Here is a 57,241-nt window from a genome sequence, read left to right as displayed (position 1 = left end):
CTAGAAATTTAAACTCGCTTGCTTCAAATTCTTTGCAAAATTTAAATAGCTCAGCAAACTCGGCTTCGTTTAAATTTACGCTCCAAATCGCTCCAAGGTCATTAAATTCTCTTTCAAACTCACTTAAATTTTTAGTGGCAAAATAGTGCTCAAAGCGGCTCATCAGCGAAAATGGTGTAAAAAATTTAACCTCATCTTTTAACTCAAATTTCATCACGCCACCATCTTTTATGGCTTCATTTATCGCTTCATTCACAGCCCCTGAGTAGGCCCTAACAAGCCCTCCAGTGCCAAGCTTTATCCCGCCAAAGTAGCGAACTATCAAGACACCAACGTTTATAAGCCCCGCCCCTCTTAGCGCGTTTAGGCTTGGCTGGCCGCTAGTGCCCTTTGGCTCGCCATCATCACTTTGATTTTCAACGATTTGTCCATATTTGTTTAGCTCCCTTGTCGCCCAAACTACGTGAACAGCCTTAAAATGCTCCTCTTTTAGGCGCTCATGCAAGCTTTTAAACGAGCTTATCGGGCACAAAAATGCTAAGAAATTTGACTTTTTTATATCAAGCTGGGCTTTAAATATCCTATCAATCGTCTGCAAATTTGCTCTTTTTTAAAAATTTTAAAAATCTTATCAATTTGCTAATTAAAGCCTTGTAAATTCAGACAAATTTATATTATTAAGGAAAAGATAGTAGAATTTTGCAATTTTTCACGAAGGACTAAAATGATACAAACTTGCCTATTTCCAGCGGCTGGATATGGAACGAGGTTTTTACCAGCTACAAAATCGCTCCCAAAAGAGATGTTGCCGATCCTTACAAAACCGCTCATTCACTACGGCGTTGATGAGGCGCTTGAGGCTGGCATGGAGAATATGGCCTTTGTCACAGGACGCGGAAAAAGGGCGCTTGAGGACTATTTTGACATCAGCTACGAGCTAGAAAAAGAGATCGCAGGCAGCTCAAAAGAGTCACTACTAAGCGAAGTTAGAAATTTAATGAGCTCATGCACATTTTCATTTACTAGGCAAAATGCTATGAAAGGGCTTGGACACGCCATTTATACAGGCAAAACTCTAGTTCGTGACGAGGCATTTGGGGTCATTTTGGCAGATGATCTATGCATAAATGAAAATGGCGAGGGCGTGCTTTTGCAAATGGTTAAAATTTATGAAAAGTATCGCTGCAGCGTCGTTGCAGTGATGGAGGTGCCAAAAGAGCAGACCAAGTCTTATGGCGTCGTAAGCGGTAGGTTTATAGAAGATGATCTTATAATGGTCGATGATATGGTTGAAAAGCCTGATCCTGCTGAGGCTCCGACAAATTTAGCGATAATTGGCCGCTACATCCTAACGCCAGATATTTTTAACATCTTAGAGCGAACAAAACCAGGCAAAAATGGTGAAATCCAGATCACAGACGCGCTAAAAACGCAGGCAAAAGAGGGTATGGTGATAGCTTATAAATTTAAGGGCAAGAGGTTTGATTGTGGCAGTATCGATGGCTTTGTCGAGGCTACAAATTTCTTTTACGAGCGCAGTAAATGATAGAAACTTCATTTAAATTTAACTTTGCAAGTAGCGAGGTCATCGACTCCTACGCCAAACGCATAAACGACGAGTACGAAAGCGGCGAGATAGGCTACTATCACTTGCCAACTCTTGGGCAAAATTTGCTTGGTGAGATCGAAGAGTATGAAAAGGGGCTAGCTCATATCAAAAATGTAGTACTTGTTGGCATTGGTGGCAGTAGTCTTGGTGTAAAGGCGCTAAAATCAATGCTTGAAGGCACAAAGGGGATAAAAAGAGAGCTTTTATTTTTAGATAACGTCGATCCTTGCAGCTACAAAAGCACGCTTAGTGGGCTAAATTTTGACGAGACACTTTTTATAATAAGCTCAAAATCAGGCAACACGATCGAGACAATCACTATTTTTAAGTGCTTGCTTGATGACTTTAAACCTCAAAATTTAGGCAAAAATTTCCTCATCATCACAGATCCTGGCACAAATTTAGAAAATTTCGCCAAAGAAAATGGGATTAAATTTTTTAATATCCCAAAGAATGTTGGCGGGAGATTTAGCGTACTAAGTGCGATCGGCCTTGTGCCTCTTGGTATCTGCGGCTACGATATAAAGGCACTTTTGGAGGGTGCGCTTGCTTGCAAGAAGCAATACATCGAGCAAAAAGATAGCTCAATAGTCGCTAAAGCCTACCACTACGCCACTAGCAGAAGTGCCAGCATAAATGTCATTTTTAGCTATTGCGATAGATTTTTTGAATTTAACGACTGGTACGTGCAGCTTTGGGCGGAGAGCCTTGGTAAAAAAAGAGGCTATAAAAGGGTCGGACTTACGCCAGTTGGACTTGTCGGCAGCCGCGATCAGCACAGCTTTTTGCAGCTTATCATGGACGGTGTAAAAGATAAGAGTGTGACATTTATAAAGATAAAAGATCACGCAAGCGACAAGACTATCCCAAATTTAAGCCTAAAAGGGCTTGAGGAGTGCGATTTTGTGGCGGGTCTAAGCCTAAATGAGCTTATAAATTTGCAGTGCGACGCGACGGCTATGGCTCTGGTGCAAGAGGGTATAAGTGTCGATACGATCACACTTGAGAGGCTTGATGAGTTTCATGCTGGCTGGCTCATTTTTTACTACGAGCTACTAACCTCGGCCACTGGTATCATGCTAGGCATCAACACCTACGATCAACCAGGCGTTGAGATAGGAAAACGTATCTTAAAAACAATGCTTTTAAAGTAGAAAATGAAAAAATTTCTACTTTTAGCTCTTTTTGCCACGCAAATTTTTGCCTTTTCGGCGAGTAAATTTGTAAATGACGCTAGGTCACAGATCGGCGTGACGCTAAGCTACGACCCAAGCTACGAAAAGCTCGCTTACCCAATGGGCGACGTGGATATCAAAAAGGGTGTTTGCACCGACGTTGTGGTAAGGGCGCTACGTCATCAGGATATGGATCTGCAAAGGCTCATTTTTGAAGATATGAGTAGAAATTTCGCAAGCTATCCTAAAAAATGGGGCCTTAAAAAGGCTGATAAAAACATCGATCACAGGCGTGTTTTAAACATCGCTACCTTTCTAAAAAGAAAAGGTTTTGAGGTGAGTGATGATAAATTTTTGCCAGGGGATATCGTCACATGGATGCTACCAAGAAATCTACCTCAAATCGGTGTGATCTCAGATAAATTTGAAGGCCAAACACCGCTTGTCATCCACAATATCGGCTCTGGCGTGCAGGAAGAAAACATACTTTATAGCTACAAGATCACAGGGCATTTTAGACTAAAGTAGCAAAATGGCTTTTTAATCAAATTTTAGGCAAAATCGCAAAAAACAAATTCAAGGAAAAATAATGTTAGAAGTTAAGGGACTTACTCAAAGATTTGCAAGCAGTTTGCTATTTGAGGATGTAAATTTAAAGCTAAATCGCCACAACAGATACGGACTAATCGGTGCAAATGGCGCTGGCAAATCGACATTTTTAAAAATTTTAAGCGGAGCCATCGAGCCAACTAGCGGCGAGATCATCATAGAAAATGGACTAAAGGTTGGCGTGCTTGGGCAAGATCAGTTTGCGTTTGAAAGTTTCACGCTAAAAGATGCGGTGCTTTATGGCAACAAACGCCTATATGACGCTGTAAAAGAGAAAGAGAAGCTCTATATGAGCGAGGAATTTACAGATGAGATAAATGAGCGCTTAAGCGAACTTGAGATGATAAGCGCTGAAGAAGACCCAAGCTACGAGTATGAGACTAGGATAGAAAAAATCCTAAGCTCGCTTGGGCTAAATGAATTTGATAAGTTAATGAGCGAGGTTGAAAACTCAGATAAAGTTAAAGTTTTGCTAGCGCAAGTGCTATTTCCAAAGCCAGACATCTTGTTCTTAGACGAGCCAACAAACAACCTTGACATAGACGCGATCGCATGGCTAGAAAACGAGCTAAACCGCCACGAGGGCACGCTTGTAGTTATCAGTCACGACAGACACTTTTTAAATAGAGTTTGTACAAATATTTTGGATGTGGATTTTAAGAAAATTCGCGAGTTTTCAGGCAACTATGACGACTGGTACATGGCTGCAAATTTGATCGCAAAGCAGCATGAGATGGAGCGTGATAAGAAGCTAAAAGAGAAAGAGGAGCTGGAGAAATTTATCGCAAGATTTTCAGCAAATGCAAGCAAGGCAAAGCAGGCGACCTCACGTGCAAAACAGCTTGAAAAATTAGATATCGCCGAGATCGCAGTCTCAAGCAGGCGTGATCCAAGCATTCTGTTTCGTGCGAACCGCGAGATAGGCAATGAGCTAATTGAGCTTAAAAATATATGTAAGAAATTTGATGATAAAGTGATATTTGAAAACTTTAACTTTAAGCTCGAAAAGGGCGACAAACTAGCTATCATCGGCCACAACGGCGTTGGTAAAAGCACACTTTGTAAGATCATAATGGGTGAGATAAAGCCTGACGCGGGCGAAGTGCATATAGGTGCGACCATCGAGCTAGGATATTTTGCACAAGATACGGTAAATAAAATAGATGGCGAGCTAAAGCTATATGAATATTTGCAAGATGCCAAAAACAAGGACATCGACGAGATCAGAAAGTGCCTTGGCAGGATGCTCTTTAGCGGTGCAGAGCAAGAAAAGGCAGTGGGCGCACTAAGCGGTGGTGAAAAACACCGAGTAAGACTAGCTCAGCTCATGCTTCATAGGCCAAATTTACTTGTCATGGACGAGCCAAACAACCACCTCGATCTTGAGGCTATCATCGCGCTTGGCGAGGCGTTTTACAACTTTAATGGCTCAGTCATCTGCGTAAGCCACGACAGGGAGCTGATAGATGCCTTTGCAAATAGAATTTTGCACCTAAAAGGTAGTGGCGAAGTCGTTGACTTTAAAGGAACATATGAAGAGTATAGAGCAAATTTAGGCCTTGATGGCTAAAAGCTCACTTTGCCTCTAGGAAATTTCTAGAGGCAGCTTAAATTTATCCCCTTAAATTTACCATTCATAGCGAGTTTGTAAATTTAGATAGAACCGTAAATTTTAAATTTCCATCATATAAATGTGTCACGAAGTAATATTATAAAGAAAATTTAACTTAGAATTTTTATTTTACTATTTTGATAACTTTGAATTTATATTAATATTTTGTTAAATTTTCTCAAAAATGGCTTTTAAACTTAAAGTGTAGGACAAATCTGAGCTAATTTGACTCTTTTTATATAATAAAAAAGTAATATTATTAGTAACATAACAATTTAGACAAGCAAATTCCTAAAAATTAGCTTAAAAATGAAATATAATTTTGCTCCAAACGTCGTCTTATCAACTAAAAATCTTAAAGCTTAAAAAAAATAAGTAGTCATTAATATTTAAAACCTCAAATACCTATATAATTTCACTCGGTAACAAATTTTTACTAAGGAGAAGCTGTTATGGCAACTAGAAAAGAACATGATTTCATCGGCGAGTTGGAAATTTCTGATGATTTTTACTATGGTGTCCAAACATTTAGGGCTACTGAGAACTTCCACATGAGTGGTAGAACATTAAAAGAGTATCCATACTTTGTAAAGGCATTTGCGCAGATCAAAAAAGCTGCTGCGCTTGCAAATAAAGAGGTTGGCGTTTTAGATCCAAAGATAGCTGATGCTTTGGCAAAAGCTGCTGATAGAGTAATAGCTGGCGAGTTTTTAGATCAATTTGTCGTTGATATGGTTCAAGGTGGTGCAGGAACAAGTACAAATATGAACTCAAATGAGGTCATCACAAACATCGCACTTGAAAGCATGGGTCACAAAAAAGGCGAGTATCAATTTATTCATCCAAACGATCACACAAACCTTGGACAAAGCACAAATGACACTTATCCAAGCTCTATTAAGGTAGCAACTTATGCAAAGCTTACTGACTTGCTTGCTGCTATGAATTTGCTAAAAGATGAGCTTGAGAAAAAAGCAAAAGACTTTAAAGATATCATCAAAATGGGTAGAACAGAGCTTGAAGATGCTGTCCCTACAACACTTGGCAACACTTTTAACGCATTTGCAAGCTATATAAAAAGTGACATCGAAAAGATCACAGCAGCTCGTGAGTCAATGACATACCTAAACATGGGCGCAACTGCGATAGGTACAGGCATCAACTGCCACCCAGACTACAAAAACGTAGTTGTTAAAAAACTAAAAGAGATCACTGGCGTTGATTTCAAAAAAGCTGATGACTTCATCGCTGCTACACAAGATACTGCAGACTTTGTCCATGTAAGTGGCGCGCTTAAAACTGCTGCTGTTAGACTTTCAAAAATCGCAAATGACTTAAGACTAATGAACTCAGGTCCAAGATGTGGCCTTGGCGAGATAAATTTACCTCAAATGCAACCAGGCAGCTCAATCATGCCAGGTAAGGTAAATCCAGTTATCGCTGAGGTTGTAGGCGAGGCTTGCTATGAAGTTATCGGTAACGACGTAACTATCATGCTTTGCTCTGAAAGAGGCGAATTTGAGCTAAATGCGTTTGAGCCAGGCATCGCTTATGCGCTATTTAACTCTATATTTATCCTTGAAAACGCGATGAAAACATTAGCTGAAAAAGCTATCAAAAAACTTACTGCAAACCCTGAGGCTTGCTTAAAATCAGTTCTTGGCTCAGTTGGTATCGTAACAGCATTTAACCCATATATCGGTTACGAAAAATCAGCAAGCATCGCTAAAGAAGCCCTTCAAACAGGTAAAGCAGTTGGCGATATCTGCCTAGAGAGAGGCTATCTAAGCAAAGAAGAGATCGATAAGATTTTAGAGCCTAAAAATATGCTAAATCCGAGCATGGTTAGGTAAAAATTTAAGCAAAGTATTATTAAAAGCGTGCCAAAATTCTGGCACGCTTAAGTGGTGATTTTAGTAATAAAATTTAATAAAGGAGTTTTCGATGGATATAATGCTGATCTTACAGATTATAGTCCTATTTGGCGGCATCTATCTTGGTGTCAAACTAGGTGGTATGGGCGTTGGCTACGCAGGTGGTCTAGGCGTTGTTGTGCTTGCTTTGCTTGGTATGAAAGTCGATATGAAAGACATCCCTATGGATGTTATCTTGATTATCGCTTCAGTTATCTCAGCGATCACAGCTTTGCAAGTTGCTGGCGGACTTGATTATTTAGTTCAAGTAGCAACTAAAATTTTACGCAAGAATCCAAAACAGATCAACTTTCTTGCTCCGATAGTTACTTACTTTTTAACTATCCTTGCAGGTACTGGGCACACTGCGTTTTCTATGATCCCTGTTATCGTTGAGGTTGCAAAAACTCAAAATATCAAACCTTCAGCTCCACTTGCGCTTTCAGTTGTCTCTTCTCAAGTAGCGATCACTGCAAGCCCGATCTCAGCTGCGTTTGTTGCTATGAGTGGTCTATGTGAAAAGCTAGGTGTTAGCTATCCAGTGTTGCTATTTATTTGTATATCAACTACATTTGTAGCGATGATTATCACTGCGTTTATCATCAATAAATTTTACGATCTTGACCTTTCAAAAGATCCTATCTATCAAGAAAGACTTGCAAAAGGTTTGGTTGAAGAGGTTAAAGCTGCTGAATATCACGAGCCAAAACCATACGCAAAAAGATCAGTCGCTATCTTTGCGATTGGCGTTTTGATCGTAGTTTGTTATGCACTATGCATTTCAAAGAGCTTAGGTCTTGTAGAAAAACCTATCCTTTCAAGAGATGCAGCTATCATTAGCTTTATGCTAACTATCGGCTTTACGATAGCAGTATCTTGTAAAGTTGAGACAGGCAAACTTCTATCAACTAGCACTTTCCAAAGTGGTATGAATGCGTGCATCTGCGTTGTTGGTATCGCATGGCTTGGTACAACATTTGTTAATGGACACCTTGACGCTATCAAAGAGGTTGCAAAAGACTTCGTTACTCAGTATCCATTTATCCTAGCTGTTGCGCTTTATTTCTTAAGCTGCTTGCTATACTCACAAGCTGCTACAACAAAGGTTATGATGCCTGCTGTTGCTGCTGCTCTTGGTATGACTAGCCCTGAAAATTCAGGTCAAATTTGGATCCTTGTAGCTTCATTTGCTGCAGTTTCTGGTCTATTTGTATTGCCAACATATCCTACAACACTAGGTGCGATAGCGATGGACGATACAGGAACTACAAGAGTTGGTAAATTTGTATTTAACCACTCATTCTTCATCCCAGGAACTATAATGGTTGCATTATCAGTTATCCTTGGATTTATAGTAGCTCCAGTTCTTATATAAAACTTAAGCCGAGATCTCTCTCGGCTTTTTTAATCCACTTTAAATTTCAATTTTTTATATCAAATCCTTAAATAATATCTCTTTTTAAATTTAAATTTTTCACTTTTATAAATCACACAAAAATCGCGCTAAAATTTAATCCATCTTAATTTATCATTTTTAAAATTTGCTCTATTTTGATATTTAATCTCACATTTTATAAAATATAAAAATTAAAAAAAATTATTAAATAAAATTTAATTTTAGTTTCAACTTTAAATAATAAAATAACAAAAAGTAAAATTTCTTTTAAAGGGAGAAAGATGAGCTTAAATAGAAGAGAATTTTTAAAATTCAGTGCAGGAGTTAGTGCAGCTGCATCATCTCTGTCAGGTGGTGCTTTGCAAGGTGCTGCAAATGGAGGCGAAAAGCACGTTCATAGCTTTTGTGAGATGTGCTCTTCAAGGTGTCCTATCGAAGCAAAAGTCGTTGATGGCAAAGTTCGCTTTTTAAGTGGTAATCCAAAAGCTGGTGGCACAGCAACCTCTCTTTGTGCAAGAGGCGGCTCAGGACTTAGCCAGCTCTATGATGAAAATAGGATCAAAAAGCCGTTAATTAGAGCTGGTGAGAGAGGCGAAAATAAATGGCGCGAGGTTAGCTGGGACGAGGCACTTGACTATGTCGCTTCAAAGATGCTTGACATCAAGCAAAAGTATGGCCCTGAAAGCTTTGTCTTTACCTGTAAAAGCTCGCAAACACACAAGCTAATGGTAAATTTTGCCTCAGCTTATGGCTCGCCAAACTGCTTTTCACACTTTTCATGCTGTCCGATCACCTATCAAATGGTCTGCGAGCAGATGTATGGCATCGCTAAGCTAAAAAGAGACTTTGCAAATGCAAAATACGTTGTAAATTTTGGTCACAACCTCTTTGAAGGCATCGTCATAGCTGATGCTAAAAAGCTTGCTAAATTTGCAGCTAGCAAGGATACAAAGCTACTTGTGCTTGATCCAAGATTTAGCGTTGTAGCTGCAAAAGCTGATGAGTGGCTACCAGTTAAACCTGGCACTGACCTTGCCTTTGTGCTAGCGCTCATCAACACTTGGATACAAAATGGCACTTACGATAAAGAATTTATAGAAAAATTTACAACTGGCTTTGATGAGATCGTTAAAAGCGTAGAGGGCAAAACGCCTGAATGGCAAGAGACAATCACTGGCATAAAAGCAAGTGATGTTAGACGCATCGCTGATGAAATTTATAAAGCTGCTCCAAGAGTTATTTTTGATTTTGGGCATAAGACAACCACCACAAGAGCTGAATACATGAGGACAAAAGCCATCATGGTGGCAAATGCGATGATGGGCAACTGGGAGGTTAAGGGCGGTCTTTTTGGTGGCAAAAACGCAAAGACCTTTAACAAGCTAGTTGGCGAGGATAAATTTCCAGTTCTTAAAAATCCAGATGAGAAATTTAAAGTGCCAAAAGTCACTAGACTAGACTTTGCTGGCGAGGCTGGAGCGCATAAATTTGTAAGCAGAAAACATGGCGTTTTGATGGATATAGATAACGCTATCTTAAACGAGAAGCCTTACGCCATAAAAGGGTGGTTTAACATCCGCTTTAACCACCTCATAAACGTAGCTGAGACGATGAAGAGCATAGAGGCGATGAAGAAGCTTGAGCTCATCGTAGTAAGCGATGTCTATCTAAACGATATGGCAACCTTTGCTGATGTCATCTTGCCTGAGAGCAGCTACCTAGAGCGTGACGAGGGCATAGAGGACAAGTCGGGACTAAAGCCAGCTTATATGATAAGAAATAAAGTCGTCGATCCAGTTGGCGACACGAAAGATGGGGCATTTATCTTTAGAGAGCTAGCACGCCGCATGAAGATAGATGAGCTTTACACTTGGAACGACATACGCGAGTTTAGGATGCAACAAGCTGGCGGAGATGTAAATTTACTTGCCGCACTAGAAAAAGATGGCTTTATCACGTGGGACGAGCCGGGAATTTTGTTTAGAGAAAAAGGTATGATCGATAAATTTATCGCTAAATATCCAGTCGCATCTAAATTTGTAGGCGAGAATGGCCTAATGGACGATATGGCTAAGCTTAAAACAAAAAGTGGCAAGATAGAGCTATATCTGCCTGATGTCGAGGCTCAGTTTGCAGGATATGGCGCGCTAAATGATAAAGATATGGACACATTTGACGGACACGAGCTTTGCCTAACTTGCGGCAAAACGCCTATTCATACCAACGGCCACACTCAGGCAGTGCCATTTTTAAATGACCTTATGAGCGATAGCCCTATCTGGATCAATCCAAACACCGCCAAAAAGCAAAATTTACGTGACGGCGACACGGTCTTAGTCAAAAATAAATTTGGCGAGCAAAAGGGCAAGCTTATGGTGACTGAGGGCATTAGAGAAGATACGCTCTTTATCTATCACGGCTTTGGACACATCACGCCAGGCCTTAAGAGTATAGATCACGTGGGACTTAACACAAGCGTGCTTCTTGATCCAGCTGAGGGTCCGGTGGCTGCGACTATGGTTACAAATGTTGGCGTTAGCATAAGTAAAGCGTAAGGATAGAAAATGAAAAAATATATGATGATACATGATGAAAATTTATGCATCGGCTGTCAAGGCTGCTCGGTAGCTTGCAGAAGTGCAAACAACGTGCCAAGGGGACTTTACCGCTTGCAGGTGCATGCAAAGATGAGCGGGACATTTCCAAATTTAAAGACTGACTTTTTACGTCAAAGCTGTGTTATGTGCGAAGATGCACCTTGTGTTGAGGTTTGTCCAACTGGCGCTAGCTTTAAAACGGCTGATGGCGTGACGCTGCTTGATCACAGAATTTGCGTTAGTTGCAAGTACTGCATCCTAGCCTGTCCATACGACGCTCGCTACGTCTTGCCAGATGGCGAGATAGGCAAATGCACATTTTGCTATGAGAGTAGGCTAGAAGAGGGCAAAGAGCCAGCTTGTGTTAGCGTCTGCCCTACAAATGCCCTAACTTTTGGCGACGTAAATGATGAAAACTCTAAAATTTCAAAGAAACTAAAAGAGAGCAAATACTACTTGCCAAAAGCGGAGTTAAACACAAAACCTTCACTTGCAATGATCGCAAATACAAAAGGAGCACACCATGAATAACATGTCAGGAAGCTTAGCTCAATACACAGAAATTTACTGGGGCTGGCCGATAGCTTTTTATCTATTTTTAGCAGGACTTAGTGCAGGTGCTAGCATCGTTGCTGTGCTTATCTCAAATAAATTTGGCAAGGATAACTACTACTTTAAAGCAGCCGCCCTTATCGCTCCAGTGGCGATCATCCTTGGACTTGCTCTTTTGGTGCTTGATCTTGGCAAACCGCTAAGCTTTTACTGGATACTCTTGCTTTACAACTTTGACTCAGTTATGTCAATAGGCGTTGCATTGCTTCTAGTTTATACGCCTCTTAGCGTTATATACGCAGTTGGCGCGTTTAAAAATGAGATCGCGTCACTTAAAATTTCTATCTGCGACGTGGTTGCAAATATAGCTAGCAAGCTTTCAGGGTTGCTTGGAGTTTTGCTTTTCATCTTAGGCATCGGCGTTGGCGCATATACAGGCTTTTTGCTAAGCGCAGCTCACAAGATCGCACTTTGGAACACGCCAGTTTTGCCACTATTATTCTTAGTCTCTGGCTTAAGCTGTGCTGGTGCTTTTACGCTGCTTCTTGGTGTGCTAAAAGATGAAAAGAGGCAGCAAAACCAAACTGCACACTTTTTATTAAAATTTGACTTTTTAGCGATAATAGTTGAGTTTTTGCTGATAGTTGCTCTTTTCATGGTTGTAAAAGGTGCAAGCGCAAGTGGTGCGCAGAGCGTAGCAAACGCACTTAGTGCAAATTCTCTTGGGCTGATGTTTTACATCGGCGTCATAGGTCTTGGTATGGCTGTGCCTATCATTTTAGACTTAAGCGTTTTAAAGGTGCATGATTTCAAACGCGAATTTGCCGTGCTAAACGCTATTTTAGTCATTTGTGGTGTCTTTTTACTAAGATATTACATAGTCTATGCAGGACAAATTTTTATTTAATACTTAAAAAAGAATTTTAATTTGAAATTTACCTATTAAGTATTACAATAGATAAAAATCTTATTAAAGTTTGTTTTTTAGGAGAGCATTTTGAAGATTTTGCTTTTAGAAGATGATTTGGGGTTTCAAGAGAGCGTCTGTGAGTTTTTGCAGACGCTTGGTTATGAAGTTACAGCGGTGAGCGACGGTCAAGAGGCTTGCGACTTGATAGAGAAAAATTTCTATCACCTTTTTATACTCGACATAAAAGTGCCTGGAGTGAATGGTCACGAAGTTATCAAGTATATAAGAAGTCTAAATCCAAACGCTCCTATCATGATAACAACATCTTTGGTTGATATAGATGATATGGCGATTGGCTACGAGCTTGGCTGTAATGAGTATCTAAAAAAGCCATTTGAGCTAGCTGAGCTTAAATTTAGAGTTGCTGAGCTTATGAGAAAGTACTATGGCACTGATGATAAAAACATAGTAAAGATAAATGACGAGTTTAGCTTCAATCTAAATAAACGTGTGCTACTTAAAGATGGCAAGATGGTTGATCTTAGCGCAAAAGAGGTCGCTTTGGTCGAGTGTTTGGTTTCACACTTAAATTCTTACGTCAGCATGGAGGAGCTTAGAGATCTTGTCTGGAACGACAAAGAGATCGAGGGCGCTGATATAAGGATGCACGTTTTAAAGATAAGAAACAAGACAAACAATAACTTCATCATCTCAAAGAGGCGCATAGGCTACAAGATAGATGCACAAGAGCTTTAAGATCCAGATCATAGCGACATTTGTCATAATGTCGCTCTTTTGCTTTCAAAGCTTTGTGATCTTAAATTTAAGTCAGAAAAATAGCAGCTCAAAGGCTCTCTTTGGCGCTATGAAGCATGAAACCATCATCAAAAATGCATTTCTCAAAAACGAAAATATAGTTAGCTCATTAAAGTATAAATTTGCGATTTACGACGTAAATTTTAAACCAGTCATCTCAACGCTTAGCAAAGAGCCAAGTAGCTTTAAATTTGTAACCCTAGAAGAGGGCGGATATCTTTTTTACAAGAGCTTTTTTATAAAAGATAAGACCCCTTACTACATCGTCGTAGAAAAGGAGCTTGATAACAAAAAGAACATCTTTTTAACAGCCATCATGCTGCTTGTCATCCTTGTGGCGGTGCTTTTTATCGTCTATTTTTTATATTTAAGCAGCGTTAAGCCTTATAAAGAGTTTCAAAAGTATATGAACAACTTCTTTAACGACGCTATGCATGAGCTAAAGACCCCACTTGGCGTAGCTGGCATGAACCTTGAGATGCTAGGGCTTGAAAACAAGTATATAACACGCATCAAAAACGCTCTAAAACAGATGCAAATAACCTATGAAGATGTCGAGTACTTCATAAAACGAGGCTACATTAAATTTCCACTTGAGAGGCTAAATTTAGGCGAATACGTTAAAGAGCGAGTGAAATTTCTCTCAAGCGTGGCTGATGTCAAGCACATCGTGGTAAAGACAAATTTAGCAAACGAGGCATTTACTATGCTAAGCAAGGTCGAGGCTCAGCGCATCATCGATAACACCATCACAAACGCTATAAAATACAGCCCAAAAGAGAGCGAGATAATAGTAAATTTAGAGCTTGAAGCAGAGCGCATCAATCTTAGCGTGCAGGATTTTGGCAAGGGGATAAAGGACGTAAAAAGGGTCTGGAAAAGATACGTCAGAGAGGATGAAATCCAAGGCGGCTTTGGCCTTGGGCTAAATATCGTCAGTGAAATTTGCCAAAAACATGAAATTTTATACGGCGTTGATAGCGTTTATGGCAAGGGCAGCACCTTTTACTATAAATTTAAACGAGCTTAGATTAAGCATAAAAGCGTAAAATGAAGCCTTAAATTTAGAAGGAAAAACTTTGGATAGAATCGTTGAAATCGAAAAAGTAAGCTTTGAAAATGACTTTGAAGTCTCGCTAAGACCTAGCAAATTTGAAGACTACATCGGTCAAGAAAAGATCAAGCAAAATTTAGACGTCTTTATAAAAGCAGCCAAAAAGCGAAATGAGTGCCTAGATCACGTGCTATTTTACGGCCCTCCAGGGCTTGGTAAAACCACCCTTGCTCACATCATCGCAAACGAAATGGGCGTAAGCATCAAAATGACCGCAGCGCCGATGATAGAAAAGAGTGGCGATCTTGCGGCGATCCTTACAAATTTACAAGAGGGCGACGTGCTTTTTATCGACGAGATACACCGCTTAAGCCCAGCTATCGAGGAGGTGCTCTATCCTGCGATGGAGGATTTTAGGCTAGACATCATCATAGGCTCAGGGCCGGCTGCACAGACTATCAAGATAGACCTGCCAAAATTTACGCTTATTGGCGCGACCACTCGTGCTGGTATGATCTCAGCGCCTTTAAGGGACCGCTTTGGGATGGACTTTAGGCTGCAGTTTTACACAAGCAGCGAGCTAAGCCGTATCGTGCAGATCGCCTCTGCCAAGCTTGGCAAAGAGTGCGATAAAAACGCCTCGCTTGAGATCGCCAAACGCTCACGTGCCACGCCAAGGATCGCCCTTAGATTATTAAAGCGAATTCGCGACTTTGCCGAGGTAAATGACGAGCTAATCATCAGCCACGAGCGCGCAAAAGAGGGACTTAACGCACTTGGTGTAAATTCGCTTGGATTTGACGAGATGGATATTAGGTATTTAGAAATTTTGATGCAAGCAAGGCGCCGTCCTATGGGGCTTAGCACGATCGCAGCGGCACTTAGCGAGGACGAGGGCACGGTTGAGGATGTCATCGAGCCATATCTGCTTGCAAATGGCTTTATCGAGCGCACAGCAAAGGGCAGGATCGCAAGTGCGAAGTGTTTTGAGACCTTTAACGTCAAGATCGACATCGAAAAAGGGCTTTTTGAGTAGCGAAATTTAAATTTGGAGCAAAAATGAGCGAGCCACATCTTTGTCCTAAGTGCAAGCAAAGGACGATTTACTTTGACGGGATCTGCTACTGGTGCAGGCAAAAAGAGAAGCTGGAGTTTTATGAAAATTTAAATGAAGATGAGATCAAACAAAAGCTAAAAAATGTCCTAGCTCACGTAGACGAGATAGGCAAATATGATGAAATTTATAGCGATCTTGTCTATATTTTCTACCTGCATGGCATTTGCGACGAGCAGATCATAAGAGAAGTGACCAAGCAGGGCGAGTACTATCCATTTGAAATTTACAAAAATGCCCCAAGTGACGTCAGAGACGAGCTTATAAATAGCCTAAATGGCGCCCAAAACACTGTAAAAACAAATCACATCCTCTGTGCGCTTGCGTGGCAGGGCGATGAGGTGGTGAGGGAGCTATTTTTTAAGCTCTATAATGCGCCAAAGCCTTGGAAGGCAAAGCTTCACGTTGATATGGATGGATACGCGCAGGTTGCTGGCTGGAGCTTTGATAGCAGCGGCAAGAGAAGAAGCATAGTTTTTGATAGGTGTTTTACCTGCCAGCCATGCCAAAGCGCAGAGGCAAGCGTTAAATTTAAAGCACTAAGTGATGAAAAATGTAAATTTTGTAACGGCGAGATACTGGAATTTACAATCAAAAAAGAGAGCCTAAAGCGACTTGGGCTAGAGCTTAAAAATGACGCTGTGCTTAAATTTTGCCCGACATGCGTGGGCTTTGTGCAGTATTTTTGCCAAAATGACGGCAATAGCGTGCAAACAGAGACAGTAGGCGAGGGTGAGAGCGAGGACTATGTAAGAGAGGCTGTGGCGGTGCTTGATGGGCAAAATTTCGAGCTCGCCAGCGAGGTTTGCGCTCACTACTCATATATGATAGATAGTGAAATTTTACTTGGCGGATATCCGCAGTGGCTGCAAGACACCGAGCATCTAGCATGCCCAAAATGCGGTAAAACGATGAAATATCTAGCACAAATTCCTTTTGGTGCTTTGGCGGACGTCGAGGGCACGATCTATATGCAAATTTGTGATGAGTGTGAGGTTGTCGGAGCAAATTTTCAGTGCACGTAAAAGGCTAAATTTATAGGAGCTTTCGAGCTAGAAAATTTACGTAAGGCATAAATTTATCTAAATTTATTAAGCGGTGGCAGGCTAAAAATGCCAAAAGCCTGCTCTTTGTAAATTTGGCGCCAAAGCGTTTTAGTAAATTTATCGAGCAAATGAGTAGCTTTGATAAATCTGCTATAATTACCCCATTTTAAGGGAGCGAGATGAATAACAGGCTGTTTTTTGGAATTTTTGCGTTTTGTGCTTTGGCTTTGGTGGTCTATCTTTTTAAACCATTTTTACTTGACATTTTTATCGCAGCGCTGCTTGCGGTGGCTGTTGCAAACGTGCAGATCGCATTTTTAGCGCTTACTAAAAACCGCAAAACGCTCTCATCAGGTCTTACGACATTTGCGCTTTTATGCTTATTTATAGCGCCTCTTCTTTACGCCGTCATCGAGATAGCAAAATACGCAGCTGGCTTTGATATAAACAACGTTACAAAGACTATTGAATTTATTAAAAACTATGATTTTAGCCTGCCAGAGTCGATAAATTTCTTAGAGCCAAAGATCAAGGAATTTATAGGCGGGCTTGATATCAAGATGCTCTTTTCGCAAGTCGCTGCCAATCTTGCAAATTTAGGCAAACTAAGCCTTAAATTTGGCGTTGATATGATCATCATCCTAGTCTTTTTCTTCTTTTGCAACCTTTACGGCAACGAGCTTATAAACTACCTAAAAGAGGCGCTTCCGCTTAAAAAAGAGGACACCGAGTCGATACTTAGCGAGGTTGGCAACGTGATGGGCGTCGTTTTTTACTCAACCATCGCAAATATGATCATCCAGGGCTTTTTATTTGCCATTGTCACCAGTTTTTACGGCTATGACGGCGTGCTAACTGGCATATTTTTTAGCTTCGCTTCACTCATCCCAGTCGTTGGTGGCTTTTTGGCATGGGCGCCTATTAGCATTTATGAGTTTGCAAATGGCAACACAGCAGCCGCTATCACGATCGCGCTTTACACCATCATCGTGATCTCATTTGGCGCTGATACGCTGCTAAAGCCGCTTGTCATTAAATTTATAAACTCAAAACTAGTCAAGATACCAACAAAGATAAACGAGCTACTCATCTTTTTTGCGATGATCGCTGGTATCACGACGTTTGGCTTCTGGGGCGTGATACTTGGACCTGCGATCGTGACATTTTTTATCTCAACGATCAAGCTTTACACGCTTTTGCGAGAGAGAAATTTCGTATAAAATAGGGGCAAAATATGATATATGAAGATAAATTTATAAGAGTTGAGCGCGAAGAGAACGAGCTTCCGTGGGTGAAAATTTTTGCAGCTAAGCCCTACCGCGAGCTAAGTGATTGTGACGAAGCGAGTAGAGCTAGGCTTTTTGAGGCGATGCTGGTGGCTGAAAAGGCTATGCTTGAGTTTTATAAACCAACTAAGATAAACATCGCAAGCTTTGGAAACTACGTGCCACACGTGCATATTCACGTCATTGCGAGATTTGAAAATGATGCATTTTTTCCAGATAGCGTTTGGGCTAGCCCCAAAAGAAAAAGTGAGCTTAAGCTACCTAAATTTGACGAATTTGCTAAATTTTTAGAAAAAAAACTAAGGCTTAGTTTTGAGTAAATACAAAAAATATTTTAATATCTATATCGTTTTAGTCGTTTTTGCGCTGCTTGGTAGCCTATTTTACTTTCTTTATAGCTCATACATGGTTGAAAAAAAGCAAAATAATATGCGCGTCTTTTTTGACTACCACGTAAAGCAGCTAAACAAAAGCATTGATGACGCGAAATTTTCATCAATGGCGATCTCGATCCTGCTTGCTCAAAATGAGTCCGTGCAGATGTGCTTGCTAGGTCAAAACCGCGACGAATGCGTAAAAAACATCGAAAATTTAACCAAAACTCTTGGCGCAGCGTCGATGTATAACAACATCAAGCTTCATCTTTACGACAAAGATCTAAAAAGCTACGTAAGAAGCTGGGATCTAAACAGATATGGCGACATGATCGCTAGTGGTAGGTTTTTAGTCCAAGAGTCAAGGCGACAAAATAAGCCCATGGTTGGCATCGAGGCGTGGTATGCGGGGGTGCATATAAGGGCTGTTTCAAATGTGATGCATGAGGGCAAAAACATCGGTAGCATCGAGGTTTTGCTAAACTACGACTCACTTGGAAATTTCTATAAAACGCAAGGTATCGACCTTTTTGTGCTCCTATCAAAAGATAAGATGCCAGCACACAAAAGCGTGCCAAGTGATCAAATTTTAAGTGATTATTACATCGAAAATTTAAGCAGTGCGAATTTAAATATAGTTGGAATTTTGCGCGATATCGACCTTAAAAAGTATGAATTTTACGTATATAAGACGCACTATTTTTGCGTTGTGCCACTACTTGATGCTAGTAACACGCAGATAGGCTACTACGTCCTTCATGTAAATACCGACGAAAAAGAGCGAAACATCTCGCAAAACTATCTTGAATCAGAAGAGCTTTTTTAAATTTAAAAATTTTGCTCTAGCGCTTTGGTGCTGCTAGAGCTTTTTGCAGAATTTTTATAAATTTGGAGTATAAATTTAACCCTTATACGAAAACTCTTCGCTTGGGAAAATTTTGTTTTTTACTTCGCTAGCGTAGCTTTGCACGCCCTTTCGCACAAGAGCGGCTCCGTCAAGATAGCGCTTAACAAATTTAGGCTTAAAGTCCTCAAAAAATCCCAGCATATCAGACCAGACAAGCACCTGCCCATCGACGTCCGCCCCAGAGCCTATGCCCACAACTGGCACACGAACCTGCCTTGTTATCTCGCTTGCTACGTTGCTAAGCGTGCCCTCAAGCAGTATGCCAAACGCACCAGCTTGCTCAAACGCCAAAGCCTCTTCAACTAGCCTTTTTGCCTCAAACTCGCTTCTGCCTTTTATCTTATATCCACCTTCAAATTTAAAAAACTGCGGCTTTAGTCCGATGTGAGCCGTCACGTTTATGCCCTCTTCGCAGAGGCGTTTTACTAAATTTACCTGATGCATGCCAACTTCAAGCTTCACAGCATCGGCATTTGTCTGCTTAAAAAATTTCATCGCATTTTTGATCGCTTGTTTTTCGTTTGTGTAGCTGCCAAATGGCATATCAGCTAAGATAAAAGTCTTTTTAGCACCGGTACAAACAGCCTTTGTGTGATAAAGCATGGTGTTCATATCAGCACTTAGCGTGCTCTCTTTCATATTAAAACTCATATTTAGACTATCGCCAACAAGGATCACATCAGCATAATCATCAAAAATCTTCGCAAAAAGCGCATCGTAGGCGGTTATCATCACGATAGGCTCGATGCCTTTTTTATTTTTTATATCATTTATAGTTAGTTTTTTCTTTGCGATTTTTTCATCTTTCATGGCTAAGTCCGGTAAAATTTGTGATAATGCTAACAATTTTATCAAAATTTTGCTACAATTACGCCAATTTCTTAAGGACATGAAAATGGGTATATTAAAAAGGCTTGAAGTCGATTATTCTTACGATATAGTTGAGGAGTTTCTCTCTCACTACACCTTGATGTGCGATTTACTAGAGCCTTTGGTAATAAATTTAGGAAGAGCTGACAAGTATAAGGAGAGCATTTTAGAGCTTTCTAGGATCTTTCACAATATCAAATCAGCAGCAGGTTTTATGCATCTTGACCCGATCTTGAAATTAACGACTTTGGCTGAAGAGGTCACTCAAGAGGCTAGAAGCTTAAAAGGTCCAGCAAATGATAAATTTATAGATTGGTTGCTGCTTATTAGCGATCAGTTTCATAAATACAAAGGCGACGTCGAGAGAGACCTAGAGTATTTTAGCGTCCTTGAGCCAAAGATCATTGACGTACCTGCAAAGCTTGACTAAACAATCCAACTAAACCATTTCATTTTTTATGGGAGCGACTTGGCTTCGACAGGAGCAGAGTGTGTACGGTGGCACGTCGCTTTGAGCAAAGCGTAAAAAGCTCAAATTAAATTTAAACGCAAACAACGTTAATTTCGCTCCTGCTTACGCTAAAGCTGCGTAAGTTCAGTTGAGCCTCGCTTTGTCTCATTCTAGCTAGGATGTAAGCGAGTAATTTAGCTAGAGTAGGCTAGCAAAGTGACTGCTTGCTAGTTGAAATTTTAGTCTTAGTCTAAATTTTGGTTTTGGAAAGTGAGCCTTTTTAGATGAAATTTTCACTTTTGCTAAGCGTGTAGAGGCTGTATGGATTTTGTTTTTGGACAGGGGTTCGATCCCCCTCGCTTCCACCATCTTACTTTGAATTTCTCTTAATTTTACTTACTTTTTAAAATAATATAAACTAAAATAACACAACTCATATAAACAAAGGAGAGGGATATGTTTTTAGAATTTGATTATGCTGATAACTTTAAGGAAGGCTTTGCTCGTGTTCTAAAAGATGGCAAATGGGGATGTATAAACACCAAAGGTGAGCAGATCGTAGAGTGTAAATTTGATGATGTTGGTTATTGTTTTAACGAAGGCTTTGCTGCTGTTAAAAAAGATGGCAAATGGGGATATATAAACACCAAAGGTGAGCAGATCGTAGAGTGTAAATTTGATTATGCTCATAACTTTCACGAAGGCTTTGCTCGTGTTCAAAAAGATGGCAAGTACGGATGTATAAACACCAAAGGTGTAGAGTGTAAATTTAATGAAGTTCGTGACTTTAAAGAAGGCTTTGCTGCTGTTGAAAAAGATGGCAAATGGGGTTATATAAACACCAAAGGTGAGCAGATCGTAGAGTGTAAATTTGATGATGTTGGTTATTTTAACGAAGGCTTTGCTCCTGTTCAAAAAGATGGCAAGTACGGATATATAAACACCAAAGGATACTCTGTCATTTTTGACAAAAGCAAAAATGAGATAATGGAGGTGTTTGATAAGGTTATAGACAGGTCAAATAACACTTTCTACTTATCACGGCTAGGTGATAAATTTGGACTTTTGGATGAAAACTTTAGTATCGTTATCAAAAATAGCATTTATGGTAAATTTGAGGTGCTTCAAAGGATAAATGAAACTACTTTTTTGATAAAAATAGCAGAGCGAGATCTTTTTGTAGATAGCGAAGGAAATTTCAGATAGGCTAGCTATAAAAAGCTTTGCCAGCCAGTTAAATTTAGTCTGGCTGGTTTTTTATCTAAGCTTTGTCTCGAAAAATGCGTTAAAAAGTGAGTTTATGCCTTGCTTTGTAAATTTCTCCATTATCTTTTCTAGCTGCGGTTTTTCTTGCCAGACGGGCTCATCTACGAGGCTTATTTTAGCTAGCTCATTTTGAGCGTCTATGTAGCTACCAAGGCTGTCTATTAGCCCCATTTTTAGGGCATTTTGCGCCAAAAAGACCCTTGCGTTTGCCCACTCGTCTTTTTTCTTGATATCTAAATTTCTAGCCTCCGCCACGTCACTTACAAAGAGCATGTAAGCGTCATTTACGAGCCCTTGTAAGCTCTCACGTTCTTGCTTGCTCCAGCTCCTCATAAAGGTGCCAGCCTCTTTAAACTCGCCAGCCTTCACCACCTGCTCGCTCACGCCTAAATTTTTGGCTAAATTTTCGATGTTTGCCCCTTGCATGATGACGCCAATGGAGCCTATGAAAGCGCCTGGGTTTGCGACGATAGTGTCGGCATTTACGCCAGCGTAGTAGCTGCCGCTTGCCATGTTGCCAGCAGCGTATGCGAGCACTTTTTTGCTCTCTTTTAGTCGCTTGACCGCCATAGCTAGCTCCACGCTTGGACTTAGCGCGCCGCCTGGACTATCGATGTAGAGTAGCACGCCTTTGATGTTGTTATCCAGCCTTGCTTTTTCGAGCGCATCTAAAATTTCGCTAGTGTCCATTATCGTGCCGGTGATGTCTATGCGGGCTAAATTTGGCTCTTTCATCTTGCCATCTGGCGCGAAAATAAAAAATAAGATGAGTAAAAATATGAGCGCCTTAAAGTAGTTATTTATAAATTTAAAAATTCCCAAAATTCCTCTAAAAATAAGCCTTAAAATTTGCAAATTTTGCCTCCGATATATAGTTTTTTAGCCTCGTTTGTATGAAGTATGAGTTGAAGTATTAGCTCGCTATCATCGCACTCTAGGTCGTTATAGACGGCAAGATCAGCAGCGCGTCCAGCCTTTATCTCGCCGTTATTTGTCCTAAGCGCCTTTGCGCCCCCATGCGTTGCAGCGACAAAAAGCCTAGTGGCAAGCTCGTTTAGATCAAGGCTAGCGTGGGTAAATAGGGCGGCTCGTAGCTCATGCCAGAAATTTAGGCTGATATTTGAGCTAAGGCCGTCTGTGCCGATGTTTAGACTGACGTTATTTTTGAAAATTTCTTTTAAATTTAGCGCCTTTTTGCCAAGTAGCCTGTTTGAAACGGCGCAGTGTGTCACGCTGTGATGAGGCTTAAATTTAGCAAAATCACTCACATAAACGCAGTGCGTAAATAGCGTATTTATCTCACGAAACATCTCAAAATAGCCCTCTTTATCATACATAGGCTTTGGATCAGGGCTAAATCTTAAAAGATGCTTTTTAAAGCCACCGCTGCCGTGCTCTAGCCACTGCTTTTCAGCCTTGCTCTCTAAAAAGTGTGTGCTTACAAGAAGATCATCCTTTTTAGCTATCTCAAGGGCAGCTTTGGCGAGCTTTGGGTGCACAGAGTAGGGCGAGTGCAGCGAGATAGCTGGGGTGAAATTTTTACTTTTATAGCCCTTTGTTTTTTCAAATTTAGCTAAGAAATTTTGCAAATTTTGCTGAACCATCTGCTCATTTGAGCCTAAAATTTCACTAAAAAGCACGACTTTTAGTGGGCTAGCGGCTAAAATTTCAAGCTCCGAGCCAAAGCTAGATATCTCGCCAATGGTACAAACTCCGCTTTTTAACAGCGAATTTATGGCTTCACTCATCGCTTTTTTAGCGTCCATCTTAGCTAACTCGCCGCCTTTATCAACGATAGAGCCAAGCCACTTTATAAAGTCACCATATTTTAGGGTGCTAACGTTTGAGCTAAACTCCAAATGAACGTGTGTATTTACGAACGCTGGGGCGATCACGCTCTCACCAAAGTCGCAAATTTTCGCATCTTTAAATTTCTTTTGCGCCTCTTTTTCGCTTGTAATTTCTAAAATTTTATCGTCCTTGAGAACAACACAAGAATTTCTTAAAATTTTTGGATTTTCTCCGCCAGTGATGATCTTTTTTGCTTTTAAAATTTCCATTTCTAGCCTTAAATTTTTGTTATTGTAGCGAAAATTTAGGAACGAAAATGTATAATTTGGGCTATTTAATCAAAAAGGAGTGACATGGATAAGAAGCTAAAAATAATGGTTATCCAAGGCCCAAATATCAACATGCTTGGCGCTAGAGAGCCAGGAATTTACGGCGTTATGAAGATGGAGGATATCCACTCTCAAATGAAGATCGTTGCCGATCAGAATGACGTTGAGATCGAGTTTTTTCAAAGCAACCTTGAGGGCGAGCTAGTCGATAAGATCCAAGAGTGCTTGGGTGAAGCTGATGGCATCATCATAAATCCAGCCGCTTACACTCACACCTCTATCGCTATCCGTGACGCGCTAAGTGCGGTTGCGCTGCCAGTTATCGAGGTGCATATCAGCAACGTTTATAGAAGAGAAGAGTTCCGCCACAAAAGCCTCATCGCACCAGTTGCAGCAGGTCAGATCGTGGGCTTTGGACCAGTTGGCTATCATTTGGCGATGATAGGCATGCTTCAAATTTTTGAGCAAATCAAAGCAGTAAGAGCAAATCAAAAAGCACAATGAATTTCATCTTAAAGGACGAAAACGCCGTATTTTACGAGTGCGGCTACAGCTGCGACAATGAGTTTTTGCTATGCCTTGACGACGTGAAATACTTTTTCACGGACGCTAGGTATTATTTCGAGGCAAAAAGCTGTGTAAATGCAGGCGTGGTCGTTCTTTTGGCGCAGAGAAATTTAATAAGCGAGGTTAGAGCATTTTTAAGAAAGATGAAGCCAAGCAGCCTCGTTTTTAACCCTGATGAGCTAAGTTTAAGCGAGTTTAATGCGCTTAGCAAGGGATTTAAGATAAATTTCAAGCCAAAGGCAAATTTCTCTAGGCTAAAGAGAATTTGCAAGAGCGAAGATGAGATAAAAATTTTAAAAAAGGCTAGCGAATTTGGAGCCAAATGCTTTGATGAATTTGCTAAATTTGTGCGTGAAAATGGCGAAGGGATGAGCGAAAAAGAGCTTCATTTCAACGCCTCGCTTATCTTTAGGCAAAAAAATGAGCTAGGTCTTAGTTTTGATCCTATCATGGCGATAAACGAAAATGCCGCAAAGGCGCATGCACTGCCTGGGGATAAAATTTTAAAAAAGGGCGATTTGCTGCTGCTTGACGCTGGGGTTAAATTTAAGCGTTACTGCTCTGATCGCACCAGAACTGCTTGCTTTGATGAAAATTTTAACTTCTCAAAGGAGCAAAAATTTAAAAACGCCAAGATGCAAGAAATTTACGAGATCGTAAAAGAGGCTCAGGCTGCCGCGATAAAGGTCGCTAGAGCTGGAGTTAGGGCGTGCAAGATAGACCTTGCAGCAAGAAGTGTGATAGCAAAGGCTGGATATGAAAAGGCCTTTTTTCACTCGACAGGACACGGCGTGGGCGTCGATATACACGAGCTTCCAGTCATCTCAGCAAGGAGCGAAATGCTCATAAAAGAGGGCATGGTCTTTAGTGTGGAGCCTGGAATTTATCTAGAAAATGAATTTGGCGTGCGCATCGAGGACGTGGTGGTCGCAAGAGAAGGTGGATGCGAGATTTTATGAGGCTAGCTGGAGCAAGAAAGATCGTAAAAAGCCGTTTTTGCCCTAGTTTTTTTCAAAAAAGAGATGAGTTTAAGTATGAGGCGCTAGTTGGCATGGGTGGCAACATCGGCGATAGCGCAAAGAGGTTTGATAAATTTATAAGAGCGATTAGTGAAGATAGGCGTTTTCATGTGGTTGAAGTCTCGCCGATCCTTATAAATGCGGCGTTTGGCTACGAAGCGCAGGATGATTTTAGTAATGCTGTTATAAATTTACAAACATCTATGAGCCCTAGAAATTTGCTAAAAATTTTAGGGCACTATGAGAGTAAATTTAATCGCGTGAGGACGTTTAAAAATGCGCCACGCACGCTTGATCTGGATATTTTGTATTTTAGTAAAAAAGTCTATAAGACGCCGCGCCTTATCGTGCCGCACCCAGGGGCTGGTAAGAGACTTAGCGTGATCGTGCCACTAGGGCTTATGAGAGGTTAAAGGATATAAATGGCTACAAAATTTCATACTTTTACAGGCGAGAGCACCATCGAGGCTTTGAAAAAGGCTCAAGAAGCGTGCGGCGAGAAGGCCATACTCGTCACCACAAAGCAAATTCAAGCCAAAACGATAAACAAAAAGCCGCTTTATGAAATTTTAGTAAGCGTCGAAGAGGACGAGGTAAAGCAACCGCCAAAGCCAAATGTAAAAGCAATAAACTATGAAAATGCCTACTCTAAATTTAGCAAAAACTACGAGCCACCAAAGCCAAAATTTGAGATAAAAGAGGAGCCTGCTAAATTTGAGGCAAAGACGATGTCGCCTGAGCCTTACGATCCAAATGAGAGCGTGCTTTTAAACATCTCAGACGTCGCAAAAGAGATAAGTGCGATCGCAAATGTCGATATGAACGAGATAAAAGAGCCAAGCACAAATGGCATGAATAAAAAAATAGACGACGTGGCAAAGCAAGTAAGCGCGCTAAGCGAGAAAATAGGGCTGATAACTGACATGATCTGGGACGAAAAATCCCCAAATCGCAACAATCTCTCGATCCCGCCAGAGTTTGCTAGCATCTACAAGCTCGCAAAACAAAGTGGCATGAAAGAGGAGCATCTAGAAGCGATCATGCAAACGACGCTTGAAAATTTGCCAGTCTCTATGAAAAGCAACCCAACTGCGGTAAAAAGGTACTTCTACTCGCTTTTGCGAAATATGCTACCTTGCAGAAAAGAGCTAAGTGATAAAAAACAGCGCATAATGATGCTAGTTGGTCCAACTGGAGTTGGCAAGACGACGACTCTTGCAAAGCTTGCGGCTCGCTTTGCTTACGGCAACGAAAAGCGCTATAAAACGGGCATCATCACGCTTGATACATATCGTATAGGAGCGGTCGAGCAGCTATTTCAATACGCTAAGATGATGAAACTGCCGATCCTTGACGTGATAGAGGTCGAGGACTTTCAAAACGCCATAAAGCAGCTTAGCTACTGCGACGTGATACTAATCGACACTACTGGAAATTCGCAGTATGACAAAGAAAAGCTTGAAAGACTTGATAAATTTTTAAAGCATAGTGGCGCAAAGATCGATGTAAATTTAGTCCTTACGGCTGGCTCAAAGGTGGAGGATCTGATAGAAATTTATAATGGATTTTCATTTTTAGAGATCGACACTTTAATAATCACAAAATTTGACGAGACCAAAATTTTTGGCAACGTCTTTTCGCTGATATATGAGACAAACACGCCAGTTAGCTACTTTAGCGTGGGTCAAGAGGTGCCTGATGACCTTGTGGAGGCAAAGAGCGAATTTTTAGTAGAGTGCGTGTTTGACGGCTTTACAAAGCAAAAGGCTAGCGATGAATAACCAAGCGCAAAAACTACAAAATTTAGTCCAGTCTCAAAATAAGGCTAAAAATACTCATTTTATAGCGATTACAAGTGGCAAAGGCGGCGTTGGAAAGAGCACGATAAGTGCAAATTTAGCAAATGTCTTGTCGCAAAATGGCTACAAAGTAGGGCTTTTTGACGCTGATATCGGCCTTGCAAACCTTGATGTGATCTTAAACGTTAAAATGGGCAAAAACCTGCTTCACGTGCTAAAGGGCGAGTGCAGCTTAAAAGATATCTTGATACCTATAAATAAAAATCTCATCCTCATCCCTGGCGAGAGCGGCGATGAAATTTTGAAATTTAACAATCAATTTTTATTTGAGAGATTTTTAGATGAGGCGAGCGAGCTTGATCAGCTTGACTTTTTGATCATCGACACCGGTGCTGGCATAGGCGGCAGTACGCAGCTCTTTTTAGAGGCGGCTGATGAGGTTGTCGTGGTGACTGTGCCTGACCCTGCGGCGATAACCGATGCATACGCTGTCATAAAGATCGTTTCAAGGTTTAAAAATAACGAGCTTTTGCTACTAAATATGGTAAAAAACGAGGCTGAGGCTACTAGAATTTATGAAAATGTAAAGCGAGTGGCAAATGCAAATATCGGACCAAGCTTAAATTTAGAGCTAATTGGCTACGTAGCTTCTGATAAGAGCGTGGCAAGGAGCATAAAGCAAAGGACACTCTTTACAGATGACGAAGCTTACGGCTCTGCTAGCGTGCAGATCAAGCAGATAGCTTCGAATTTGCTTTATAGGTTGGAACGAAAAGTGCTTAAAGATGAGCAAAACAGGAGTTTTGGGGGCTTCTTTAAGCGTTTGATAGAACAATTTTAATGGAGATTGAGCTTTGCGTGCAGAAAATTTTATAGCATTTTTTACGGTTTGTGGATTTTTCATAGGCATAGTTTTTACCTTGCTAAAGGTGAGTGAGCCTATCGAAATGCTTGTTTATACGCTAGTTATTACTTTATTTTTTTACCTTATAATTCACATCGTGATAATGAACTACGTCGATGTAAAAAGGACTTTGAAGAAATTTTTTGACAATCAAAGACATGAGGAGATCGCGGACTATCTCATCTCTGAGCTAAACGTTAGGGAAAAACGGATGGAAAATATCATGCTAAAAGTAACCACCGAAAATTTAGACTCTGGTAAGCAAAATGTACGAACTAAAGCAAAAGCAGCTTAACGCTTATAAAAGCACCATTAAAAAAGAGCAAGACGAGATCGTCTTAAAATACATGCCAGCTCTGCGTGCGATGGCGTTTAGGCTAAAGGAGCGCTTGCCTTCAAGTATCGACGTAAACGACCTTATAAGCGTTGGCGTTGAAGAGATGATAAAGCTTAGCAGGAAGTATGACAAAGAGCAAAACGACTCATTTTGGGGATATGGCAAAAAGAGAATTTATGGCTCGATGTTAGATTATCTAAGAGCGCTTGATGTCGTTAGTAGAAGCGACAGAAAGCTAGTAAAGAGCATAAATACCGAGATAGATAACTACTTTAACACGCACGAAGAAGAGCCAAGCGACGAGTATCTGGCTGAAAAACTAAATGAAGATATCGAAAAGATAAGGGAGGCAAGGGGAGTTAGTGGCATCATCACCATCTTGCCAATAGACGAGCAAATGGAGCTAATCGGTCAAAGCGATGTTGAAAAAAGCGTAGAAAAAGAGGATCTTATCTTAAAGATCGAAAGTGCGTTAAAAGACTTTGATGAGCGTGATCAGATGATAGTTCAGCTCTACTACTACGAAGAGCTAAATTTAAAAGAGATCAGCGAGATAATGAACATCAGCGAGAGTAGAATTTCGCAAATTCATAAACGTTTGCTTGATCGCATCAGACGCAGCTTGGGGGTTTAATGGCTGATATTTTAAGTCAAGAAGAGATAGATGCGCTACTTGAAGTCGTCGATGAAGACGGCGATACGAGCAGTATCGATGTTGAAGAGAACCAACAAAGCGAGCAAAGACAGATCATTATCTATGACTTCAAGCGTCCAAACCGCGTCAGTAAAGAGCAGCTCCGTGCGATAAAAGGCATTCATGATAAGCTTGCTAGAAATTTAGCTAGTCAAATTTCAAGTGTAATGAGAAGTATTGTTGAGATCAGACTTCACAGTGTCGATCAGATGACATATGGCGAGTTTTTGATGAGTTTGCCAAGTCCAACGAGCTTTAACGTCTTTTCTATAAAACCGCTTGATGGTAACTGCGTTCTGGAGATAAACCCGAGTATTGCATTTCCTATGATAGATCGTTTGCTTGGCGGAACTGGCGAAAATTTTGAAACAAATAGAGAGCTAACTGACATCGAGGTAAATTTGCTTGATGCAGTACTTAGAATGATCATGCAGCGTCTAAAAGAGAGCTGGTCGATGATAACTGATATGTATCCAAACGTCGAAGCTAAAGAGAGCAGTCCAAACGTTGTTCAGATCGTATCTCAAAACGAGATCGTCATCATGGTCGTCATGGAGATCATCGTTGGCAACTCAAGCGGTATGATAAATTTATGCTATCCGGTCATCTACCTAGAACCTATTCTCTCGCGCCTTGCGAACAGGGACATCATGCTTGGTGAAACTAGCGCTAAGAAGAGTAGAAATAAAGAGTTAAAAACGCTTATTGGAAGAGCTGAAATTTTATATGAGGCGATATTAGGAAAATCAATCGTTAGTGTAAATGAGTTTTTAAATTTAAAAGAGGGTGATATCTTAAGGCTTGATAGAGGTGCTGATGATAAGGCGATCGTTTGTATCGATAAAAAAGAGGTATTTTTAGCTGAAGTTGGGCTTCATAGATTTAGGAAGTCGATAAGAATCGAACAGCTAATACGCTCTGATAAAGATGAGATTAAAAATATTCTAGAAAAATACGAAGAAGAGCGAAAAGCGAAACTAATGGCTTACGAAGCTAACGAACACAATATGGAAGAAGAGACCGAAGAATATGATGAATGAATTTTTTAATATATTCTCCAATGAATTGAAAGCGACCATTGAAGGGCTAACTGGTAGAGCGCCAGAGATTGGAGAGAGAAATGAATTTGATGCTCCTACGCAAAATGGCATAAAGCCACCAGTTGTCATGGCTAGTGTTGCCTTAAGCGGTGACATTGGCGCTAAAGTTGAGATCGTATGTACGCCAGTGCTAGTCAGCGCTGTTAGCGAATGGATGATGGGCGAAGAGGAAATCTCACGTAATGAAAACCTAGGTAGTGACGAGCTTGACGCTGCAAAAGAGATATTTTCAAACCTATTTAGTGCTTTTAGTACCTCTCTTGGTGCGCAAAAAGGCATGCCAAAAATCAGCTTTGAAGTGGTAAATGTAAATTTCTTAGATGAAAATTCCCCTCTTGATTTTAGCGTTTATGAAAAGCTTTTCTTGTTTAACGTAAAGATTGAGGATCTAAACGAGCATATTGGCTTTGCTTGCGATCATGCGCTGATGAGATTTTTTGAACCAACTAAAGCTGAAGCACCAGCAGCGCCTGTTAGCGCACCTCATAACTCCAAAAATGAATTTAGCGCAGAAGAGATGAGAAATATCGGCCTTATTATGGATGTTAGGCTGCCTATTCGCGTGAGAATCGGCTCAAAAAGGATGCTCTTAAAAGATGTGCTTACTATGGATATAGGCTCAGTCATCGAGCTAAATCAGTTAGCAAACGACCCGCTTGAAATTTTGATAGGAGATAAGGTGATAGCCCTTGGCGAAGTTGTCATAATAGACGGTAACTTTGGCATCCAGATCACTCAGATAGGCTCAAAACGCGAGAGGCTTCAGCAGTTGAAATAATGAATGAATTAGTAAATGATCTCTTAAAATTTCCAAGCGTTTTAAAGTATAAAAACAAAAATGTAACCTTCTTTGGCTCGGCTAGATTTGATGAAGAAAATTTCTACTGCAAAAAGGCATACGAGCTAGCTTATAAACTAAATGAGCTAGGTTTTGCCATCTTAACTGGCGGTGGAGACGGCATAATGAGAGCAGCAAACAAGGGTGCATTTGACAGCGCAAAATCCCCTAGTGTCGCACTAAACGTGAGGCTGCCGTTTGAGCAAAATACAAATCCATACGTCACCGCAAAATATCTCTTTTCAAATTTAAGCCCAAGAAAATTTGCCCTAACTGATAGCTCTATCGCATTTGTCGTCTTCCCTGGCGGCTTTGGCACACTTGATGAGCTATTTGAAATTTTGGTGCTAGCTCATGTTGGTACCAAAAAAGTGAAAATTTTTCTTTATGGATGTGAGTTTTGGCAAGGGCTTGATGAGTTTATACGAAATACGCTAATCCCTCAAAAAACGATAAACGAAGAAGATCTAAATTTATATAAAATCACCGATGATCCGGAGCTTATCGTAAGCGAAATTTTGGCTATTTAAAAATAAGATATAAAATATCGCCTTTAAATTTAAAAAAGGTAAAAATATGAAAATAATGGTTGCAATGAGCGGCGGCGTAGATAGCACGATGACGGCTAAATTTCTGCAAGAGGCTGGACATGAGGTGCAAGGCTGCTACATGATGCTTCATCAAAAGCCAGGATACCACGAAGAAAACATCAGAAAAGTCAAAAAAGTGGGCGAGTATCTTGGCATCAAGGTGCATATCCTCGATCTGCAGGATAAATTTAACGAATATGTCTATGACCCATTTGTCAGGCTCTACAAAGAGGGTAAAACACCCAATCCTTGTGCCTTGTGTAATAAATTTATAAAGCTTGGAGCGCTACTTGACTTTGCAAAGGCAAATGGCTGCGAGAAGCTTGCTACTGGGCACTACGTGCAGGTGGTTGATGGCTTTATAACCTGCGCCAAAGATCCTAGCAAAGATCAGAGCTACTTTTTAGCTCAGGTGCCAAAAGAGGTGCTAAAAGATGTCATTTTTCCACTTGGAGATAAATTTAAAAAAGATATAAAAGAGCTAGCAAGAGGCGTAAAAGTGCTTGAAGAGTTCGCCACTCAGGCAGAAAGTAGTGAAATTTGCTTTGTGGAAAATACCTACATCGAGGTTTTAAACAAGCACTACAACACAAATTTACCAGGCAATGTGGTCGATAAAGACGGCAATATCATCGGCCGCCACCAAGGCTACATGCACTACACTATCGGCAAACGCCGTGGCTTTGAGGTTTTTGGCGCTCACGAGCCACACTTTGTCATCAAGATAAATGCCGATAAAAACGAGATCGTTGTCGGCACGAAGGACGACCTTGCTCAAAAGACGGTCGAGCTTGAAAATGTAAATTTATTTATCGATGAAGATAAATTTGAGTGCGAAGCAAAGATAAGGTATAGAAGCCCTAAACTTGAGGCTTTTGCTGAGGTTGATAAAGCTAGCAAAACCGCAAAGCTAACGCTAAATCAAAATGCACTTGGCGTGGCTCAAGGTCAGCTTTGCGTGATGTATGAGGGCGATCGCGTCATCGCAAGTGGCTTTATAAAGAACTAAGCGCCTCTTTTATCACCTTTACGTGGCTAAATTCTGGCTCTTTGACAGCAGTTAGAAGCGCCACGTTTTTATACTCTTTTTCTAGCTTTTTAAGCTCTTTTAGCCCCTCTTGCTCCTCTTTGCCATTTAGCTCTTGCCTAAATCTTTTGCAAAACTCATCAAACCTAGCCTCCTTATCCTCATGAAACCATGACCTTAGCTCGTTTGATGGAGTGACTGATTTTAGCCAGATGAAGCTAGAAAATATCTCTTTTTTCACGCCTCTAGGATAAAGTCTATCGATAAAGACACCTTTAAATTTCTCGTCGTCGCTTTTAATAAAGTCGTAAATTCTACATATCTTAAACATATTTGTTATCTTAGTCCTTATAAATTTACAAATGTAAAATAGTTTAAAAATTTAGTGTAAATTTTGACTAAAAATAGTTGGTAAATAAATTTAAATTTAAAGCTCATTTTGATAAAATCACAACATAAAAATCACTAAAAAAGGTTACTATTATGAGAGGCTATAAAATTTTCTCAGGCACCGCAAACATCGAGCTTTCGAAGAAAATTTCGCAATATTTGTCGCTTCCACTCAGTGAAGCTAGCATTAAAAGATTTAGCGATGGTGAGATCAGCGTGCAAATCGGCGAAAGCGTGCGTGGGAAGGATGTTTTTGTCATCCAGCCAACATGTGCCCCAGCAAATATAAATTTAATGGAGCTTCTTATCTTAACTGACGCTTTAAAACGCAGCAGTGCAAGCTCTATAACAGCGATCGTGCCGTATTTTGGCTACGCCAGACAAGACAGAAAAGCAGCTCCTAGAGTGCCTATCACTGCAAAACTTGTGGCAAATATGATGCAAACAGCAGGCATCGACAGGGTCGTTACGATGGACCTTCATGCAGGACAAATTCAAGGATTTTTCGATATCCCAGTAGATAACCTTTATGGAAGCATCATCTTTAACGACTACGTAAAAGCAAAAAATTTACCAAATCCAGTCGTAGCAAGCCCAGATGTAGGCGGCGTGGCTCGTGCTAGAGCCTTGGCAAAAAATCTAAATTTGTTAGATATGGTCATCGTTGATAAGCGCCGTGAGAAAGCAAACGAGAGTGAAGTGATGAACGTGATCGGCGATGTGAAAGGCAAAGATGTGATCTTGGTCGATGATATGATCGACACCGCTGGCACCATAGTAAAAGCGGCTGAGATTTTCAAAGAGCGTGGCGCAACTAGCGTAATGGCGTTTTGCACGCATCCAGTGCTTAGCGGACCAGCCTATGATAGGCTAAAACTTGGCTTTTTAGACGAGCTTGTGGTGACTGATACGATCCCGTTAAAAGAAGAACTCCCTTGTATAAAAGTGCTAAGCACAGCTTCACTCTTTGGCGAAGTGATACGCCGTGTTTATCACAATGAAAGCGTAAATAGCTTGTTTTAGTAACCATTGCAGGCTAGAGCTCTGGCCTGCTAAATTTATCCATTTTGGCTAATTGATATTTATCTTTTGGGTTAAATTTCTAGTTCAAAAGACTTAAAATCCTGCTTGTAACAAGCTTAAATTTAAAGTCAAATAAACAAAAATCACAATGAAATCTCGCCACTAAATTTCTACATACTAGCTACTAAAATTTAAATAAGTCGTAATTAAGGTGCAGTGCAGATCAGATCCGCGTGGGAGCTGCGACAAATGCCGTCAGGATCGCACAAAAATGGATCACGATGCAGGAGTAGTTTGTAAATTTATTTTGGCTAGAATAGATCAAGCTCTAGCCAAAATTTATCTTGCAAGCTCATCTAGCAAGTCTTGCAAAGTAACGCTTTTTAGCTCGTTTTCTAGGGCATTTTGCGCTTTTAAAAAGTGTCCGTTTAAAAGCTCCTCTATCCTGCCACCAAGCGGGCAGGCTTTGGGTGAGTCGGAGTGAATTTTAAAAAGTTTTTCTTTATCATTTACTGCGTTAAAAATTTCAAGTAAATTTATATCTTTTGGCTCTTTTGCAAGGCTCACTCCACCAACTCCAGCTGCGACATTTACGAGCCCTGCAGTCTTTAGAGTGCCAAGCAGACGCCTAATTATAACTGGGTTTGTGTTTATGCTGCCAGCTATAAATTCGCTTGTAACCTTTTCGTTTTCAAAAAATTTAGCACACAAAAGCGCGTGTATCGCGGTTGAAAATTTAATGCCAACTTGCATAAGCTCCCTTAAATTTTTTCGTGATTATACTTAAATTTTCTGCCAAAGACAGCCAGCTAAATTTGACTTACGAGCCTTTTCTAGCTGTCAAATTTATAAACTCAAGCTCTCTCGCCGACCGCGGTAAAGCGCTTTTGGATAAATTTCTTGTTTTTTAGCTCGTCAATGATCGCAAGCTCAAGGTCTGCGTAGCTGATGTAGCTCTCATTTTTTGAGTTTAGTATGAGATCATCCCCGCCAAGCACGTATTTGCCCGTGCGAGCGCCGTTTGCGTCGTAGTCGCCTGCTGGACTTACATACATCCAAAGCACATTTGCACTACCTTTTAGCTCAAAATATGACTCCGCTGTAGCCTTTGCCACGCCCATATATGCTGTTGGGAAGTCTGGGGTATCCATGACCATAGTGCCTTTGCTATCAACAAATAACGTGCCAGCGCCAAGAGCTACGACGAGCCTTGTGCTAGTGTCTTCTAGTAAATTTACTAGGTGAGCGGCCACTTTTTTGTGAGAAAAAAAGGTTTATAACGACCAAACGGCAAATGCGCTGATAACCGCATCAAAGTCTGTTAGATCAGCTTTTGTAGGCTCAAAAATATCTTTTATAGATGACTTTTACGTCATCGTTTTACTCTTTGTTTTTTAACAATCGCCGAGTTTTGAAGCCATTTTTAGATAAATCTACGCCGCTTTTGACGTTTGTGCCTAAGATTGCTATTTAAATTTTGCTTTTTAAATTTACAGCCAGCTTGGCTTTACGTCATCAACTATCACGCCGTCGCTCATAGTGTATTGCTCTAGGCTACCGCGTTTTGTCTGGACGCAGATCATTTTGATGCCGTTTTTGCCAGCTTTAAAGCACCTTTTGCCATCTGGATCTATACGCACCGCGTCGCCTTTGCCTACTTTTATCTCTTCGCCGTCGATAAAAAGCTCGCCATCGCCATCAGTGATGATGTAAAGCTCCTCGTTTTGCTTGTGCGCATGGACAAATGGCACGCTCACATTTGCTGGAAGTTCGTTTATAGATACCTCACAGCCAGTTAAATTTAAAGCCTCTTTTAGCTCGACTCTTGGCTCGTTTGTGATCTTTGCAACTTGATAATTTTTCATTTTATTCTCCTTGTTTTTTTGTTGTAATCTTTTTTCTTACAACTGATGAGCGAAGTATAGTGATTTTTTGTTGTAATGTCAATAGTTACAACAAAAATTTTTCAAAATTTATAAATTTTGGCTAGAATTCACGAAAATTTAGGAGTAAATTTGCAAAATAACGCCTTTAAAACGCTAAAGAGCATAGCTACCGAGCATAACAAAAAGCTCATTTTGACCTTTGCTTTGGTGCTAGCAGAGAACGGACTTTTTCTAGCTTATCCGATATTTGCGGGCTTTGCGATCAACGCAATCATGCAAGGAAATACGTTAAATGCCCTCATTTACGCACTTTTTGTGCTTATAGCGTGGCTTGTAGGAGCCATTAGGCGCCGCGTGGATACGCAAGTTTTTGCAAATATCTACGCAAAGCTTGCTGTAAATGTCATCATGAATGAAAAACAAAATGCCAAAGACGACTCCGCCATCATCGCCAGAGTAGCGCTCTCGCGAGAGTTTGTAAATTTCTTTGAGACGCATTTTCCTATGTTTTTTACATCGGTCATTTCGATCATCGGCTCAGCGTTTATGCTCATCTTTGTCGAGCCAAAGGTCGCTGTGGCGTGCTTTGTAGTGATGACCTTTTTTCTTATATTTTTACCAAGATATATCAAGAAAAATGACGACCTTTATCTTCGCTTAAATGACCGCCTAGAAAAAGAAGCAAAGGTGATAGGTGTTTTTAACAAAAGCACGCTAAATAGGCACTATGACGTCGTTTCTAAATTTCGTATAGCGATCTCAAATAGGGAGGCGATGAGCTATTTTATCATCGGCATTAGCGCTTCGCTACTCTTTTTGGTGGCGATAATAGTGCTAAGCTCGCAGCAGACAAATGCCGGCCACATCTACTCTGTGATGACCTATATATGGAATTTCGTCATCAGTCTTGACGACTCGCCAAAGCTCATCGAGGAATTTTCAAATTTAAAAGATATCGGCAAGAGGATCGACGCCCAAAAGAAGGATAATGATGCACAACAAGAGCGTTCTTAGAAATTCGTTTTTTCTAATTTTCACGTTTATGATAGTTGAGGCCGTTTTTGGCTTCGTTTCAAACTCGCTTGCGCTTATTAGCGACGCATTTCACATGCTCTCAGACGCTGCGGCTCTCTTTTTGTCACTGATTGCTTTTAAGATCGCAGAAAAAAGGGCAAATTTACAAAAGACCTTTGGCTACAAAAGGGTCGAGATCATCGCTGCTTTCATAAACGCTATCGCTCTTATCGCACTTGCTATCTTTGTCATAGTTGAAGCGATTATCAGACTTTTTAACGAGCCAGAGATAGAGGCTGAAACGATGCTATTTGTTAGTATTTTGGGGCTTGTGGTAAATTTAGTCGTGGCTGTTTATATGCATAAAAGTGCTGATACAAAAGAAAATTTAAACATGAAAGGTGCTTATTTGCACGTGCTTGGCGACACGCTTGGCTCGGTTGGTGCCATTATTGCAGCGCTTCTTGTGATGAAATTTAACTTCACGCAGGCCGATAGCATCGCAAGTATCTTTGTCTCGCTACTCATAATAAAAAGTGGCGCTAGCTTGCTAAAAGATAGCTTTAATATCCTGATAGAAGCCGTGCCGCTTAAGCTTGATACGGATGAAATTTTAGGCGTTATAAATGGCGTAGATGGCGTTAAAATCGTGCATGACCTGCATATCTGGGCGATAAATGCTGGCACAAATGCGCTCATAGCCCACGTGGTGGTGGATGATGCTTTAAGTGTGGCTGAAATTTCAAAGATGATAAAGCGCATCGAGCATGAGCTTTCTCACGCTGGCATCGGCCATGTCACGCTTCAGTTTGAGAGCGAGAGCCTTGGACACAAAAATGGTCTCATCTGCGAGCTAAATGATGAAGATGATCACTGCGGGCATCATCACTAATCTAGGCTTTATTAACGACCTTTTTGGTTGCTTCTATCTTTTTGTCAGCCCAAAGCACGACGTCTTTTATAACTAGCTTTTCGATAGCTTTTATGAAATTTTCCATAAATTCGTAGTCGATTTCGTCGCTGTCGTTTGTTGGTAAAATAATTTTTACATTTTTTAAAATTTCTACATTATAAGAGCTGCTACCCCATGTAAAATTTGAAAATCCACATCGCATTGAAGTAATAATATAATTTGCTATATTGCTATTTAAGTTAAAATTTATGGGTATAAAAATTTTAATCTTATCACCGGTAAAATATTTGTTTTTTTGAAAAAACATTGTAGCTGTATCTTGACCAAAGCTGATCGTATTTTCATCATTTAAATATTGTATGTTTTCATCTATATATCCGCGAATTCCATTATTTTTATCTCCGCGAGTTACATAAGGATATTGTCCGCCAAACTGAATTTTATTTGCATCAAATTTACGTTTTGGAGTTTGAATTTTAAACAAATCGCCGATTTTAAATTCTTTTGCTACCGCCCATTTGTTAAATTCGTCAAATTTCTTAATAGCGGATTTTTCGGCATCAGTTAGCTCGTAATTTTTAAGTCCAGTTACTGCAAGATACGCGTCGAGTTCTTCGATAAATTTTTCCATAAAGGAAAAATTTATCTTGCCGCCTAGCGTCGGCAAGGGGATTTTAAAACTTGATAATTCATCTAGTTTGTATCCACCCTGTTATCCATCGTATAATGATACAAATTTATAAATATTTGTCATTATGTAGATTGCTATTTTTTCGTTAATTAAAAATTTAGGTTTTAATTTATTAATATTTTGAGAACAATAATACGGTTCTTTCTGAAATTTTACGTATTTGTAATTTCCTATTACAGTAGCAGTGATTGTATTTGGCTCATTTGGTAAAAAAGCTTGATTGGCTATTTTTCCTTTAATGCCATTATTTTCATTAACTCTACCGATAAAATTTATGCCATTTTCAATAAAATCTAATTTACCTTCATCTAATGACCTTGTGCCGTTAATCTCAAAAATTTCGTCAAGCCTAAATTCTTTAAATTCTCCGCCACCCGCCTTAAATTCTCGCTCTAAATTTGCTATTTTTTCACTGACTATTGCGCTTTGCTTGGGACTATCCTTTTTTAAAATTTGCGACACTTCCCAGCTTAGATAATCGCTTACGCTCTTTTTAAAATCCGCTAGCGTCGGCATAGTATCCACAGGGCTGGATTTATTCCAGTCTGCGCCGTTATCTGGGTTAATTGTCTCTTCGTAATATTCATTTTGCGTGAAAATTTCAAGCTTACTTGCGCCAAAACGCACCAAATTTACCAGCTCATCATAGCGTTCAAGTGCGCGATCGGCGATTTTTAAATTATTACTCGCTTTTTTGCGATTTGATCTTGCGTAGCCGTCGTTTGAAAAGTCAATAAATTTCACCATTTCGTCTTTTTCGTGCTTTTCACCTACTTTAAAGACGTAGATATTTGTTTGCACGCTTGATTTGCCGACGAAAAGATCAGTAGGCATTTTAATACTCGCGATAAGGGTGTTGCGTTTTAAAATCTTTTTATTAAATTCACGTGCTCTTCCGCTGCCAGCTGAGTTTTGTATGATTATGGCGGCGTAGCCTTTACTCATCATATTTAAAGCAGTTTCTACAAAGACCATGCCATTTCCAGGTGCAGAATATGGCGGATTTAGCACAAAAGCGGTTGCGGGAAATTTCTCTTTAATATCTCCAAAACCATATTCGCCACTAAAATCACTTAAACTATCCTTGTTTAAGATGTTGGAGCTTCCATCGCCCATCATTATCATGTTTAAGACTGCAAGCATATAAATAGCATGGAAGAATTTCAAGTCCTAAAAGTTGTTCTGCCTTTATCTTTAGCTCTTTTTGCTTAAATTCTTCAGGTGATTTTATATTGTCTTTAGCATCTTTTATCATTTCATTCATAGCAGCAACCAAAAGTCCAGCTGAGCCTGTGGCAAAATCCCAGACATAACTATCTTTATTTACTCGCGCAAGGCGCACTAAAAGTGTCGCGACATATGAAGGCGTAAGAACAACATCATTTAATTTATCTTGCGAAAAACCAAGCCATGAATACATTTCGTTAAATAGTTTTCCAGTAAAATCAGTGGTGAGCCCAATTTTATAGTAAATTCCTAGGTCATCTACTATTTTAGAAAATAATCGTTTTAACTGTGTCTCGCCGTTTGTTACTTTATTAATATTTTCGGATAAGATTGTATTTGATAGTGTGCGAATGATGAGATCTTTTTTATCTGTTGGAATACTTTTACAGTCCAAAAATGCTTTTATCTTTCTCGTTAAAATTTCACCATCAGTGTTGCCTTGTTCGGGTGATGATTTTAGCTGTGATTTTTCTAGTGGAGCGACCCTGCCAGGTATACCAAGAGTAGCAATGATTGAAGCTGCAACAAGATAAACTCTGTCATTCTCGCCAATTCCTTTTTCATAAATATCTTTATTTAGTTTTACTAAGCTGGCGTCAATCTCTTTTTCGCGCTTTTGTTTTATCTTTTCAAGTTCATCGTATGATAAATTTAGATATTTTAGGCTTTTTGCAAATTCATCAAAATTTGATATTTTTAAAAATGAAAGGTCGCTAAAGTCACCAACTTTTTGACCTATACCTAAATTTGACTTTGAAACATAATAGACTCCGATTTTTATTTGGAGTTTGCCTTTGTTATCTTTAAAACCAGTGACGCCAATGGCGATGATGTCAGTATAGCTTGTATGGTGAAGCAGAGCATTTGCATAGTGGATCGCTCCATTTACAGCGTATTCTTTTATATTTTTAAAATTTGGTTCATTTTTGGCGGTGCGATTTTCTACATTGCCGTCGGCGTCTAGTTTTTCTAACTTATCTTCATAGCCTTTGTATTCAATCAATACAGGATAAAAATTTAAGCTCTTATCTTGCAAGAGTAGTTTAGCATCAGGTTTGTTGCCACCTTTGCCACCTCCTTTAGAAGCATATTCTTGTAAGGCATTATCTATCTCACTATTTAAGCTCTCTTGTTCCATTTTGATATCAAGTTTATATGATTTGAGCTCTGAATTTATCATATATGCCACATTTGGTTCTACACTTTGGATTGCCATTTTTAACCTTCATTATTTTATTTTTAAAGTTGTGATTTTAACTACTTTTTACTTAATATTTAAAATTAGATTATGCAAATTTTAAATCAACTTTAGGCAAAATAAAGCCCAAATTCTCAGAAAAAGTAAAGCTTATATGAAAAACATTAGAAACTTTAGCATCATAGCTCACATCGACCACGGCAAAAGCACGCTTGCTGACCGTCTCATTCAGGAGTGTGGCGCCGTAAGTGACCGTGAGATGAGCTCGCAAATCATGGACACGATGGACATCGAAAAAGAGCGTGGCATCACGATCAAAGCCCAGTCTGTCCGCCTAAACTACGCACTAAATGGGCAAAATTTTGTTTTAAATTTGATAGACACCCCAGGACACGTCGATTTTAGCTACGAGGTAAGCCGTAGCCTAGCTAGTTGCGAGGGCGCACTGCTTGTCGTGGATGCTAGCCAGGGCGTGGAGGCGCAAACCATCGCAAACGTCTATATCGCACTTGAAAACAACCTAGAGATCATCCCAGTCATCAACAAGATCGACCTACCAGCGGCTGACCCTGCTAGGGTAAAAGACGAGATCGAGCATATCATCGGCCTTGACTGCTCAGGAGCGATCGAAGTGAGCGCAAAAACAGGCGTTGGCATAAAGGAGCTGCTTGAAGCGATCATCACGAGGATCCCTGCGCCAAATGGCGACGTAAGCAAGCCTACAAAGGCGCTCATTTACGATAGTTGGTTTGACAACTACCTTGGCGCGCTTGCTCTTGTGCGTGTTTATGATGGTGAAATTTCAAAAAATGATGAAATTTTGGTCATGGGCACGGGCAAAAAACACATCGTGCTAGACCTCATGTATCCAAATCCTATAGCTCCGATCAAGACCAAAACGCTTAGCGCTGGCGAGGTCGGCATAGTCGTGCTTGGTCTTAAAAATGTTAGCGACGTGCAGGTGGGCGATACGATGACGCAGGCTAGAAACCCGCTAAAAGAGCCAGTTGGTGGCTTTGAGAGGGCTAAGCCGTTTGTTTTTGCGGGACTTTATCCGATAGAAACTGATAAATTTGAAGATCTGCGTGACGCGCTGGATAAGCTAAAGCTAAATGACAGCTCCATTAGCTACGAGCCAGAGACCTCGGTCGCACTTGGATTTGGCTTTAGGGTTGGCTTTTTAGGTCTTCTTCACATGGAGGTCGTCAAAGAGAGGCTGGAGCGTGAATTTGACCTTGATCTCATCGCCACAGCGCCAACTGTGACTTATGAAGTCATCCAAACTGATGGGCTAAATTTAAAAATTCAAAACCCAAGTCAGCTACCGCCAGTCAATAAAATAGACTCGATCCTTGAGCCATACGTAAAGGCTACTATCATCACTCCAAGTGAGTTTTTGGGCAACATCATCACGCTTTTAAACAACCGCCGCGGCATACAAACAAAGATGGACTACATCACGACTGACCGCGTTTTGCTTGAGTATGACATACCGATGAATGAGATCGTGATGGACTTTTATGACAAGCTAAAGTCAAGCACCAAAGGCTACGCGAGCTTTGACTACGAGCCTAGCGACTACCGCGTGGGCGATCTAGTAAAGCTTGATGTCAAAGTGGCTGGCGAGACGGTCGATGCGCTCTCTATCATCGTGCCTGAGAGCAAGGCTCAGACAAAGGGCAGAGACTTTGTAAAGGCGATGAAAGAGATCGTGCCACGTCAACTCTTTGAGGTGGCGATACAAGCTAGCATCGGTAATAAAATAATCGCCCGAGAAACCGTAAAATCAATGGGCAAAAACGTCACAGCCAAGTGTTACGGTGGCGATATCACGCGCAAGAGGAAATTGCTTGAGAAGCAAAAAGAGGGTAAAAAACGTATGAAGGCGATAGGAAAGGTGAATTTGCCGCAGGAGGCGTTTTTATCCGTCCTAAAAATAGACTAACGGCTTATCTTTTGTGTCCTTTTGAAAGAGTTAGTGAAATTTTGGCTTGATGAACTACGTGTTCTATCCGCACCAAAATTTCACGTCACAGCTTTCAAAATCATCACAAAATATCTCGCCTTGTTATGAGGTGGCGATACTGCCACATTTGATTTTTGTGTTTGATTAAAATTTAAGTGCTAAATTTACAAAAAGGAGTGCTATGCCGTTTGTGAAAATTTGCGTGACAAAAGAGGGTGATAGCCCAAGCGTGGAGCAAAAAGAGAAGATGATAAGCGGAGTTACAAAGCTAATAAGCGAAATTTTAGGTAGAAGCGCTCAAAATACCGTTGTCATTATCGATGAGATCGATACGAACAACTACGGCATCGCAGGCGAGAGCGTGAAAAATCTCCGCAAAAAACAAAAAGAGCAAAAGGAAGTGAAATGCTAAGAACGACATTATTAGCAGTTTTTGCAGCCATCTTTCTAACTGGCTGCGTGGCAAAAGCTAGCCTTTGTCTATCGTGCGAGAGCATAGACGGCGTGCAAAGTGCAAGCATAAGTAGTGAAGATAAGACCTATTTTGAAGAGGTTATGAGGATCCCAGCTGACTGCAGCGCTTGCAGGGGCAGGGGCGATGGCGTCTTTATAAATGGCGTCAAGTATAGAAGCGACGTGGCGATAAACTGCTGCTTAGAAAAAAATATGATCGACATAAATGTCGGGCTAAAGAAGGTCTATTTTCATAGGATCGTTGATGCTAGAAGCAGCGCAAGGTCGATTTATTACACAAGAGAAGATGGCAGCGGCGTGGTCTTTAACTCAAATCCACGTCTTGAAGTGCTCTTTTATATGTTTTTAAAACGTGAGCTAAATTCTCGTGGCATCGTTGTCGTGGATACGCAAACATCGCCTTATACATATAGGCTTGATTTTAGATTTGACGAGCTTAGAGGCACTTACTCTAGAAGCTCTGAAATTTTAAACGGACATCTATATGGCGAGCTTGTGCTTTCAGATATAAATTTCAAAAAACGAATTCCTATCTCGACTAGACACCACGTGGAGGAGCTTGAGGCGTCAAAAAGCGGTCAGTTTGACTTCTTTATCGCGCTTTTAGTCAAGCAAGCTGCCATAAAAGTGGCTGATGAGATCACTAAACTTTGAAAGGAAAAATATGAGTAAATTTAAATTTCTAGCTATCTTTGGACTTTTTGTTCTATTTTTGAGCGGTTGTGCGCCTACTCAGACGGTGCTTGCATTTGATCCTTATAAGGCTATCGTTTCAAATCAACAAAACAGTGGTTTTGAGGTCTATATAAGTGCAGTGCATGATAGTCGCAAAAACAAAAGCACTATTGCAACTATAACAGATGGCAAGGGCACCGTGGATGAATACGTCGTGCTTCAAAATGACCTTGCGACCTACTTTGGCGATTCTCTTAAAAAAGAGCTCATAGCTCATGGCGCAAATGTAAATGGCATGGGTGGCGTCGTGGTTGAAGTTTTCATAAACGAATTTGAAGCAAATATGAGCGGATATGGCAGCGACAACACAAAAGGCAAGATAAAGATCACTCTTAAAATCCAAAAAGGCGATCAAAGCATCATCAAAAATATCTCAAACAACCAAACCAAATTTGAGCTAGTTCGCACTGGCGGAGCGTTTAAGCCATTCTTAACAGACATCATCAACGATGCCGTTAAACGCTCTGCGATCGCTATCTTAAATAGCTGATGTTTTGTGCGTTTTGCAAGAGCTTTACGCTAAAGACATTTTGTAAAACCTGCTCGCAAATTTTAAGCGAGCCAAGCCCTGTAGTAAGAGAGCTAGAGGGCTTTAAAATTTATAGCTTCTATGGCTACTCTGAGATCAAAGAGCTCATCCACTCAAAGCACCAAATGCACGGACTTTTTATCTATAAAAATTTAGCTAAATTTGCATTTAAGAAATTTGCTAAAAGCTTTAGCTTTCCAGAGCAAATTTATGCTCTGCCGATAGATGATAGAGTGCATCATGGCTACTCGCACACGGCTATTTTGGCAAATGAACTTCGTGCTAAAAACCTTAAACCCATCTTTCACGCTTTGCATGCGACAAGCAATGTCAGCTACAGCGGCAAGGATCTTAAATTTAGGCAAAACAATCCAAGAAATTTTAAAATTTTAAAAAAGATTACCGCACCAGTTATCTTAGTCGATGACATCGTAACTACTGGCACAACGATACTAGAAGCTAGAGATACACTTCAAAAAGCAGGCGTTGATGTGCTTTTTGCACTTGTTTTAGCAGATGCTAGAAACTAGGTTTTATGTTTATTTTTTATGTAATTTAAAAAGATGAAAAAGTAAAGCAATGTCTTATTTTCAGGTTGTTTTTTTGACAATGCCTTTTTTTAAGCTATTTTTAAAGAAATGCTAATTATAATACAACTTCTCTTAAGTGTTCCGGATTAGCTCAGCGGTAGAGTAGGTGACTGTTAATCACTTGGTCGCTGGTTCGAACCCAGCATCCGGAGCCATTCTTCTTAAAAAATCCTTTTAAAACCCAGATTTTAACGATGTTTCAAGAACTTTAAGTTTTCTTATTTTTTGTATTTTTCCCCTTTATTTCCCCTCAGTTTTATTTAATATTTTAAAATTTTCTATTTTGCTCTAATGTGTTTTTATACATGTTATTTTTTGTTTTAAAGAGTTACAGATAAAAAACATAAAATGTTTTTACTCTAATTCACTACAAATTACCCTAAAGAGCTATATTTTATAAGAAATTTCTAAAAATATCTCATTCTGTGATGAAAAAATACCTCAATTAGTATAATTAATAGTAAAAGTAAAAAGGATTTTTATGCTCGATAGTAATGAGTTTTTAAATACAGTACTACAAAGTCTAGAAAGACAGTTTCCATTTGTGCAGGCTCTAGATCGGAAGCAAACGGCCAAGGCGATTGGAATTGGACTTTCAACATTAGACTTACGCATTAAAGATGGCAGGAATTTGCCTAGATATATAAAAATAGGTGATGCTAAAAATTCAAGGATAGTTTTTCCTTTGCTTTCAATAGCTGAATTTTTAACAAATCAAAGGCAAAAGGTTCTATGATGAAGCAAAATAAGAGAAATAAGCTCACTATAAGACTTGATGATAATGAACTTAATCAAGTGAATCTAAATGCTTCAATATCTGGACTAAATAAGTCATCCTATATAAGACACGTTTTAATAAACACTAAGCCACCTATTCATAAATTTGATAAGGCAATGATAATTCAGGTGGCAAAAATAGGCAATAATATAAACCAAATTGCAAAGCATGTAAATACAGATAAAGTCATAGATGGTGTTGTTTTAAAGCAAATAATTGATGTCAATAAAAAATTAGACGATTTAATGCTGCAAAAGCAAAATCCAGCATCCGGAGCCATCTATCTTCAAAAATCCTTTTAAAATCCCTATTTTAGCGATGTTTTAAGAACTTTAAGGTTTTTTATTTTTTTGCATTTTTCCCCTTTATTTCCCCTCAGTTTTATTGCTATTTCAAAGTATATTGTCCTGATTTGCGGTCAAAATACTATTAGATATTAATCTTTGGCGAAGTTAAAATAATTTCTTCATTCATCCTAGCTTCATTTTAGGCTTTTATAATGCGCTCATCCAAACGAAAGTTGGAAATCAAAAATAAAAGGATCAAAAATGAAAAATGTATTAGGTGCGGCGCTTTTAGCAGCAATTTTAGGAGCGATAAGTTTGCAAGCAGCCATCACGTCAAAAGAGGCTTTAAACATAGCTGAGAAAAACTTTCCAGGCTCAAGCGTCAAAGATATCGAGATGAACGTCAAAAAGGGCGTGACATTTTATAAGATAGATTCTTTTAAAGACGGCGTCAAACAAGAGATCAAGATCGATGCCAATAGCGGTCAGATCGTTAAAATGGAGAATAAAAATAAAAAACATATCTTGCCGATCGAAGCGGTAGATTTTTCAAAATTTGCTCTTAGCATTGACGAGGCTGTGGCTAAAGCTCAAGCGCTCGAGGCTGGCTGGAGCTTTGATGAGGCAGAGCTTGATAATAAAAATGGTGCTTGGATATACAAAGTAGAGCTTAAGCGCGACAGGAGCGAGAAAAAAGTGATTATAAACGCTCAAAATGGCGAGATAATCGGCAACTATACAAAGTGATCTAGCGCCCTTTTTGGGCGTTCAATTTTATAAAGGTGAAAAAGATGAGTGAAAATTTAGAGAAAAATTTAAACGATAAAGTTGGCGAACAGAGTTTAGAGAGAAATTTGAATAAAAATTTAAGCAAAAGCTTGAGAGAAAATTTAAGTGAAAATGCCGAGGCTTGTGCTAATAAAAATAGTTGCGAAAATTTAGGCAAGAGCGAGCAAAACCCTGAAAATTTAGATAAAAATTTAAGCCAAGCTTTTTCAAAATGCAAAGCTCAAAATTTCTTTAAAAAAACGCTTGAGCTTTCGCTTCAAGGTGCAGCGGATTTGCTCATCTATGCTGGCAAGGCTGGAGTTTGGCTATCAAACGTTTCAAACTGCCTAAAAGACGAGGCGCAAAGGGCGGAGCTATCAAAGATAAATGAAGAGCAGGCCAAATTTGAAGGGCTAGCTCACATCTTGCCAGACATAGTTAAAGAGATCGTCACAGAGCGCCTAAAAGTAGAGCCAAACGAGGTGGAATTTGCACCGATCTATCTAGCTAAAAAACAAAGTTTTGGCACGCTTGGAGCGGAGTATTTTTACGAGGCAAGGGCTAAATTTAACGGCTTTTTATATGATTTTAAGATAGGCGCAGCAAATGGTGAAATTTTAAATCTAAAAATAAAAAGCCAAATTTGATAAAATAGCTAGCAAAACCAAGTGAGGCAGGTAAGGCAGGGATGAAAATTTTAGTCGTCGAGGATGAAATGGACCTAAATAGCGTCATCACAAGGCACCTAAAGAAAAACGGATATAGCGTAGATAGCGCGTTTAACGGCGAGGAGGCGATGGACTTTACTGCCGTCGCGCACTACGATCTTATCGTGCTTGATCTTATGATGCCAGTGATGGACGGACTTACATTTTTGCAAAGATCGCGCGCCGCAAAGCTTGCCACCCCTGTGCTGATACTAACGGCAAAGGACGATGTGGACGACGTTGTAAAGGGGCTTGACGCTGGCGCGGATGACTACTTGGTCAAGCCATTTGACTTTAAGGAGCTGCTAGCTAGGGTGCGCACGCTCATTCGCCGAAACAGCGGCAACGTGGCTAGTGAAATTTGCGCAGGTGAGCTAAAGATCGACCTTTCTAAAAAGTCAGTCGAATTTAGCGGCGAGCAGGTAGAGCTAACTGGCAAAGAGTATGAAATTTTAGAGTTTTTGATGCTAAATAAGGGCAGAATTTTAACTCGCGACCAGATCAAAGAGCACGTCTGGGACTTTGACTACACGGGCGGCTCAAACGTCATTGACGTGCTTATAAAAAACATAAGAAAAAAGCTTGGCGAGTGCGAGGTGATCCAGACTAAAAGAGGGCTTGGCTATGTTGTTAAGGATTAAGCAAGCGCTTGCAAACATTCCGATAACCGCGCGCGTAACGCTTTGGTACTCGTTTTTTATCATCGCTATCGTGGCGGCTCTCATTGCTATCTCGGCGGTCGTGGCGGATGAGGTTTTTGAGGATGTGAGCCAAAAAAAGCTAGCCAAATCAGTCACCAAAATAGCCAATGACATGGATGAGTTTGAGCCATACGATGATGGGATATTTTTTATAAAATATAACGCGAAAGGCGATGTGATCGGCGGTCTAGCGCCAAAGCGCTTTCAAATTTCACTTAAAATGAACAGCGGCGCAGTCCGTCTTTTTGAAAACGGCGAAAACCGTTTTTACTACTACGATATCGCAGCTAGAGGTAAAGAAGTCTGGGTCAGAGGAGTGATAAATGCGGAGAAATTTTTCAAAAAAGAGGGGCTATTCTTACTGGCTCTTGGTGTTTTTGTGCCGGTTTTGTTTCTCTTCGTGCTTTACGGCGGCTATAAAACGATAAAAAACGCGATGAAGCCAGTTGCTACGATGTCTAAAACTGCGCTTGAGATAGGCAGCAGCCGTGACTTTTCAAAGCGCATAGACCTGCCTGCTGGCAAAGACGAGCTGCACGCGCTTGCAAGCGTTTTTAACCAGATGCTAGACTCCCTCGAAAAGGTCTATCAAAGCGAGAAACAGCTCACTTCAGACGTCTCGCACGAGCTGCGAACGCCGCTATCTGTCATAATGGCTGAGAGCGACTACGCTAAAAATTACTCGCAAAATTTGGACGAGGCCAAGGAGTCGCTGGAGGTCATCTCTAGGCAGTCAAGAAAGATCACCTCGTTGATAGATCAAATTTTGGAGCTCTCGAGGCTAGAAGCTGGCAGAAATTTACATCTAAAAAGTATAAATTTAAGCTCTATCTTGCAAAATTTAGCCAGTGATTATGAGAAGCTAGTAAGTGCAAAGGGGCTAAAATTTAGCTGCGTTGTAGCACAAGATGCCGTAATCCTCGGCGATGAGCTGATGATATCAAGGCTGGTGGATAACTTTTTAAGCAACGCTCTTAAATTTGCAGTGGCTAAGATCGAGCTAAATTTAAGCGTATCAAAAACGCACGCACTTTTGTCTGTAAAAGACGATGGCATGGGCATCTCTAAAAAAGATAGCGAGCTAATCTGGAATAAATTTTACCAAGCCAATAGCTCAAGAAACAAAAGTCTAAACACAGGCAGCGGTCTTGGCCTAGCTATTGCTGCAAACATCGCTAAAATTCACGGCGCAAAGCTTGGCGTAAAAAGCGAAGCAGGCAGCGAATTTTGGGCAGAATTTGAGCTTATAAATTTAAAAGAAGTGAAAATTTAGGCAGTTTGCTAAGACAAAATTTATACAAGAGCAAAACAAACATAAGAGCGAATTTAAATTTCACACAAAATGACGTCTATTTATAAGCACAAGAGTATCAAAGTTACGAGATAGATAAGGATTGAGCTAAAGTATTAAGATGTGTGATTAAAAGCCTGCTTAAATGGCTTTTAAAAGAGCTTGTAAAAAGATGTAAAGCTTTTATAAAGAAATTTTAGCCACTTTGATTTTGAGCAAAACTCATTCTAGCTACGAATAAACCACTCTTTTCTATGCCTTTTATAACTTTGATATCTAGCAAGCTTTACAAAATTTAGCCCAGAGCCACAAGCCACGCGAGCAAAAAACAAAATGCAAAAAGACACTAAATTTAGTGTCTTTTATCGTTATCTTTCGCCAAGTTTGCCACATGCATCAGCGCGGCATCTACTGCAGTGCGTCATCTGGTCTATATCGCCGCCTATCGATCTTCGTATGCGGTGGATCTCCTCGGTTGAAGGGGACTTTAAATTTTCAAAAGGGGTGTCATGCACCGGTATCATCGCCATGCAGTTCATTATGTCAGCTCCCCACTGATTTGCCTTTGCCGAGATGCTTTGGACGTGATTTATATTGACCCCAGGGATGACTACGGTGTTTATCTTTACTAGCATGCCAGCCTCTTTTAGCTTGCGGATGCCCTCGTCCTGGCGTGCTAGCAGTATCCTAGCAGCCTCCTCGCCGTAGTAGTTTTTACCCTCATACCTCACCCACGAATAGACCTTCGAGCCAATATCTGGCGTCACGGCATTAACAGTTACTGTCACGTGGCTCACGCCAAGGCGCACGATCTCATCAACGTGCTCAGGCAGTGCTAAGCCATTAGTCGAGAGGCAGAGCAGGGCGTTTGGGAAGTGGGACTTGCACTTTTCAAAGGTCGCTAGCGTCTTGTCAGCGTCGCACATCGGATCGCCAGGTCCAGCGATACCGATGACTGAGATGTCTTGTCTAAATTTAAAGAGCTTTTCTAGAAATTTCACCGATTCATCTGGTGTTTGCACCTTTGCCGTTACGCCAGGGCGATTTTCATTAGCGCAGTCATATATGCGGTTGCAGAAGTTGCACTGGATGTTGCAGTGAGGTGCTACTGGCAGATGCACGCGTCCGTAGCTAGTGGAGGCCTTTTTGTTAAAGCATGGGTGATTGTCTAAATCAGCCTTAGTGCGAAAGATCATTAGCTCTTTTTCCTTCCAAATTTAATGGCATTTGCATGGCAGACATTTAGGCAGTCTCCGCAGTTTGTGCAGTTTATCTCATCAGGTCTTGTCCCCATCTCGCACTTGCGCAAGCATGCGTCGCAGTCGTCACAAGCGCTTGTTTTATAGACGCGAAAGATCGAAAATTTACGCAAAATTTCAAGCACGCCACCTGATGGACAGACGAAGCGGCACCAAAGATTAGCTACGATTAGCGAGGCTAACATGACTGAGATGATGATCACCGTGCGAGTGACCCACTCCCATTCGCCAAAGCGAAGTGACAAAGTAACGGCGGTTAGGTACTCGTCGCTCGTTCTTATAGGTATCATCATGCGTGGATTGCCCCAGACGAAATAGACCCAAAGGCTGATTGCTATGGCAATTAGCATGCCTATTTGAGCGATTATTAGCTTTTTGCTGCGGATTTTTAGCTTGAAAAAGGCAAATTTACCAAGCATTTGATTGACAAAGCCTGCTGGACAGACCCAGCTACAAAATGCCCTGCCAAAGAGGATGACAAGCGCTGGGATAAATAGCCAAAATCCAAAAAACAGCGACGTGATCCGCCCCCAACAGGTGATGATAGGGCAGTTTTGGCAATTTACAAAAGGCACTGCAAAAGGGCATCTAAAAATGCCGTAATACGCCCACTGACCGATGCCTGCTATAAAGATGAGCTGCACTAGGCGTCTTATCTTTGTTGTGGGAGAGTTTTTGCTTTTCTTTTTTAAATTTACATTACCGCATGCACTGCTATTAGAGCATGCGCTATTACAGCTACTACACATCTTTTACACCAAACCTTTCTATAAGCTCTAGCCCACGCGCTGAATAAATGGAGGTAAAGCCATGTTTTTCAAAAATTTCTTGACCCTCAGTGCCGCAAACAAAGTCTGCAAAGTCATTTGCTAGCCTTTCATCTTTTACATATTTCATTATATTTAGCGTAAAAGTGAGCGGTCCAGGTGGGATGAGCTTTTCGTCTATGGGCATGTACTCGATCTTGTCTTTGAACCTATCGTGCTTTGTTAGGCGTTTTTCGATGATCGAAGCATCGCCCTTGCCATCAACTAGCTCGCACATCATATTTATGACGCATGATCCATTTGCGACCATGTTTTTCATCACCGCATCAGTGAGGTTTGAGTTTTTTAAGATCCCTTTGACTGGGCCACTGCCAGGGGGCGATGATCTAAGAGGCAGCATCACTCTAACTCCTGGCTCTGCAAGGTCTTTTAAGTCGCGAATGCCTGCAGGATTGCCTTTTGGCACGACTAGGACGTAGTCAGTAAAGCATAGTGGTCTAAAGTGGAGGCTAAGACCAGCTTTGCGAAGTTTTTTAGAAAGCTCTAAAACCCTTGCTCCAAAGAGCTCGGTCGTGCTTTGAAGTGCTAAAAGCGACTTGCCAAGAGCGCCAGCAAAGGCGCCGGTGTATTGGATGTTGTGCCCTGTTCTTGACTCGTAAATGGCGTTTAGCTCGTTAAAAGCTTCAGACAAGCCTCCACACGACCAAACCTGAAGCGAGTCAGACTTAAATGGCGTAAAGCCAGCCAGCATCGTTTGTGGCGTGGCAATAGCCGCTGTGGCTAAAGCACCTTTTAAAAAGCCACGGCGTGATATACCGGTTTGTTTTAATTCCACGAAATCTCCTTTTGGGATTTAGAAATGTAAATTTGATATTTTCGGCACGCGAAACTTGTGAAATTTGACTTTTGAAATTTGCAAAAATGGTAGTTGAAGGTAAATTTATGCAAATGTAAATTGCGACCGCAATCTAAATTTGAGTGATTATAGCCAAATGCTAGCTTAAAAATCGAGATAAATTTAAAAGATGCAGGGATAAATTTGCTAAAGTAAATTTATAGTTCAAAAAATAATTAAGAATTTAGTCATCAAAAGGTTTAAAAAGGTATATAATGCCTTTTGCGATTTAAATGGAATTTATCTTAAAAATGGAGGTTTATCTTGAAAAATAATCTTAGCATTTCTCTTGTTTTATCTAGCATTTTATGTAGCTGCTTAGACGCTCAGGTCATGGATATAGGGACAAATTTTTATAGAGATTACCTTGATCTTGCGCAAAATAAAGGCATCTTTAAAGCCACAGACGCACCACTAGAATTTACGCAAAGAAACGGCACTAAATTTACGTTTAATAAGATCCCAAACAACAACGCAAGAAACAATAAAGGCAACTTCACCGCTCTTGGACGAAATTTTGTAGTTACAGCAAATCACACACTCCTTGCCTCAGCTGCTACAAATTTTAATGAAAACAGAGGCTGGTTTGGCAACACACTTTATGAATACGCAACAAATTCTACGCAAAAGCTTTATAGTGCAGACACAACGTATCTTCGCACTTCAAAATACATAGTCGAAGGGCAGATCGATCCTTTGGATGTGCCAAATTTGGAGATCTCTAGCCAAGATCAAGCAAAAGATGAGGCTAATGCAAACAAGATAGAAGATCGTTTTAGAGATATAAAAAATAGCGGCGGAGCTAGTGGCGAGAACATCCTTGCATACGAGGCTGGCACTGGCTCACTTGCTCTTGAAAAGCCAAAGAGCGATTCAGATGGCTTTGCTGAGGTGATGAGCGCTACTGAGTTTGAGAACCAAAATATAGTAAATAACGCACTTGGTGCAAGCGTAAATGAGATAGGAGTGGCGTACTCGGCGGTTTATAAGAGCCATTACTCAAGTGTAAGCAAACCCGGGGTTTATCTATTTATGACTTCAAACAGAGGCTTTAGAAATAGACTTTTGCCAGGAGATAGTGGCTCTGGGTTTTTTGTCTATGACACGGTAGCTCAAAAATGGGTCTTAGTAGGTGTTTTAACCGGAGTTGAGGATAATAAAAACTACGCTTCTATCGTTACTGCAAGAGATTTTAATGACTATAAAAAAGAGTATGAAAATTTAGTAAGTGGCGTAAATGTCCTAGGCAGCGCGCTAGTGCAAAATAAAGATAATATATTTAGCAGCGCAAATGGCTCAAACATCACGCTAAACTCTAATCTAGACTTAGGACATGGCGGTATCGTCGTAAATAGCGGAGATCTTACGCTAAATAGCACAAATGGTAGCAAGATAGCAAAATTTGCAGGTTTTGACATAGCTGGTGGTGCTAGTTTAAATTTAAACGTCACTTCAGACATAAGCGTGCATAAGCTAGGCAAAGGCAGCTTGATAGTAAGCTCAAGTGGCAACAAACCACTAAGGCTAGGCGAGGGTGTGGTTGAGCTAAGAGCTTTAAATGCCTTTGATAAAATTTATCTAACAAGTGGCAGAGGGCTCTTAAGGCTTGGCGTGAATGAAAATTTAAATGATAAAATTTTCTTTGGCAATGGTGGCGGAGCGCTTGAACTAAATGGCTTTAATCAGACTTTTAACAACATATCATCCAACTCAAGCGACGCAAAGATAACAAATGAAAACTCACAAAGAGCAACGCTTGCTATAAACGGCGAGAGTGGCAAAGATACGATATTTCACGCAAGCATCGATAAAAATATAGAGCTAAAACATAGCGGGCAGGGCAAGGAGCTTGTTTTTGACGGAGGATTTGACATTGATGGTGCTTTGAGCCTAGAAAACGCCAAAGTTACACTCCAAGGACATCCAAAGACGCACGCCATTGGTGATGCTAGCGTTTTAACTCCCCTAGCAAAGAGCAAGATAGCCGCAGCTGGTCTAAGCGAGCCAGCCTATATGGATCTAACTCGCCCATCCACACTCTCTCAGCCTGACTGGGACGAGAGAAAATTTAGTGCAAAAGATGGCATAAAGCTTAAATCATCAGAGCTTACCATAGGTAAAGATGCTAAGCTAAATGGCGACATCTCAGCTAAAAACTCGGTCATAAATTTAAGTGGCGAGCTAACACACTATATAGATAAATTTGATGGCTCAAATACTTATGATGATGGCTTAAAGTATCGCCAGTATATTGAGAGTAAAAATTTACTTGTTAAAGACGTTAAATTTGACAATAAAATCGTTATGGATAGCGATAGTCTGCTAAGAGTAGGAGGCGCAACTAAGCTAAAAGAGCTAGTAATAAATGGCAAAGATACGCCTTTAGCTAAAGATGTGCTCTCAGGGGATGGTAAATTTGAGGTAGAAAATTTAGAGGTTGGTGGTGCGCAAAAGCTTGGCTTTGAGCCTGATAGCCTCATAAAAAAGAGCCTAAAGATAAAGAGTTTTGGCAGTGAAAATGAGCCGATACTTGACTTTAAAAAGGTCCTAACTCTTGGCGCTGGGATGAAATTTGATGTTGATTTTACTGCAGCACTTAAAGGTGGCATGGCGCTTGATAAAACATATACTTTAGTAAGCGCGCAAAATATCATAAATGAGGGCGCTATCTTTAACAACGAACAAAAACTTGGGGATTTGTTTATGACCTACGCCATAAGTGACGGCAAGATCGTGATGAAGCTAAGCGACAAAAAAGGAGAAAATCCAGCCGTTTCGTCCAATGTAGTGCAAGAGAGGGTTTCTAAATTTAGCCAAAGAGAAAATAAAATCCTAAGTATGCTAAAAGGCACGCCTGAATTTGTGCAAGCAATCTCAAGCGGTGACGACGAGGCGCTAAGAAAACTAGCCCAAAAAGCCGACAAAGATATGAAAGAAATTTCTACTTCTTCGCTCAAAATGAGCATGAAAGCCTTGCAAAACAGCAATGAGCTGATGAACTCTAGGTTGTTCGTGATCACGCGGCTAAGGGCAAAGGCTGATATCTCGCAGTTTAAGCTAGCTGGACTTGAAAGCGACATCATGCCAAGCGCGAAGATGGCTTATGAAGCAGCAGAAGCTAGCAGGGAGAGAAACAACTTCTGGGCAAATGTAAATGGTGCTTATTTTAAGGATAGACAAAGCGATGGGGATCTTAAATTTTATGGTACAAATATCGGCTATGACAGAGGTTATGACGAGTTTATCTTAGGCGTGAGCGCTGGAGTAAGCAAGGCTAAATTTAGCTCAAATGTATTAAAAGATGATGCTAAAATTTATAGTTTTGGTGCGTATGGGCTTTTTGAAAGAGGAGCTCACGAGATACAAAGTAACTTAAATTTTGCCTTTATAAACTCAAAACGCAGCCTAGATGAGGCGCAAAAAGCTAGCGTAAAAGGCAGGGGCATCCTCTCAAGCAACTACTATAAATATAAAATTTCACTCTCTAAAAGTGGCGAGTTTGAGCAAAGCATAAAGCCACTACTTGCATTGGAGCTTGGCGCTAATAGCATTGATGGATTTAAAAATGACAGATATGATCAAAAGAGCATAAATGACTTTAATGTGGCTGTAGCAGCGGGAGTAGAATACGCTTTAAATAGCGATAAAAACGCCTTTAGCGTGCAATTTTTAGTAAAGCAAAGTGTATATAACTCAGAAGATAAGTCTTATGTTTCGCTTAATAATTCAAATGAATATGTTGATTACAAGCTTGATAACAATAAGCTAAGCTATAAGCTTACTTTAAACTCAGACACCAAACTTAGCGAAAATTTAGTTCTCTCTTCTCAGCTAAGCGGGATGCTTGATAATGATAAAAACTACGGCATAAGTGGTGGTTTGAAGATCGAGTATAAATTTTAAATTTATGTCAAAGTGGATTTAAATTTCACTTTGACATTGGTAAAAATTGGTAATTTTGAAATCTAATGAAAAATAGTGAAATTTAAAACTTGAAAGTAGGTGGTGGGTTCACCAGGACTCGAACCTGGGACCATCCGGTTATGAGCCGGATGCTCTAACCAACTGAGCTATGAACCCACAGTTGAAAGAAAATCGTATTATACAAGAAAAAGCTTATCTAAATATAAAAATAGCCTTTTTAATATGGCGTATAAAAACGAACAAATTTAAAAAGAAAAAGCCCTAAAATAGGGCTTATAAATTATTTATAATTTTTTATCGCAGCGTCTAAAATCTCTTTTGCAGCGTTTGCGTCTTTAAATTCTTTCACCTTTACCCATTTGTTTGGCTCAAGAATTTTATAAGTTTCAAAGAAATTTTTGATCTTATTTAGTGTCGCAGTTGGCAAATCTTCGTAGCTTTTTATCGCCTCATATCTTGGATCGATCTTTGTAACTGGCACAGCCAAAAGCTTCTCATCCATACCTGCTTCATCTTCCATCACCAAAACGCCTATCAAACGGCAAGGGATGACGCTACCAGCTTGGAGTGGATACTCGTTTAGCACCAAAATATCAGCCGGATCGCCGTCAGCTGCAAGTGTGTTTGGCACAAAGCCGTAGTTTGCTGGGTAGAACATTGCTGAGTAAAGCACGCG

58 protein-coding genes, 2 tRNA genes, 1 other RNA gene and 2 pseudogenes (2 of these 63 only partly in view) are annotated in these 57,241 nt (G+C 40.3%); 47 read left to right on the top strand and 16 right to left on the bottom strand.

Annotated features, from left to right (window positions below; all coding sequences use genetic code 11):
- Positions 1 to 598 carry the 5' portion of an IMPACT family protein gene (locus CYP05_RS09190; protein WP_103642706.1) on the bottom strand. It extends 38 nt beyond the left edge of the window, so the window shows 598 of its 636 coding nt (coding positions 1-598); it begins with the start codon at positions 596 to 598; its stop codon lies beyond the left edge, outside the window.
- A 126-nt stretch (positions 599 to 724) separates the two neighbouring features.
- Here CYP05_RS09190 and galU point away from each other — a divergent pair, with 126 nt between their 5' ends.
- From galU to CYP05_RS09110, 16 genes are all read left to right on the top strand, one after another.
- A complete protein-coding gene (gene galU / locus CYP05_RS09185) occupies positions 725 to 1,546 on the top strand; it encodes a UTP--glucose-1-phosphate uridylyltransferase GalU (RefSeq protein WP_103642705.1) in 822 nt (273 codons plus the stop codon).
- Positions 1,543 to 2,763, top strand: coding sequence for a glucose-6-phosphate isomerase (locus CYP05_RS09180; RefSeq protein WP_103642704.1), 1,221 nt, complete (start codon positions 1,543 to 1,545; stop codon positions 2,761 to 2,763). The genes galU and CYP05_RS09180 overlap by 4 nt, the downstream gene beginning before the upstream one ends.
- A 3-nt stretch (positions 2,764 to 2,766) precedes the next feature.
- The gene (locus CYP05_RS09175; protein ID WP_103642703.1) at positions 2,767 to 3,312 is read left to right on the top strand and encodes a DUF1287 domain-containing protein; all 546 of its coding nucleotides are present in this window, start codon (positions 2,767 to 2,769) and stop codon (positions 3,310 to 3,312) included.
- Positions 3,313 to 3,373: 61 nt separating this feature from the next.
- Positions 3,374 to 4,963 carry an ABC-F family ATP-binding cassette domain-containing protein gene (locus CYP05_RS09170; RefSeq protein ID WP_103642702.1) on the top strand — a complete coding sequence of 530 codons (1,590 nt, stop codon included), beginning with the start codon at positions 3,374 to 3,376 and terminating at the stop codon, positions 4,961 to 4,963.
- Positions 4,964 to 5,457: 494 nt separating this feature from the next.
- The gene (locus CYP05_RS09165) at positions 5,458 to 6,858 is read left to right on the top strand and encodes an aspartate ammonia-lyase (RefSeq protein ID WP_103578073.1); all 1,401 of its coding nucleotides are present in this window, start codon (positions 5,458 to 5,460) and stop codon (positions 6,856 to 6,858) included.
- 91 nt (positions 6,859 to 6,949) lie between these two features.
- A complete protein-coding gene (locus tag CYP05_RS09160) occupies positions 6,950 to 8,293 on the top strand; it encodes an anaerobic C4-dicarboxylate transporter (RefSeq protein ID WP_103642701.1) in 1,344 nt (447 codons plus the stop codon).
- A 302-nt stretch (positions 8,294 to 8,595) separates the two neighbouring features.
- Positions 8,596 to 10,869 (top strand): thiosulfate reductase PhsA, encoded by a 2,274-nt coding sequence (phsA, locus tag CYP05_RS09155; RefSeq protein ID WP_103642700.1) that lies wholly within the window; start codon positions 8,596 to 8,598, stop codon positions 10,867 to 10,869.
- A gap of 9 nt (positions 10,870 to 10,878) precedes the next feature.
- On the top strand, positions 10,879 to 11,442 hold the full coding sequence (locus tag CYP05_RS09150) for a 4Fe-4S dicluster domain-containing protein (RefSeq protein ID WP_012140133.1): 564 nt from the start codon (positions 10,879 to 10,881) through the stop codon (positions 11,440 to 11,442).
- A complete protein-coding gene (gene nrfD / locus CYP05_RS09145; protein WP_103642699.1) occupies positions 11,435 to 12,370 on the top strand; it encodes an NrfD/PsrC family molybdoenzyme membrane anchor subunit in 936 nt (311 codons plus the stop codon). Before CYP05_RS09150 ends, nrfD begins: the two co-directional genes overlap by 8 nt.
- 90 nt (positions 12,371 to 12,460) lie before the next feature.
- Positions 12,461 to 13,129, top strand: a complete 669-nt coding sequence (locus CYP05_RS09140; RefSeq protein ID WP_009294240.1) for a response regulator transcription factor — start codon at positions 12,461 to 12,463, stop codon at positions 13,127 to 13,129.
- Positions 13,113 to 14,219 (top strand): HAMP domain-containing sensor histidine kinase, encoded by a 1,107-nt coding sequence (locus tag CYP05_RS09135; RefSeq protein ID WP_103642698.1) that lies wholly within the window; start codon positions 13,113 to 13,115, stop codon positions 14,217 to 14,219. Before CYP05_RS09140 ends, CYP05_RS09135 begins: the two co-directional genes overlap by 17 nt.
- Before the next feature lie 49 nt (positions 14,220 to 14,268).
- Entirely contained in the window at positions 14,269 to 15,279 is a 1,011-nt protein-coding gene (gene ruvB / locus CYP05_RS09130; RefSeq protein WP_021086590.1) for a Holliday junction branch migration DNA helicase RuvB, read from the top strand.
- Between the two features lie 23 nt (positions 15,280 to 15,302).
- The gene (locus tag CYP05_RS09125; RefSeq protein WP_103642697.1) at positions 15,303 to 16,382 is read left to right on the top strand and encodes a cytochrome C; all 1,080 of its coding nucleotides are present in this window, start codon (positions 15,303 to 15,305) and stop codon (positions 16,380 to 16,382) included.
- 200 nt (positions 16,383 to 16,582) lie between these two features.
- On the top strand, positions 16,583 to 17,623 hold the full coding sequence (locus CYP05_RS09120; RefSeq protein WP_021090070.1) for an AI-2E family transporter: 1,041 nt from the start codon (positions 16,583 to 16,585) through the stop codon (positions 17,621 to 17,623).
- 14 nt (positions 17,624 to 17,637) lie between these two features.
- Positions 17,638 to 18,009 (top strand): HIT family protein, encoded by a 372-nt coding sequence (locus CYP05_RS09115; protein ID WP_103642696.1) that lies wholly within the window; start codon positions 17,638 to 17,640, stop codon positions 18,007 to 18,009.
- Entirely contained in the window at positions 18,002 to 18,889 is an 888-nt protein-coding gene (locus CYP05_RS09110) for a cache domain-containing protein (protein WP_103642695.1), read from the top strand. Before CYP05_RS09115 ends, CYP05_RS09110 begins: the two co-directional genes overlap by 8 nt.
- 75 nt (positions 18,890 to 18,964) lie before the next feature.
- On the opposite strand, the gene panB is transcribed toward CYP05_RS09110, so the two are convergent.
- Positions 18,965 to 19,780, bottom strand: coding sequence for a 3-methyl-2-oxobutanoate hydroxymethyltransferase (gene panB / locus CYP05_RS09105; RefSeq protein WP_103642694.1), 816 nt, complete (start codon positions 19,778 to 19,780; stop codon positions 18,965 to 18,967).
- Between the two features lie 85 nt (positions 19,781 to 19,865).
- On the opposite strand from panB, the gene CYP05_RS09100 reads away from it, so the two are divergent.
- The 3 genes from CYP05_RS09100 (at position 19,866) to CYP05_RS09090 (ending at position 21,497) form a co-directional block, all read left to right on the top strand.
- Positions 19,866 to 20,270, top strand: coding sequence for a phosphorelay protein (locus CYP05_RS09100; RefSeq protein WP_103642693.1), 405 nt, complete (start codon positions 19,866 to 19,868; stop codon positions 20,268 to 20,270).
- Positions 20,271 to 20,300: 30 nt separating this feature from the next.
- Positions 20,301 to 20,659: a transfer-messenger RNA gene (gene ssrA, locus CYP05_RS09095) on the top strand.
- A gap of 88 nt (positions 20,660 to 20,747) precedes the next feature.
- Positions 20,748 to 21,497 carry a WG repeat-containing protein gene (locus tag CYP05_RS09090; RefSeq protein WP_103642692.1) on the top strand — a complete coding sequence of 250 codons (750 nt, stop codon included), beginning with the start codon at positions 20,748 to 20,750 and terminating at the stop codon, positions 21,495 to 21,497.
- A gap of 51 nt (positions 21,498 to 21,548) precedes the next feature.
- On the opposite strand, the gene sppA is transcribed toward CYP05_RS09090, so the two are convergent.
- The gene (gene sppA / locus CYP05_RS09085) at positions 21,549 to 22,412 is read right to left on the bottom strand and encodes a signal peptide peptidase SppA (protein WP_103642691.1); all 864 of its coding nucleotides are present in this window, start codon (positions 22,410 to 22,412) and stop codon (positions 21,549 to 21,551) included.
- The gene (mqnF, locus tag CYP05_RS09080; RefSeq protein ID WP_103642690.1) at positions 22,400 to 23,617 is read right to left on the bottom strand and encodes an aminofutalosine deaminase family hydrolase; all 1,218 of its coding nucleotides are present in this window, start codon (positions 23,615 to 23,617) and stop codon (positions 22,400 to 22,402) included. Before mqnF ends, sppA begins: the two co-directional genes overlap by 13 nt.
- Before the next feature lie 84 nt (positions 23,618 to 23,701).
- Here mqnF and aroQ point away from each other — a divergent pair, with 84 nt between their 5' ends.
- From aroQ to mnmA, 11 genes are read left to right on the top strand one after another with little or no spacing between them, the layout of a single operon-like run.
- Positions 23,702 to 24,181 (top strand): type II 3-dehydroquinate dehydratase, encoded by a 480-nt coding sequence (gene aroQ / locus CYP05_RS09075; protein ID WP_103585720.1) that lies wholly within the window; start codon positions 23,702 to 23,704, stop codon positions 24,179 to 24,181.
- Positions 24,178 to 25,203, top strand: a complete 1,026-nt coding sequence (locus CYP05_RS09070; RefSeq protein ID WP_103642689.1) for a M24 family metallopeptidase — start codon at positions 24,178 to 24,180, stop codon at positions 25,201 to 25,203. The genes aroQ and CYP05_RS09070 overlap by 4 nt, the downstream gene beginning before the upstream one ends.
- Positions 25,200 to 25,676, top strand: coding sequence for a 2-amino-4-hydroxy-6-hydroxymethyldihydropteridine diphosphokinase (folK, locus tag CYP05_RS09065; RefSeq protein WP_103642688.1), 477 nt, complete (start codon positions 25,200 to 25,202; stop codon positions 25,674 to 25,676). Before CYP05_RS09070 ends, folK begins: the two co-directional genes overlap by 4 nt.
- Before the next feature lie 9 nt (positions 25,677 to 25,685).
- Positions 25,686 to 27,044, top strand: a complete 1,359-nt coding sequence (gene flhF / locus CYP05_RS09060; RefSeq protein ID WP_103642687.1) for a flagellar biosynthesis protein FlhF — start codon at positions 25,686 to 25,688, stop codon at positions 27,042 to 27,044.
- Positions 27,037 to 27,903, top strand: coding sequence for a P-loop NTPase (locus CYP05_RS09055; RefSeq protein WP_021084434.1), 867 nt, complete (start codon positions 27,037 to 27,039; stop codon positions 27,901 to 27,903). Before flhF ends, CYP05_RS09055 begins: the two co-directional genes overlap by 8 nt.
- Before the next feature lie 13 nt (positions 27,904 to 27,916).
- Positions 27,917 to 28,261: a hypothetical protein gene (locus CYP05_RS09050; RefSeq protein ID WP_004317586.1), complete on the top strand. Its 345-nt coding sequence runs from the start codon at positions 27,917 to 27,919 to the stop codon at positions 28,259 to 28,261.
- The gene (locus tag CYP05_RS09045) at positions 28,233 to 28,937 is read left to right on the top strand and encodes an RNA polymerase sigma factor FliA (protein WP_004317527.1); all 705 of its coding nucleotides are present in this window, start codon (positions 28,233 to 28,235) and stop codon (positions 28,935 to 28,937) included. The genes CYP05_RS09050 and CYP05_RS09045 overlap by 29 nt, the downstream gene beginning before the upstream one ends.
- On the top strand, positions 28,937 to 30,037 hold the full coding sequence (fliM, locus tag CYP05_RS09040; protein ID WP_103642686.1) for a flagellar motor switch protein FliM: 1,101 nt from the start codon (positions 28,937 to 28,939) through the stop codon (positions 30,035 to 30,037). The genes CYP05_RS09045 and fliM overlap by 1 nt, the downstream gene beginning before the upstream one ends.
- Positions 30,027 to 30,875, top strand: coding sequence for a flagellar motor switch protein FliY (gene fliY, locus CYP05_RS09035; protein WP_103610232.1), 849 nt, complete (start codon positions 30,027 to 30,029; stop codon positions 30,873 to 30,875). Before fliM ends, fliY begins: the two co-directional genes overlap by 11 nt.
- Entirely contained in the window at positions 30,875 to 31,465 is a 591-nt protein-coding gene (locus CYP05_RS09030; protein ID WP_103642685.1) for a TIGR00730 family Rossman fold protein, read from the top strand. Before fliY ends, CYP05_RS09030 begins: the two co-directional genes overlap by 1 nt.
- Positions 31,466 to 31,481: 16 nt before the next feature.
- Entirely contained in the window at positions 31,482 to 32,534 is a 1,053-nt protein-coding gene (mnmA, locus tag CYP05_RS09025) for a tRNA 2-thiouridine(34) synthase MnmA (protein WP_258031554.1), read from the top strand.
- Here the strand turns inward: mnmA and CYP05_RS09020 are convergent.
- Entirely contained in the window at positions 32,521 to 32,883 is a 363-nt protein-coding gene (locus CYP05_RS09020; RefSeq protein WP_004317578.1) for a DUF488 domain-containing protein, read from the bottom strand. The two genes, mnmA and CYP05_RS09020, sit on opposite strands and share 14 nt — an antisense overlap.
- A gap of 152 nt (positions 32,884 to 33,035) precedes the next feature.
- Here CYP05_RS09020 and CYP05_RS09015 point away from each other — a divergent pair, with 152 nt between their 5' ends.
- Positions 33,036 to 33,965 (top strand): ribose-phosphate pyrophosphokinase, encoded by a 930-nt coding sequence (locus CYP05_RS09015; RefSeq protein ID WP_004317514.1) that lies wholly within the window; start codon positions 33,036 to 33,038, stop codon positions 33,963 to 33,965.
- Positions 33,966 to 34,171: 206 nt separating this feature from the next.
- Positions 34,172 to 34,258: pseudogene (locus tag CYP05_RS10270) on the top strand (hypothetical protein); the annotation flags it as partial.
- Positions 34,259 to 34,304: 46 nt separating this feature from the next.
- Here the strand turns inward: CYP05_RS10270 and CYP05_RS09010 are convergent.
- The 3 genes from CYP05_RS09010 to CYP05_RS09000 form a co-directional block, all read right to left on the bottom strand.
- Positions 34,305 to 34,718, bottom strand: coding sequence for an Rrf2 family transcriptional regulator (locus CYP05_RS09010; RefSeq protein WP_103642683.1), 414 nt, complete (start codon positions 34,716 to 34,718; stop codon positions 34,305 to 34,307).
- 101 nt (positions 34,719 to 34,819) lie between these two features.
- Positions 34,820 to 35,218 carry an NAD(P)-dependent oxidoreductase gene (locus tag CYP05_RS09005; protein WP_103642682.1) on the bottom strand — a complete coding sequence of 133 codons (399 nt, stop codon included), beginning with the start codon at positions 35,216 to 35,218 and terminating at the stop codon, positions 34,820 to 34,822.
- A gap of 237 nt (positions 35,219 to 35,455) precedes the next feature.
- Positions 35,456 to 35,830: a cupin domain-containing protein gene (locus tag CYP05_RS09000; protein ID WP_103642681.1), complete on the bottom strand. Its 375-nt coding sequence runs from the start codon at positions 35,828 to 35,830 to the stop codon at positions 35,456 to 35,458.
- 150 nt (positions 35,831 to 35,980) lie between these two features.
- On the opposite strand from CYP05_RS09000, the gene CYP05_RS08995 reads away from it, so the two are divergent.
- Positions 35,981 to 36,865: an ABC transporter six-transmembrane domain-containing protein gene (locus CYP05_RS08995; protein WP_103585732.1), complete on the top strand. Its 885-nt coding sequence runs from the start codon at positions 35,981 to 35,983 to the stop codon at positions 36,863 to 36,865.
- The gene (locus CYP05_RS08990; protein ID WP_103642680.1) at positions 36,843 to 37,757 is read left to right on the top strand and encodes a cation diffusion facilitator family transporter; all 915 of its coding nucleotides are present in this window, start codon (positions 36,843 to 36,845) and stop codon (positions 37,755 to 37,757) included. Before CYP05_RS08995 ends, CYP05_RS08990 begins: the two co-directional genes overlap by 23 nt.
- A 1-nt stretch (position 37,758) precedes the next feature.
- Here the strand turns inward: CYP05_RS08990 and CYP05_RS09865 are convergent, their stop codons facing one another.
- The 3 genes and pseudogenes from CYP05_RS09865 to CYP05_RS08985 all read right to left on the bottom strand — a co-directional run.
- Positions 37,759 to 38,409, bottom strand: a complete 651-nt coding sequence (locus CYP05_RS09865) for a restriction endonuclease subunit S (protein WP_141090289.1) — start codon at positions 38,407 to 38,409, stop codon at positions 37,759 to 37,761.
- Between the two features lie 81 nt (positions 38,410 to 38,490).
- Positions 38,491 to 38,799, bottom strand: coding sequence for a restriction endonuclease subunit S (locus tag CYP05_RS10265; RefSeq protein WP_258031553.1), 309 nt, complete (start codon positions 38,797 to 38,799; stop codon positions 38,491 to 38,493).
- A gap of 102 nt (positions 38,800 to 38,901) precedes the next feature.
- Positions 38,902 to 40,912 (bottom strand): annotated as a pseudogene (locus tag CYP05_RS08985) (HsdM family class I SAM-dependent methyltransferase); the annotation flags it as partial.
- A gap of 136 nt (positions 40,913 to 41,048) precedes the next feature.
- Between CYP05_RS08985 and lepA the strand changes: the two are divergent.
- The 12 genes from lepA to CYP05_RS08925 all read left to right on the top strand — a co-directional run bounded on the left by lepA (position 41,049) and on the right by CYP05_RS08925 (position 49,702).
- Positions 41,049 to 42,839, top strand: coding sequence for a translation elongation factor 4 (gene lepA / locus CYP05_RS08980; protein WP_103642679.1), 1,791 nt, complete (start codon positions 41,049 to 41,051; stop codon positions 42,837 to 42,839).
- Between the two features lie 202 nt (positions 42,840 to 43,041).
- The gene (locus tag CYP05_RS08975; RefSeq protein ID WP_009294206.1) at positions 43,042 to 43,272 is read left to right on the top strand and encodes a 2-hydroxymuconate tautomerase family protein; all 231 of its coding nucleotides are present in this window, start codon (positions 43,042 to 43,044) and stop codon (positions 43,270 to 43,272) included.
- Positions 43,266 to 43,988, top strand: coding sequence for a hypothetical protein (locus CYP05_RS08970; RefSeq protein ID WP_103642678.1), 723 nt, complete (start codon positions 43,266 to 43,268; stop codon positions 43,986 to 43,988). The genes CYP05_RS08975 and CYP05_RS08970 overlap by 7 nt, the downstream gene beginning before the upstream one ends.
- A 10-nt stretch (positions 43,989 to 43,998) precedes the next feature.
- Positions 43,999 to 44,559, top strand: coding sequence for a YajG family lipoprotein (locus CYP05_RS08965; protein ID WP_103578142.1), 561 nt, complete (start codon positions 43,999 to 44,001; stop codon positions 44,557 to 44,559).
- Positions 44,559 to 45,128, top strand: coding sequence for a ComF family protein (locus CYP05_RS08960; protein ID WP_103642677.1), 570 nt, complete (start codon positions 44,559 to 44,561; stop codon positions 45,126 to 45,128). Before CYP05_RS08965 ends, CYP05_RS08960 begins: the two co-directional genes overlap by 1 nt.
- A 140-nt stretch (positions 45,129 to 45,268) precedes the next feature.
- Positions 45,269 to 45,343, top strand: a tRNA-Asn gene (locus CYP05_RS08955).
- A gap of 326 nt (positions 45,344 to 45,669) precedes the next feature.
- The gene (locus CYP05_RS08950) at positions 45,670 to 45,924 is read left to right on the top strand and encodes a helix-turn-helix transcriptional regulator (protein WP_103642676.1); all 255 of its coding nucleotides are present in this window, start codon (positions 45,670 to 45,672) and stop codon (positions 45,922 to 45,924) included.
- On the top strand, positions 45,924 to 46,268 hold the full coding sequence (locus CYP05_RS10035) for a plasmid mobilization protein (protein ID WP_181001201.1): 345 nt from the start codon (positions 45,924 to 45,926) through the stop codon (positions 46,266 to 46,268). Before CYP05_RS08950 ends, CYP05_RS10035 begins: the two co-directional genes overlap by 1 nt.
- Before the next feature lie 246 nt (positions 46,269 to 46,514).
- A complete protein-coding gene (locus CYP05_RS08940; RefSeq protein ID WP_103642675.1) occupies positions 46,515 to 47,000 on the top strand; it encodes a PepSY domain-containing protein in 486 nt (161 codons plus the stop codon).
- Between the two features lie 44 nt (positions 47,001 to 47,044).
- Positions 47,045 to 47,668: a hypothetical protein gene (locus CYP05_RS08935; RefSeq protein WP_103642674.1), complete on the top strand. Its 624-nt coding sequence runs from the start codon at positions 47,045 to 47,047 to the stop codon at positions 47,666 to 47,668.
- Between the two features lie 41 nt (positions 47,669 to 47,709).
- Positions 47,710 to 48,369 carry a response regulator transcription factor gene (locus CYP05_RS08930; RefSeq protein ID WP_103642673.1) on the top strand — a complete coding sequence of 220 codons (660 nt, stop codon included), beginning with the start codon at positions 47,710 to 47,712 and terminating at the stop codon, positions 48,367 to 48,369.
- Positions 48,353 to 49,702 carry a sensor histidine kinase gene (locus tag CYP05_RS08925; protein WP_103642672.1) on the top strand — a complete coding sequence of 450 codons (1,350 nt, stop codon included), beginning with the start codon at positions 48,353 to 48,355 and terminating at the stop codon, positions 49,700 to 49,702. The genes CYP05_RS08930 and CYP05_RS08925 overlap by 17 nt, the downstream gene beginning before the upstream one ends.
- Positions 49,703 to 50,088: 386 nt before the next feature.
- Here CYP05_RS08925 and nifB read toward each other — a convergent pair whose 3' ends face one another.
- The 3 genes from nifB to CYP05_RS08910 are packed head-to-tail and all read right to left on the bottom strand — an operon-like array spanning position 50,089 to position 52,581.
- The gene (gene nifB, locus CYP05_RS08920; protein WP_103642671.1) at positions 50,089 to 50,916 is read right to left on the bottom strand and encodes a nitrogenase cofactor biosynthesis protein NifB; all 828 of its coding nucleotides are present in this window, start codon (positions 50,914 to 50,916) and stop codon (positions 50,089 to 50,091) included.
- Positions 50,916 to 51,728 carry a 4Fe-4S binding protein gene (locus CYP05_RS08915; RefSeq protein ID WP_103642670.1) on the bottom strand — a complete coding sequence of 271 codons (813 nt, stop codon included), beginning with the start codon at positions 51,726 to 51,728 and terminating at the stop codon, positions 50,916 to 50,918. Before CYP05_RS08915 ends, nifB begins: the two co-directional genes overlap by 1 nt.
- Positions 51,721 to 52,581, bottom strand: coding sequence for a substrate-binding domain-containing protein (locus tag CYP05_RS08910; protein ID WP_103642669.1), 861 nt, complete (start codon positions 52,579 to 52,581; stop codon positions 51,721 to 51,723). The genes CYP05_RS08915 and CYP05_RS08910 overlap by 8 nt, the downstream gene beginning before the upstream one ends.
- Positions 52,582 to 52,905: 324 nt before the next feature.
- On the opposite strand from CYP05_RS08910, the gene CYP05_RS08905 reads away from it, so the two are divergent.
- Positions 52,906 to 56,544, top strand: a complete 3,639-nt coding sequence (locus tag CYP05_RS08905; RefSeq protein WP_103642668.1) for a S6 family peptidase — start codon at positions 52,906 to 52,908, stop codon at positions 56,542 to 56,544.
- Positions 56,545 to 56,644: 100 nt separating this feature from the next.
- On the opposite strand, the gene CYP05_RS08900 is transcribed toward CYP05_RS08905, so the two are convergent.
- A tRNA-Ile gene (locus CYP05_RS08900) sits at positions 56,645 to 56,721 on the bottom strand.
- 124 nt (positions 56,722 to 56,845) lie between these two features.
- Positions 56,846 to 57,241 carry the 3' portion of an inorganic diphosphatase gene (gene ppa / locus CYP05_RS08895; protein WP_103642667.1) on the bottom strand. The gene runs 123 nt beyond the window's last position, so 396 of the gene's 519 nt are visible here — the last part of the coding sequence; its start codon lies off the right edge, out of view — the gene reads right to left on this strand; the stop codon is at positions 56,846 to 56,848.

This window comes from Campylobacter concisus, assembly GCF_002913545.1.
GTDB lineage: Bacteria > Campylobacterota > Campylobacteria > Campylobacterales > Campylobacteraceae > Campylobacter_A > Campylobacter_A concisus_AV.
This window is presented reverse-complemented; position numbering and strand designations above follow the sequence as displayed.

Bases quoted from the DNA above. Each gene is read 5' to 3' on its own strand.
- CYP05_RS09010 (WP_103642683.1), bottom strand. From the start codon at position 34,718: ATGCAAGTTGGCATTAAATTTTCAACCGCGATACACGCGCTTTTGTGT.
- CYP05_RS08960 (WP_103642677.1), top strand. From the start codon at position 44,559: ATGTTTTGTGCGTTTTGCAAGAGCTTTACGCTAAAGACATTTTGTAAA.
- CYP05_RS09175 (WP_103642703.1), top strand. From the start codon at position 2,767: ATGAAAAAATTTCTACTTTTAGCTCTTTTTGCCACGCAAATTTTTGCC.
- CYP05_RS10035 (WP_181001201.1), top strand. From the start codon at position 45,924: ATGAAGCAAAATAAGAGAAATAAGCTCACTATAAGACTTGATGATAAT.
- folK (WP_103642688.1), top strand. From the start codon at position 25,200: ATGAGGCTAGCTGGAGCAAGAAAGATCGTAAAAAGCCGTTTTTGCCCT.
- CYP05_RS09165 (WP_103578073.1), top strand. From the start codon at position 5,458: ATGGCAACTAGAAAAGAACATGATTTCATCGGCGAGTTGGAAATTTCT.
- CYP05_RS09125 (WP_103642697.1), top strand. From the start codon at position 15,303: ATGAGCGAGCCACATCTTTGTCCTAAGTGCAAGCAAAGGACGATTTAC.
- CYP05_RS09055 (WP_021084434.1), top strand. From the start codon at position 27,037: ATGAATAACCAAGCGCAAAAACTACAAAATTTAGTCCAGTCTCAAAAT.
- fliM (WP_103642686.1), top strand. From the start codon at position 28,937: ATGGCTGATATTTTAAGTCAAGAAGAGATAGATGCGCTACTTGAAGTC.
- CYP05_RS09000 (WP_103642681.1), bottom strand. From the start codon at position 35,830: ATGAAAAATTATCAAGTTGCAAAGATCACAAACGAGCCAAGAGTCGAG.
- CYP05_RS09170 (WP_103642702.1), top strand. From the start codon at position 3,374: ATGTTAGAAGTTAAGGGACTTACTCAAAGATTTGCAAGCAGTTTGCTA.
- panB (WP_103642694.1), bottom strand. From the start codon at position 19,780: ATGAAAGATGAAAAAATCGCAAAGAAAAAACTAACTATAAATGATATA.
- CYP05_RS09030 (WP_103642685.1), top strand. From the start codon at position 30,875: ATGAATGAATTAGTAAATGATCTCTTAAAATTTCCAAGCGTTTTAAAG.
- CYP05_RS09180 (WP_103642704.1), top strand. From the start codon at position 1,543: ATGATAGAAACTTCATTTAAATTTAACTTTGCAAGTAGCGAGGTCATC.
- CYP05_RS09100 (WP_103642693.1), top strand. From the start codon at position 19,866: ATGGGTATATTAAAAAGGCTTGAAGTCGATTATTCTTACGATATAGTT.
- CYP05_RS09135 (WP_103642698.1), top strand. From the start codon at position 13,113: ATGCACAAGAGCTTTAAGATCCAGATCATAGCGACATTTGTCATAATG.
- mqnF (WP_103642690.1), bottom strand. From the start codon at position 23,617: ATGGAAATTTTAAAAGCAAAAAAGATCATCACTGGCGGAGAAAATCCA.
- galU (WP_103642705.1), top strand. From the start codon at position 725: ATGATACAAACTTGCCTATTTCCAGCGGCTGGATATGGAACGAGGTTT.
- aroQ (WP_103585720.1), top strand. From the start codon at position 23,702: ATGGATAAGAAGCTAAAAATAATGGTTATCCAAGGCCCAAATATCAAC.
- CYP05_RS08925 (WP_103642672.1), top strand. From the start codon at position 48,353: ATGTTGTTAAGGATTAAGCAAGCGCTTGCAAACATTCCGATAACCGCG.
- nrfD (WP_103642699.1), top strand. From the start codon at position 11,435: ATGAATAACATGTCAGGAAGCTTAGCTCAATACACAGAAATTTACTGG.
- CYP05_RS08930 (WP_103642673.1), top strand. From the start codon at position 47,710: ATGAAAATTTTAGTCGTCGAGGATGAAATGGACCTAAATAGCGTCATC.
- CYP05_RS09070 (WP_103642689.1), top strand. From the start codon at position 24,178: ATGAATTTCATCTTAAAGGACGAAAACGCCGTATTTTACGAGTGCGGC.
- CYP05_RS08915 (WP_103642670.1), bottom strand. From the start codon at position 51,728: ATGTGTAGTAGCTGTAATAGCGCATGCTCTAATAGCAGTGCATGCGGT.
- CYP05_RS09045 (WP_004317527.1), top strand. From the start codon at position 28,233: ATGTACGAACTAAAGCAAAAGCAGCTTAACGCTTATAAAAGCACCATT.
- CYP05_RS09150 (WP_012140133.1), top strand. From the start codon at position 10,879: ATGAAAAAATATATGATGATACATGATGAAAATTTATGCATCGGCTGT.
- CYP05_RS08965 (WP_103578142.1), top strand. From the start codon at position 43,999: ATGAGTAAATTTAAATTTCTAGCTATCTTTGGACTTTTTGTTCTATTT.
- lepA (WP_103642679.1), top strand. From the start codon at position 41,049: ATGAAAAACATTAGAAACTTTAGCATCATAGCTCACATCGACCACGGC.
- nifB (WP_103642671.1), bottom strand. From the start codon at position 50,916: ATGATCTTTCGCACTAAGGCTGATTTAGACAATCACCCATGCTTTAAC.
- CYP05_RS08940 (WP_103642675.1), top strand. From the start codon at position 46,515: ATGAAAAATGTATTAGGTGCGGCGCTTTTAGCAGCAATTTTAGGAGCG.
- CYP05_RS09160 (WP_103642701.1), top strand. From the start codon at position 6,950: ATGGATATAATGCTGATCTTACAGATTATAGTCCTATTTGGCGGCATC.
- CYP05_RS09090 (WP_103642692.1), top strand. From the start codon at position 20,748: ATGTTTTTAGAATTTGATTATGCTGATAACTTTAAGGAAGGCTTTGCT.
- CYP05_RS08975 (WP_009294206.1), top strand. From the start codon at position 43,042: ATGCCGTTTGTGAAAATTTGCGTGACAAAAGAGGGTGATAGCCCAAGC.
- CYP05_RS09865 (WP_141090289.1), bottom strand. From the start codon at position 38,409: ATGGAAAAATTTATCGAAGAACTCGACGCGTATCTTGCAGTAACTGGA.
- flhF (WP_103642687.1), top strand. From the start codon at position 25,686: ATGGCTACAAAATTTCATACTTTTACAGGCGAGAGCACCATCGAGGCT.
- fliY (WP_103610232.1), top strand. From the start codon at position 30,027: ATGATGAATGAATTTTTTAATATATTCTCCAATGAATTGAAAGCGACC.
- CYP05_RS09120 (WP_021090070.1), top strand. From the start codon at position 16,583: ATGAATAACAGGCTGTTTTTTGGAATTTTTGCGTTTTGTGCTTTGGCT.
- CYP05_RS09020 (WP_004317578.1), bottom strand. From the start codon at position 32,883: ATGTTTAAGATATGTAGAATTTACGACTTTATTAAAAGCGACGACGAG.
- CYP05_RS08950 (WP_103642676.1), top strand. From the start codon at position 45,670: ATGCTCGATAGTAATGAGTTTTTAAATACAGTACTACAAAGTCTAGAA.
- phsA (WP_103642700.1), top strand. From the start codon at position 8,596: ATGAGCTTAAATAGAAGAGAATTTTTAAAATTCAGTGCAGGAGTTAGT.
- CYP05_RS08935 (WP_103642674.1), top strand. From the start codon at position 47,045: ATGAGTGAAAATTTAGAGAAAAATTTAAACGATAAAGTTGGCGAACAG.
- CYP05_RS09015 (WP_004317514.1), top strand. From the start codon at position 33,036: ATGAGAGGCTATAAAATTTTCTCAGGCACCGCAAACATCGAGCTTTCG.
- CYP05_RS08990 (WP_103642680.1), top strand. From the start codon at position 36,843: ATGCACAACAAGAGCGTTCTTAGAAATTCGTTTTTTCTAATTTTCACG.
- CYP05_RS09115 (WP_103642696.1), top strand. From the start codon at position 17,638: ATGATATATGAAGATAAATTTATAAGAGTTGAGCGCGAAGAGAACGAG.
- CYP05_RS08970 (WP_103642678.1), top strand. From the start codon at position 43,266: ATGCTAAGAACGACATTATTAGCAGTTTTTGCAGCCATCTTTCTAACT.